The following is a 57,671-nucleotide window of genomic DNA, read 5'->3' on the forward strand; positions in this document are numbered from 1 at the left end:
CAACATTTGACAAGGAGCCTCATTTTTGCTATAATATATGTTTTATTTTAAAGTGAGGCCGACAGGGCAGTGGTCGCTGCCGAGGATGTCGGTGTAAATAGAAGCCGATTCTAAGCGGTCGTCGAGGTCGGTCGTCGTCAGGAAGTAGTCGATGCGCCATCCGGCGTTGTTCTGGCGGGCTCTAAAGCGGTAGCTCCACCACGAATAGACGCCTTCTTTATCAGGGTAGAAGTGACGCCACGTGTCGGTGAAGCCGGCAGCCAGAAGGTCGGTCATCTTCTGCCGTTCTTCATCGGAGAAGCCGGCGTTCTTGCGGTTCGTCTTGGGGTTCTTGAGGTCGATTTCCTGGTGGGCGACGTTGAGGTCTCCGCAGACGATGACCGGTTTTTCCTGATGGAGGGACAGGAGGTACTCCTTAAAGTCGTCTTCCCACTGCATGCGGTAGGGCAGGCGGGCCAGTTCGCTTTGCGAATTGGGGGTGTAGCAGGTGACGAAGAAGTAGTCGTCAAACTCGAGGGTAATCAAACGCCCTTCGTGATTGTGTTCGTCCTTATCCATGCCGTAACGGACGGACAGGGGCTTGATGCGGGTGAAGATGGCCGTGCCGCTGTAGCCCTTGCGGTCGGCGTAGTTCCAATACTGTTCGTAGCCCGGAAGGTCGATGTCGATCTGGCCTTCTTGGAGCTTCGTTTCCTGCAGGCAGAACAGGTCGGCGTCGAGGTCGTTAAATGTATCTAAGAATCCTTTTTTCATGACGGCCCGCAGACCGTTGACATTCCAAGAGATAAACTTTGTCATAGAAACCACCTTTCTTTTTCAGATATCCTCGATGATAAGCCATTTTTATCTAGGATAATGATGCGTTTTTTGTTATAATGAAAACAAACGAATTGCCGCGATGAGATGCTGTGATGACAGTATCCGCAAGGATATTGGCAGCACTCTTTCTTATTGTATAAAATCGTTGAATCCTTGTCAAAATAATAAAGCAGGTGATAGTATGGCAGTACATGAATTAGCAGGAACGAAAGTAAGACCGGAAGACTACATCGACTTGGACGCCATGACCAAGGCGTATCATTCGATTCATCCTGACGCCTCTGATCCCCATCAACAGGTGCGCTTCGGAACGTCAGGCCATCGCGGTCAGGCCGGCAGCGGCAGTTTTACGGCAGACCACGTTGCGGCCATTACCCAGGCCGTTTGTAATTTCCGCCACGACTTTGGTGCCGACGGACCGTTGTTCGTCGGGTCCGACACCCATTATTTATCGAAATTGGCTTTCGAAACGGTCTTGTCGGTCCTCTCGGCCAATAAGGTTACGGCCTACGTCGACGCTGACGTCGATTTTGTCCCGACGCCGTCTGTTTCAAGGGCTATCCTGCGCTTTAATGACCACCGTAAGGAAAACTTAGCCGACGGACTGATCCTCACGCCGTCCCATAATCCTCCGGAACACGGCGGCATTAAGTACAACCCGACGACGGGAGGACCGGCAGGTTCTGACATGACCAAGGCTATTGAAGCCGAAGCCAATCGCATTCTTGCAGGTCATAATCAGGATGTCAAGGCCATTTCCTATGAAGAAGCGTCCCAGGGTGATTTTGTCGTCCCTTATGACTATAAGGGCTTATATGTCGCTGAATTGGCGTCCATCCTTGACATGGAAGCCATCCGCGATGCCGGACTTCCCATTTTGGTCAATGCTCTCGGCGGTTCGGGCATGAATTACTGGCACCGTATTTCCGAACGCTACCATTTGAACCTGTCTTTTGTTAACGATACGTACGATCCGCAGTTCACCTTTATGAATTACGACCATGACGGCAAGGTCCGCATGGACTGCTCGTCGGCCTACGTCATGTCGGCCGTTACCGGTCAGGCTGCCGATTATCGCCTCATTTTGGCCAATGACCCCGACTATGACCGTTTCGGCATCGTCTGCGGCACGGACGGCATGATTACGGCCAACGCCTTTTTGACCGTCGCCGCGCACTACCTCATGACCCATCGCCATTTCGACGGTCTGGGCATCGCTAAAACCGTCGTTACGACGGATATGCTGGCTCGGGCGGCGAAAAAACTCGACGTACCTCTCTATGAAGTCCCCGTTGGCTTTAAGTATTTCGGCCCCCTCTATGAAGACGGGAAAATCGCCTTTTCCGGCGAAGAAAGTGCCGGTGCTTCCTTTATCGCTAAAGACGGCAGCGTCTGGACGACGGACAAGGACGGCATCATTCTCTGCCTCTTGGCAGCGGAAATCTACGCCGTTACGGGAAAATCGCCGGCGGCTTACTATGAAGGACTCTGTGAAGAACTGGGCCGGCCCTACACCGTGCGCAGCGATGCGCCGGCGACGCTGGAAGAAAAGGACAAGATCAGCTCGCTTACGGAAAAGGATGTAACCGAAAAGAATCTCTGCGGCAGTCCCATTACGGCCGTCCTGTCCCGTTCGCCTTACGGCAATTCGGCTATCGGCGGCGTCAAGATTACGACCGATGACGGCTGGGTCGCAGCCCGCCCGTCGGGAACGGAAGACATGTATAAGCTCTATGCCGAAAGCTTCGTCTCCCAGGAACAGGCCGGAAAGCTTCTTGAAGAAGGGAAGTCCCTCATCCGCAAGGCTTTGGATGCATAGAAAGTTTCTTTCAAATCGAAATGATTTACTCGATTTTCGTATCATAAGGCCTTTTCATGGGCCGAAAGTGGCATTTACTGCGTTACCTGTGCTATAATGGGGAGCGTAGAATCTAACTCAAAGGGGTGGGCAGCTGTGAAAGTTGTAATCACGGTAGTCGGCGTGGACCGTACGGGTATCATCGCCGCCGTCAGTCAGATCATGGCGGAACATAAGGTAAATATACTGACCATTAATCAGGTTATTTTAGATGGCATTTTCAACATGGCCATGATTGTTGATATGGACCCTGCAGATATTGATTTAGATACTCTTCAGGATTTGCTCAAGCAGAAGGGTGAAACCCTCGGTGTCGAAATCAGAGCCCAGAACCAGGCTATTTTTGATGCCATGCATCGTGTGGGCTAAGGAGAGGGAATATGCTGACAATCCATGACGTACTTGAAACGAATCAAATGATTCAAAAGAACAACCTTGACGTCCGGACGATTACCATGGGCATCAGTCTCCTCGACTGCTGTGCCAGTGACGGCAAGACGTTGTGCAGCAACATTTACGATAAAATCACGCGCTACGGCGAGCACCTGGTAGAGACGGGGGAAGCCATTTCCCGCGAATACGGCGTGCCCATCATCAATAAGCGCGTGTCTGTGACGCCCATCAGCCTCGTCGCCGGGGCCAGCGATATGACGAGTTATGTCGATATCGCCCGGACCCTTGATAAGGCGGCCAAGACGATCGGTATCAACTTCATCGGCGGCTTTTCGGCCCTCGTCGAACGGGGCATGAGTAAGGGCGACCGGATCCTCATCGATTCCATCGCCGAAAGCCTGGCTGTGACCGATCTCGTCTGCAGCTCTGTCGCCGTCGGCTCGACGAAGGCCGGCATCAACATGGATGCCGTCGCTGAAATGGGGCGGGTCTTTAAGGATTTGGCCGAACGGACGAAGGAACAGGATGCCTTAGGCTGTGCCAAACTGGTCGTCTTCTCCAATGCGGTAGAAGACAATCCCTTCATGGCCGGCGCCTTCCACGGCGTCACCAACGGCGATTCCTGTATCAGCGTCGGCGTCAGCGGCCCGGGCGTCGTAAAAGTAGCCCTGGAAAACGTGAAGGGCGAACCCTTTGATGTCGTCGCCGAAACGATTAAGAAGACGGCCTTTAAGATTACCCGTGTCGGCCAATTGGTCGCCATGGAAGCGTCGAAACGCCTCAATATGCCCTTTGGCATCATCGACTTATCCTTGGCACCGACACCGGCTGTCGGTGACAGTGTGGCTTCCATTCTTGAAGAAATGGGCCTTGAAAGCTGCGGGGCCTGCGGTACGACGGCAGCCCTGGCGCTTTTAAATGACGCCGTCAAGAAGGGCGGTCTCATGGCTTCATCCCGCGTCGGCGGCCTGTCAGGCGCCTTCATCCCGGTCAGCGAAGACAAGGGCATGCTCGAAGCCGTCGGCCGCGGCAGCCTGAGCCTTGAAAAGCTCGAAGCCATGACCTGCGTCTGCTCTGTCGGCCTCGATATGATCGCCATTCCCGGCGATACACCGGCGTCGACCATTTCGGCCATCATCGCCGATGAAGCAGCCATCGGCATGATCAACAACAAGACGACGGCCGTCCGCGTCATCCCCGTACCGGGCAAGGGCGTCGGCGATAACGTCGAGTTTGGCGGCCTTCTCGGCCATTGCCCGATTATCAATGTCAATAAATATAAGTCAGATGAATTCATTGCCCGCGGCGGCCGTATTCCGGCGCCCATGCGCAGTCTGACCAACTGATGATAGATTAACGGAAAGTAGGCGTGTGTTGTGCTCCAATATGTTGTACCCTTTATCATTGCCTTGGTCGTTTCCTATCTTTTGACGCCGGGCGTCAAGAAGGTGGCCATCAAGGTTGGCGCCGTGGACCGGCCCAATGCAAGAAAGGTACATACTCATGTCATCCCGCGGCTCGGCGGGCTGGCTATTTATATCGGCTTTATGGCGGCCGTCTTGTTCTGCGTGCCCCTGCACCACGAACTCATCGGCATGCTCCTCGGCTGTACGGCCATCGTCGCCATCGGCATTTGGGACGATATCTGCAACATCCCGGCCCGGGTCAAGCTCGTCGGCCAGATTGCAGCGGCCTGTATTCCCGTGGCCTTCGGCATTCAGATCGAATGGCTGACCAATCCTTTCGGAGATATCCTGGTCCTGCCGGAAGTCATTGCCATTCCGGTGACGATTTTCTGGATCATCGGCTTTACCAATACGGTGAACCTCATCGACGGTCTGGACGGGCTGGCTGCCGGCGTAGCCTTCATCGCCTCGATTTCGATGTTCCTCTTGGCGGTAAACCTCAATCAATTCCTGCCGGCCCTCATCATCGTGTCCATGGCCGGTGCAGCCTTGGGATTTTTGCAGTACAACTTTAACCCTGCCAAAATCTTCATGGGCGATACGGGGAGTATGCTTCTCGGATATACCCTGGCTGTCTCGGCCGTTCTCGGCCTGGTCAAGACGGCGGCGACGGTGGCACTGGTCGTGCCCATCATCGCCTTAGGCCTTCCCATTCTCGATACGACCTTCGCCATCATCCGACGCCGGATGAGCGGCGTTCCCATATTTCAGCCGGATAAGGGTCATCTGCACCATCGTCTCCTGGCCCTGGGTATGACACAGAAGCAAGCCGTACTGATCATGTATTTTGTCAGCATGATGTTAGGCATCGTCGCCCTCTTCGTAGCCAACGTAAGCTATCAGACGGGGATCGTGACTGTCTTGGTCGTTCTTGCCGTTATCATCTACTCGGCAAAGCGCATCGGCATACTGCGTAAATCAACGACCGATTCGACCCGCAAATCATGACGGGAAGAATCGGTTCGTCATATAAGGAGGAATTTGTATTATGATTAAGGTAATGACTGTATTCGGCACGCGGCCGGAGGCGATTAAAATGGCACCGGTCGTCAAGGAATTACAGAAACATGCCGACAGCATTCAGACGGTCGTTGCCGTCACGGCCCAGCATCGCCAGATGCTCGACCAGGTCCTGGAGTTGTTCCGGATTACGCCGGATTACGACCTGGACATCATGGCCAAGGGCCAGACCTTATACGATATTACGACGAAGTCGCTCCTGGGTCTCAAGGATGTCCTGGCCAAAGAACAGCCGGATCTGGTCCTCGTCCACGGCGATACGACGACGACCTTTGCCGGGGCCCTGGCGTCCTATTATCAGCAGATCCCCGTCGGCCACGTCGAAGCCGGCCTGCGGACAGGGGATATATATTCGCCGTTCCCGGAAGAAATGAACCGCAAGCTCACCGGGGCCATTGCGGCCATTCATTTTGCCCCGACCTCGACGGCACGGGCCAACCTCGTCCGTGAAAATATAGATCCGTCTCAGATTTACGTAACGGGGAATACCGTCATCGACGCTTTGATGACGACCGTTGCCGGCGACTATGACTTCGGCGACCAATTGAAATCGGTGGACTTCAAGCACCATCGAGTCATCCTCTTGACGACGCACCGTCGGGAAAACCTCGGCGAGCCCATGCGCCATATCTATAAGGCCCTGCGCCGCATCATCGAAGAGATTCCCGATACGGAAATCGTCTTTCCCGTCCACCGCAACCCGAAAGTCCGCAAGGTCGTCGAAGATGAACTGTCCGGCATCGACCGGATCCATCTCATCGATCCCATGGAATATGAACCCTTTGCCAACCTCATGAGCCTCAGCTATCTGGTACTGACCGATTCCGGCGGTATCCAGGAAGAAGCGCCGTCTCTGGGAAAACCGGTTCTGGTCCTGCGCAATACGACGGAACGGCCGGAAGCCGTGGAAGCCGGGACGGTCCGCCTCATCGGCACGCATAAAGACGTCGTCTATGCCGAAACGAAGCGCCTTTTGACCGATAAGGCCGCTTATGACGCCATGAGCAACGCCATAAATCCTTATGGCGACGGCCAGGCATCGCGGCGCATCGTCGAAGCCATTCTCCATGTTTTTGCCGGCAAGGAAGCCGTTCCTGACGACTTCTGCCGTTAAAATAAGCTTCAGTTATATTGAGAATAGTTTTTAGTTATATACTCGCTTTTTCTTTCATCTTGTGTTGATTTTCCTGTTTTTCCGTGCTAAAATAAGCAATAATCGCGGCTAAACGTAGGTTTTCTATGCGCAGCGCGGTTATGGAAAGACTGCTATCGCCTGAGCAGGAGTGTGTGTGCTATGAGAAAAAAGAATGATTCTCACAGTGACAAAGGGGCTTCTATGAGGCTTTTAGACATCGTTGCCATTGCCGCATCTCTCGGTCTGTCGCTCTTTGTCTGCATCTGCGTCGGCGTCGCCATCGGCCGTTTTATCGATGTCTATACGGGCACATCGCCGTGGGGATTGATCCTCTTTTCCCTGATCGGTGCCGTTTCCGGGTTCTGGACGCTTTACAAAAAAGCCTTGTCCTATGAACGGGATGAATCCCGCCGGAATGGATCGTCATCGAGCCGATGAGAACCGCGGAGGATAGTCTATGGAAGCTTTTTACACCTATGTGAAGGCAACAATTTGCAAACTCATTGGTTTTACATGTATCGTCGCCGCCGTGCTCTTACTGGGCGGGTGGTGGCAGTACATAAGTGGCTGGTGTATCGGCAGCGGCTTGAACATCGTCTATTTTTTCATGCTCAGCAGCCGTTCGGTACGGGCCTTGAAACTGCCGCCCGAGCAGGCGGCGGCATTCATCCGCGGCGGTGCCGTGTTCCGGCTGATTTTCGTCTGCCTGGCCGTCATCGTGATCCTGCAGTTCCCGTCCATTTCACTGGGAGCTGCCGTGGCCGGTATCTTTTCATACCGCGTCCTGATCTTTGCAGATGTGTTGACCGCACGCTTCAGACGGTAAAGGAAAGGAGGTATTGCGTATGGAATTACATGCAGGGCATCATGTGGTCGTTCAGATTCTGGGTCTGAATGTGAACCTGGATACGCTGATGATGACCTGGCTCGTTGCAGCGCTGGTTATCATCGTCACCGTCTCTGCCACAAGGGGACGTTCCCTCGTCCCGTCGGGCCTGCAGAATGCCATGGAAATGGTCATCGAATCCCTCCTCGATCAGTTCAGGGAAACGTTGGGACCGAAATACGGCCAAGTCGTATCGGTCTTATTGACCATGTTCTTATTCATCCTGTTCGCCAACGAATTGGGCATGATTCCGAATCCGGAAATCCTGGCTTCGCCGACGAATGACTTGAATACGACTGTCGCCCTGGCACTGGTATCTTCTTTTATGGTCCATTTTATGGCCTTGAAGAACCAGGGGTTCAAAAAACATTTCAAGAGCTTCTTTAAACCCTTTGCGCCATTTGTTATCATCAATCTGATGGAAGAAATTACCAAACCCTTAACGTTGGCCTTCCGTCTATTTGGCAATATCCTGGCCGGGGAAATTTTGTTGGAAGTCCTGTACTTCCTCGTGCCTATCGGCATTCCGATCATCTGGCTGGTGTTCAGCCTGGTCATCGGTCTCATTCAGGCATTTATCTTTACGATCCTGACCACGTCTTATCTGGCTCCGTCTTTTGCAGACGACTAATCGTGCCGGATACTGTTTTACACTGAAATTTTCATCTTATTCACAGAAACTAGGAGGTTATTTATTATGGAAAAAGCTATCGTATTGGCATTGTCCGCTTTTGGTGCATGCTTGGGTATTGGTTTGGCAGCTCTCGGCGCTGCTATCGGTGACGGTCATGCCGCATCGAAAATGCTCGAAGGTACGGCTCGTCAGCCTGAAATGGGCGGCAAACTCTTGGTCAACATGCTTATCTCCATCGGCTTGATCGAATCCATGCCGATTATCGCAGCTGTCATCTCCATCGTATTGGTCTTCGCCAATCCGTTCGTCAGCCTGCTTTAATCTGAATGATTCTACTATACAGCCGGGGAGGGAAGTACATTGGTTAGTATTAATGGTACCTTGCTGTTCCAGTTTATCAACTTCTTCGTCTTAGTTGCTATTTTGGCGAAGTTCGCTTACAAACCGCTGCTCAAAGTGCTGGAAGACCGCCGCAATAAGATTGCCTCCGATCTCAGCGATGCCGCGAAAGCCAAGGAAACGGCTGAAAAGATGAGAGCCGATTATGAAGCTCAGATCCGCGATGCCCGTGCAGAAGCGCAGGCCATCGTCGACAAAGCGGTAAAGCAGGCCGATAAAGAAGCACAGGCCCAGCTCGAAGCCATTCGCGATCAGATCGCCCGGGAAAAACAGATTGCCCAGGCTGAAATCGCCAATGAACGGGAAGCGGCTATCCGGGAAATGCGTAAGGAAGTAGTCAATCTGTCGATGGCTGTGGCAGAAAAACTGCTCAAGAAGAATATCGATTCCGATATGAACGCAAAACTCGTAGCCGACTGCATTGACCAGATCCAGACGCAGCGCGTAAAGGGGAACTGATCTTATGATACCCGAAACGATCTACAGCAAATACAGCCAGGCTATGTTTGACATTGCCAGCGAACAGAAGAAGCTTACCGAGTTCGGAACAGAATTAAAAGGCGTACGGGATACGTTTCAGGAAAATCCCGATTTATGGAAATTCCTGAATCATCCCCTCGTACCGCCGCAGTCCAAAAAGGACACATTGAAAAAGATTTTTGGGGACAGCGTGTCGCCGATGGTCATGCAGTTCATGTATGTCATGATCGACCGGCGCCGTGAAGCGGCTTTGGTTTTGGGCATTGACGGGTTTATCGATTTGGCCCGTAAGGCTCAGAACATCGAAGTGGCCAAAATCCGCGTCGTCAAGCCGCTGTCCAAGAAAGAACAGACCAAGCTCGTAGCCAGCCTGGAAGCCATGACGGGACAGCAGATAGAACCGCTGTACTACGTCGATCCGTCGCTTATCGGCGGCATGGTCATCCAAATTGGCGATAAATTAATAGACGGCAGCCTTAAGCGGCATCTGCAGGATATGCAGAATAGCCTGCTCCAGGCTGACGCGACGAATGGGGTGACGGACGAATAATGAATATGAAGCCAGAAGAAATTACGGCTATAATCAAGAAACAAATCGAAGATTATAATGTGGAAATGAACGTCGATGACGTCGGTACCGTCTTGGAAGTCGGGGACGGCATTGCCCACATTTACGGTTTGGAAAAAGCCATGTCCGGGGAATTGCTGGAACTGCCGCACGGCGTTTACGGCATGGCCCTGAACTTGGAAGAAGATAACGTCGGCGCCGTACTGCTCGGCGATGACGCCCTCATTAAAGAAGGCGACACCGTCCGTCGTACAGGCCGCGTTATGCGTGTTCCTGTCGGCGAAAACATGATCGGCCGCGTCGTCAATCCCTTAGGGATGGCCATTGACGGCAAGGGGGACATCAAGACGACGGAATCTCGCCTGATCGAAGTCAAGGCCTACGGTATTGCCGACCGCCAGCCGGTCAAGGTACCGCTCCAGACGGGTCTGAAAGCCATCGACTCCATGGTCCCTATCGGCCGTGGCCAGCGTGAACTCATCATCGGTGACCGTGGCACGGGCAAGACGGCCATTGCCATCGATACAATCTTGAATCAGAAGGATACGGGCGTCATCTGTGTCTACGTCGCCATCGGTCAGAAATCGTCGACCGTTGCCCGCGTCGTACGGACCCTCGAAGAACACGGCGCTATGGCCTATACCATCGTCGTTGCCGCAACGGCCTCCGACGGGGCTCCGCTCCAGTATCTTGCTCCGTATTCCGGCGTATCCATTGCCGAATACTTCATGCTCCAGGGCAAAGACTGCCTCTGCGTATACGACGATTTGTCCAAACACGCCCAGGCATACCGCGCCATGAGTTTGCTTCTCCGTCGTCCGCCAGGACGTGAAGCGTATCCCGGCGACGTATTCTACTTACATTCCCGTCTGCTCGAACGGGCGGCTAAACTGTCCGATGAATTGGGCGGCGGCTCGATTACGGCCCTGCCGATCATCGAAACCTTGGCCGGTGACTTGTCGGCCTATATTCCGACCAACGTCATTTCCATTACCGACGGCCAGATCTTCCTCGAAACAGAAGCCTTCAACTCCGGGATCCGTCCGGCTATCAACGTCGGCCTCTCCGTATCCCGTGTCGGCGGTTCGGCTCAGATCAAGGCCATGAAGAGCATTGCCGGTACGCTCCGTTTGAACCTGGCCCAGTACCGCGAATTGGCAGCTTTTGCTCAGTTCGGCTCCGACCTCGATAAGAACACGAAAGCCCAGATCGACGCCGGTGAACGGACGATGCAGCTCCTCATTCAGCCGCAGTATAAGCCGATGGCCGTTGAAGATCAGGTCATGCAGATTTATTTGGCCGTTAAGAACTACCTGATGCCTGTCCAGGTTGACGAAGTTGCCGAATTTGCAGACGGCTTCGTTACCTTCATGCACAGCAACTATCCGGAAGTCGGTGAAAGCATTAAATCGACGAAGGAACTCGGCAAAGATGCAGAAGAAACCCTCAAGAAAGCCATTGCGGAATACCTCAAGCAGTACGGTACTTCTCACGAACTGGTTAAAGAGGAGGAATAAGCTATGCCGAGTGCACGCGAAATAAATCGACGGATTAAATCCGTTACCAATACTCAGCAGATCACCAAGGCCATGAAGATGGTCTCTTCCGTGCGACTGCGCCGTGCACAGGAACGGGCACTGGCTACTGCCCCGTATACCGAAAAAATGGAAGGCATGCTGCGCCGCTTGTCGGCGGCATCCCCCGATTCCGGGAACCCTTTGTTCCAGTCCCGCGATGACGTCAAGAAGACGTGCTATATCATCATCGGGGCCGATAAGGGCCTGGCCGGTGCCTTCAACGCCAACATCAACAAGACCATGGTATCCGTCTTAAAGGATAAGCCGCGCAGTGCGTCGGTCCTTTTCGTCTCCGGCCGCAAACCGGCAGAGTACTTAAAGCACCTGCATATTACGCCGGAAGAAAAATGGTCCGGTTTTTCGGATAAGCCGCAGCTCATCAATGCCCAGGAAATCGCCCATTTGGCGACGCAGAAGTTCCTCGACGGCGAAGTCGATGAAGTCTATGTCATCTATACGCACTTCAAAACGGCCTTGTCCCAGGAAGCAAAAATCGTGAAGATGCTGCCTATTTCTCAGGAAGAACAGGCCGGTGACCAGGGGCCGCGGGAAGAGTACTTGTTTGCTCCCGATGCATCCCAGGTCCTCGATTCTTTGCTGCCCCAGTACTTAGATCTGTTTATCTACAACAGTCTCCTTCAGTCAGCTGCCAGTGAACTCGGTGCCCGCATGACGGCCATGACGTCGGCTACGGACAACGCCGGTGAGCTGATCGAAAAACTGACTGTTACCTACAATAAAGTCCGCCAGGCTGGTATTACCAACGAACTGACGGAAATCGTAAGTGGCGCCAACGCCTTGAAATAAGACGTGATTCTCGTCACGCGCTGCTGTTACAATTCTTGAAAGAGAGGAGAACCTCTTCATGAGCAATAACATTGGGAAAGTAGTCCAGGTCATCGGCCCGGTCGTCGACGTGCGGTTTGCTTCCGAAGCAGACTTGCCGTCCATCTACAACGCCATCCGTATCACGGGCGGTGAAGGCGACCAGAAGATCGACCTCATTGTAGAAGCCATGCAGCACTTAGGTGACGACGTCGTCCGCTGCGTTTCCATGGACTCCACAGATGGCCTCGTCCGCGGCATGGCAGCCGAAAATACCGGCGACCCGATCAAGGTCCCTGTCGGCAAAGGCGTCTTAGGCCGTATCTTCAACGTCCTCGGCCATACCGTTGACAAAGTCGACGCCAAGGTCGAAGCCGATGATTACTGGCCGATCCACCGTCCGGTTCCGAAATTCGAAAACCAGGCGACGGAAACAGAAATCTTTGAAACGGGGATCAAAGTCGTCGACCTTATCTGCCCTTATGCTAAGGGTGGTAAGATCGGCCTCTTCGGCGGTGCCGGCGTCGGTAAAACAGTCCTCATCATGGAATTGATCCACAACGTTGCTACGGGCCACGGCGGTTATTCTGTCTTCACCGGTGTCGGTGAACGTACCCGTGAAGGCAATGACCTTTGGAACGAAATGAAGGAATCCGGCGTTATCGACAAGACGGCCCTCGTCTACGGTCAGATGAACGAACCGCCAGGAGCTCGTATGCGCGTCGGCCTGACCGGTCTTACCATGGCCGAATACTTCCGTGATAAAGAACACAAGGACGTCTTGTTGTTCATCGACAACATCTTCCGTTTCATCCAGGCAGGTTCCGAAGTTTCGGCCCTTCTCGGCCGTATTCCGTCTGCCGTCGGTTACCAGCCGACCCTGGGTACCGACGTCGGCGCCCTGCAGGAACGCATTACGTCGACCAAAGACGGTTCTATCACGTCCGTCCAGGCCGTTTACGTCCCTGCTGACGACCTCACGGACCCGGCTCCGGCTGCTACCTTCGCGCACCTCGATGCGACGACGGTTCTGTCCCGTCAGATCGCCGAACTCGGGATTTACCCGGCCGTCGATCCGTTGGACTCCACGTCTCGTATCCTCGACCCGAACATCATCGGCGACGATCACTACAATACGGCCCGTGCCGTACAGGAAATCCTCCAGAAGTACAACGACCTGCAGGATATCATCGCCATCTTGGGTATCGACGAACTGTCAGAAGAAGATAAGCTGACCGTTGCCCGTGCCCGTAAAGTACAGCGTTTCCTCAGCCAGCCTTTCGCCGTTGCTGAACAGTTTACCGGTCAGGAAGGCCGTTACGTCCCGCTGAAAGAAACGATTGAAGGCTTCAAAGAAATCTTGTCCGGTAAATGTGACGACATGCCTGAACAGGCATTCTACATGGTCGGCAATATTGAAGAAGCCTATGAAAAGGCCAAGACGCTGAAAGGGGAATAGTCTATGGCAGAAGCAGGAAAGACACTCCATTTGGAAGTCATAACGCCCGATGCTGCCGTACTCCATGAAGACGTGGATTTCATCCTCGTCCGTGCCTTAGACGGTGATTTGGGTATCATGCCCAACCATGCGCCGCTCATCGCATCCCTGTCGATTTGGCCTTTATGCTATGACAAGGACGGAAGCCGCGGCTGCGTCACCGTTGCCGGAGGCTTCCTCGAAGTCCATGGCAATGCGGTCACGGTCATTACGCCGGCTTCGGAAAAGCCGGAAGATATCGACATCGACCGAGCCATCGAATCGGAAAAGCGTGCCGAAGCCTTATTGGCGAAACACGCTGCCGACCTCGACGAAACCCGTGCCCAAGCGTCCCTGCAGCGTGCTCTGCGCCGCATCGACGTAGCCCGCAAATACGGCAAGCAATAGGATTACCCGATTGAAAAGGATTGTCTCCTAAAGGTTTTATGCCTTTAGCGACAATCCTTTTTTGATGGGGGAAAAGATTGACTTTTACCCTTAAGTTTGCTATGATAAGGGACGTACAATTACATAGGCGATGCAAGAGAACAAGTACGTATCTTATCAGCGAGGTCGGGATAGTGTGAGCCGGCTGCCGATGCGGAAGGCGCTCTGAAGGCCGCGGCCGGAAGTCTGTCGATGTGTATGGCCGGTAAATCAAGCGGGTCTTTTGGACCAATCAGGGTGGAACCGCGGGTACGTATACTCGTCCCTGTAACATATTTATCTATGTTACAGGGACTTTTTTGCATGTAGGAGGGAATACGATGAATTTTCAAGACATGATATTCGCATTGAAGAACTTCTGGTCTTCTCAGGGCTGTATCATCTACGAACCGTATGATGTAGAAAAAGGGGCAGGGACCATGAACCCGGCGACGTTCCTCAGAACGCTCGGCCCGGAACCGTGGCACGTAGCCTATGTTGAACCGTCGCGCCGCCCGGCAGACGGCCGCTACGGCGACAATCCGAACCGCCTTTATCAGCACCATCAGTTCCAGGTCATCTGCAAACCGTCGCCGGACAACATTCAGGAACTCTATTTAAAGAGTTTGGAAACCTTGGGCATCAACCCGGCTGAACACGACATCCGCTTCGTCGAAGACAACTGGGAATCGCCGACCCTCGGCGCCTGGGGTCTTGGCTGGGAAGTCTGGCTCGACGGCATGGAAGTCACGCAGTTTACCTACTTCCAGCAAGTCGGCGGCATCGACGTCGCTCCCGTATCGTCGGAAATCACATACGGCATGGAACGACTGGCCATGTATATCCAGGGCGTAGAAAACGTCTATGACCTCCAGTGGAACGAAACGGCCACTTACGGCGATATCTTCCATCAGAACGAAGTCGAACAGTCGACGTATGCCTTTGAACTGAGCAACGCCGACCTCTTGTTCCACCTCTTCGATGAATATGAAAAAGAAGCCATGCGGGTCATCAAAGCCGGCTTCGTCCTTCCGGCCTACGACTACGTATTGAAATGCTCGCACACGTTCAACCTCCTCGATGCCCGCGGCGCCATCAGCGTCAGCGAACGAGCTGCCTTCATCGGCCGCGTCCGCAGTATGGCCCGGGCCTGCGCTAAGGCATACCTGGAACAGCGTGAAAAATTAGGATTCCCAATGCTTTCCAAGGAGGAAAAATAAGATGAGCAAAGATTTGTTACTTGAAATCGGTACCGAAGAAATCCCGGCTCATTATATGCCGAGTATCCTCGGCCAGGTCAAAGACTTGGCTGAAAAATCGTTTGGCGAAGCCAATATCGCTTATGAATCGGTCCGCACCTTGGGCACGCCGCGCCGCATCGCCTTGTTGATGAAAGGTGTTGCTGAAAAACAGGCTGACGTCTCGGCCAAACACAAGGGCCCGTCGGTTTCCATCGCCTATGACGGCGACGGCAAGCCGACCAAGGCTGCCATGGGCTTTGCCCGCGGTCAGAAAATCGACGTCGCTGACCTGACCGTGGAAGACGGTTACGTCTACGCCAACGTCACCAGCGTCGGTGCTGAAACGAAGGGCCTTTTGCCGGACCTCATGAAGGGCATCGTAACGGGCCTCAACTTCCCCAAAAGCATGCACTGGGGGAGCCTCGACTTCCACTTCGTACGGCCTATCCGCTGGTTCGTGGCCCTCTTTGACACGGACGTCATTCCCTTTGAATTGGCCAACGTTTCGTCGGGAAAGGTCAGCCGCGGTCATCGCTTCCTCGGCACGGGCGACTTTACCATCGAAAATCCGGCCTCTTATGAAGCCGTCTGCGAAGAACACTTCCTCATCGTCGACCCGGAAAAACGGCGTCAGCTCATCCTCGACGGCCTTCAGAAACTGGCTGACGAAAAGGGAGGGACGGTCATCATGGACGACGACCTCCTGGAAGAAGTCGTTTACCTCGTCGAATATCCGACGGCCCTGTGTGGTGAATTCGATAAAGATTATTTGAAGCTCCCGGAAGCGGCCATCATTACGCCCATGAAGGACCACCAGCGCTATTTCCCCATGCGTGATGGAGAAGGCAAGCTCATGAACCTCTTCTTGACTGTCCGCAACGGCAACGACTACCATTTGGAAACGGTTCAGCACGGCAACGAACGCGTCCTTCGTGCCCGCCTCGACGACGCCAAGTTCTTCTTTGAAGAAGATAAGAAACATAAATTAGTCGATTACACGGAAAAATTGAAGAAAATCGTCTTCCAGGACGGCCTCGGTACCCTCCACGACAAGGCTCAGCGCCTGGCACAGATCACGGTATTCCTCAATCAGAAACTCGATCTCGGCCTCGATGATGCCAAACTCCAACGGGCTTCTGAACTGGCCAAAGCCGACCTTGCCACCCAGATGGTCATGGAATTTACGGAACTCCAGGGCGTCATGGGGAAGGAATATGCCCTCATCGACGGGGAAGACGAAGGCGTTGCCGAAGCCATCAACGAACAGTATCAGCCGCGCTTTGCCGGCGACGAACTGCCGGCGACCGACATGGGCCGAATCCTCGGCATTGCCGATAAATTCGATACCATTACGGGCATGTTCAGCCGCGGTTTCATTCCGACGGGCTCCCAGGACCCCTTTGCCCTGCGCCGTCAGACCATCGGCATCTTGAACATCGTCATGGATGCCGGTTGGAATATCAACTGCCATGAAGTCTTTGCCTTTATCCTGAACCTCCTCGGGGTAGCCGGTGAAGATGCCGCGACGGTCATGGGGCAGCTCGACGATTACTTTACCCTGCGCCTGAAGAACATCTTCCAGGACAAGGGCATGGATTACCACATCATCGACTGCGTCTTAAGTTCCGATACGCTCAATGCTAATGAAGCGGCTCGCCGCGCTCAGGCCCTCATCGATGCCGATATCATGAGCAAGACCGATCTTCTCCAGGCCTTCACCCGGGTCAGCAACACGATCAAAGGTGCCGATGATACCGACGTCGATCCCGACCTCTTTGAAACTGACGAAGAACGGGCTCTCTACAGCGCCTGCCAGGCTATGCAGGTCAACCTGTCCCAGCAGTACGCCGTCTACGACTATCAGAGCGTAGCCAATACCTTGTCTGAAGGCATTGCCGTCATCAACGAATTCCTGGACAACGTCCTGGTCATGCATAAAGATGAAGCCGTCAAAGAAAACCGACTCCATCTCCTGGCTTTGACGTACAGCCTTATTCAGCCGCTGGGCGATATCAAAAAATTATCGTAAGCCGCCTTTCTTGTGCAGCTAATTTTGAATATGGTATAATAGATAACAGATGCAGCCGGCCTGCATCTGTTATTTATTTGAAGTCCTCTTTTCGCAAGTTTTATCGCAAGAAAATAAAGGAGTGATATCCATGAAATTAAAGAACGTTGCCCTCTTAGTCGCTGCCTTGACCTGTATCGCAGGCTCGACGGCATTGGCTGCTGAAAAAGTCAACATCAAGAGCTCCAATACCGATAGTTATGAGGTAGTTCAGGTCATGACGACCAAGGACAAAGACTATTACCAGTATTACAACCGCGCCTATCAGTACGCCGTCGATATCCCGCGCAGCGCGACGACAGCCGATATGACGACCGACGGGGACGGTGCCTACTTCCAGGATCCGAAAGACGATGCCGTCTTCCAGACCTATGCCGCTAAGAATACCATGGGCTTTTCCATCGACGAATTGTACAACATGGCTGTCGGCATGAACAATTCGCCGGAACTGACGACCAACATCAAGACTAAGGACAGCTACGCCATCGGCTGGACCGACGGCAAGACGTCTTACTATCACGAACTTTACATCAATGACAAGAATAAGACCTACGTGGCCTTTACCGTAACCTATCCGACGGACAAGCGCGATAAGTACCAGGCGATCATCTCCCACATGTCCCGTACTTTCTTGCCCAACGTCCAGATGTAGGCCGAAGGTCCCTTCGTGTTTGCGAGTTTGCGAGAAAAAAGGCTTTACACAAAGGATTTTTTATGATATAATTCCTTTGTTATTTTAGGCAGTCCGCTGCCCGATATGATCGGTATCATATGACGATTGCTGCGTACCATGGCGGCAACGGGGTAAGAATGTCTTATAGGAGGAAAAAGAGCAATGAACATTATCAGCGTACTTGAACAGGAACAGCTTCGTGACGATATCCCGGCATTCCGCCCTGGGGATACTGTCAAAGTTCACGTAAAGGTTGTCGAAGGCAATCGTGAACGTATCCAGATCTTTGAAGGTGTCGTTATCGGCCGTCAGAACGGCGGTGTCCGCGAAACTTTCACTGTCCGCCGCATTTCCTATGGCGTCGGTGTTGAACGTACTTTCTTAGTACATTCGCCGCGTCTGGCTAAAATCGAAGTCGTTCGCCACGGTATCGTTCGCCGTGCAAAACTGCACTATCTCCGCGGTCTTACCGGCAAAGCTGCCCGTATCCGCGAACGCCGATAAGCTATTGGCAAGAACACTTGAAAAAGGGTCTGTCGCAACTGCGACGGGCCTTTTTTTGTGCCCTTAGGGGCGTTGGCAGCGGCTGTCACGGAGAAATACGAGTTTATTGTTAACCTCTTACCATGAAATAATTGGTTGACTAGAGGCCTTTCAGCGCGTATAATAATCCCATAGTCACTAATAGAAAGAGGGGCATTGGTTAACAATGAATACAATCGCAGGTTTAACGGAACGAATTTTACAAGGCTATCGCATCAAACGGGGTGACGATCTGAGTATTTTCTTGACGGCACCGCTGGCAGAACTGCAAGAAGGGGCCGGCGTACTGCAGCGTCATTTTTGCGGCAATCACGTCGACTTCTGTACCATCATCAACGGCCGCAGCGGCCGCTGCAGCGAAGACTGTAAATACTGCGCCCAGTCGGCCTGTCATCATACGGGTTGCGACGAATACGATTTCCTGCCCAAAGAAGAAATCATGGCCAATGCCAAGGCCAATCAGGACGCCGGTGCCAACCGCTTTGCCATCGTTACCTCCGGCAGAGCCTTGTCGGGGAAGGATTTTGAAAAAGCCCTCGACACCTATCGGTCCATGAAGGGGGAACTCCACATCGGCCTCTGCGCCTCCCACGGCTTGCTTTCGAGAGAACAGCTCCATGCCCTCCGCCAGACGGGCGTCACCAGCTACCATCACAACATCGAAACGTCGCGCCGCTTCTTCCCGGAGATTTGCACGACCCATACGTATGACGACCGCATCCGGACGATTAAAGATGCCCAGGCCGAAGGCCTCTGCGTCTGTTCCGGCGGCATCATCGGCATGGGCGAAACCTGGGAAGATCGCCTCGATATGGCCCTTAGCCTCTCCGAACTCGGCATCGAATCGATCCCCATCAACGCCTTGATGCCCATTCCCGGCACGCCTTTTGAAGGGCGGAAGGAACTGTCCGGCGACGATATCCTGCGGACCATTGCCTTTTTCCGCTTCATCAATCCCGAAGCCAATATCCGCCTGGCTGCCGGCCGGAAACTTTTGCCTGAAAACGGGGCTACGGCCCTCCTCTGCGGTGCCTCGGCGTCGATTACGGGCAATATGCTGACCACGTCGGGCTCGACCATCGTCGAAGACATGGCCATGATCAAGCGCCTGGGACTGACCAACGATGCCGGTGAAGAAGGCGGTAACTGCGGCACGACCTGCGCGTCGTAAAAAAAGCTGTGAGGACCCTTCGGGAGCTTTCGGCTGACGATACAAGAGATTTGCCTTGGGCAGGTCTCTTTTTTTTATAAGGTCCTACAAAGTGGGACCTAAATAGACCCCGTAGGGACACTCCGTTTTTTTATTCCCCTTGGAAAAGGGCCGCGACGATTGGCAGAATGACGGGCTCGAGCACGTTTTCGACAATCGTGGAGAGGGTTCTTCTTTTTTGACTGTCCCGCTCTATTTATAGTAATATGAAGAAAAAGTACGGCTTTTTTTGTGTCAACAGGAAAGAAGTATGATAAAATAGGAAGGTACATATGCAGAATAGACTACTTGGAGGAGGTGTGCCGATCATGATGAAGCGGAATATCGTCCTCGTCGGGATGATGGGGAGCGGCAAGAGTCATATTGGCCGTAAGCTGGCGCAACGCCTCAATTGGCAGTTTGTCGACACGGATCGGCGTATCGAGCGGGCCGTAGGCATGACGATTGCCGATTTCTTTGCCAGCCATGGAGAACAGGCGTTTCGAGAGCGGGAGCTCAATATCTTACAGCAAGTCAGCCGGTATCATGAAGCGGTGATTTCTTTTGGCGGCAACTTTCCCATGAATGTCGATACGTATCGTATCTTGCATCGTCATGGCTTTATCGTTGCCCTCTTATCCGAGCCGTTTCGCGTCGAGGAAAGAGTCAGCCGCCACATTGGAAAGCGGCCGACCGTGGACTACGACAATCTTCATGATTTTGTCCATACTATGATGAAACAGTGGGAAGAGATCTATCCGTACTGCGACGGCGTCGTCGATACGACACGCGGGGGAGCGTCACAGATCGTCGAATCCATTGTCCATAAAATCAATGAAAGGCATGTGCAGTTTATTGCCAGGGAAAAGAAGGAGACTGATGTAAAATGATCAACAAAATCGGAGTATTGACCAGCGGCGGGGATGCGCCGGGAATGAATGCGGCCATCCGCGGGGTCACGCGGTATGCTATTCAGCGCGGCCTGACCGTCGAAGGGATTATTCGCGGTTATGAAGGTTTACTGCGTCATGAAACGCGTCCCTTGGGTCGACGCGATGTCGGCGCGATCATTCATCACGGGGGGACTGTACTTCGGACAGCCCGCTGCTTGGAATTCAAAGAAAAAGAAACGCAGCAGAAAGCGGCTGAATATTTACGGGAACAGGAAATCGACGCCTTAGTCGTCATCGGCGGTGACGGCTCCATGCGCGGTGCCGAAGCCTTGGCCGGCTTTGGTTTTCCGACGGTTACCATCCCCGGGACCATCGACAACGATATGGTCGGGACCCAGTATACCTTAGGCTTCGATACGGCTGTCAATACGGTCCTCGAATCGGTCAATAAGATCCGTGATACGGCCTTTTCCCACGACCGCGTCGCCGTCATTGAAGTCATGGGCCGCGAAGCCGGCTTCATCGCCCTTAACGCCGGCATGGCCTCCGGTGCCGAAGCCGTCTTGATTCCGGAACATAAAGTCGATTTGGCTGCGCTCTGCGAGCATTTGGAAGAATCGCACCGCATGAAGAAGCTGAGCAGCATCGTCATCGTCGCCGAAGGGGCTGCTAAAGGCGCTGACGTCGTCGACTATATCAAGGAACATACGTATCTGTCGCCGAACCTGACCGTCCTCGGCTACGTACAGCGCGGCGGAGCTCCGTCGGCTTACGATGCCATCATGGCCGGCCGCTTTGCCCAGAAAGCTGTCGACAGCCTCTTAGACGGCACTTATAACAGTGTCATCGGCCTCATCGACAACAAGGTCGTTGCCACGCCGTATGAAGAAGCCGCCAAGCTTCGCTATCCCATTGATGAAAACCTCTTTGAACTGGTTCATTTCTTAGGCCGATAGACATCTTCTCACAGCGGCTGCCCGTCGGCTTTTGCCACTGTGCCTACAAATAGGGGAATACATAAGGGAGCCTTCCTTTATGCATTCCTTTTTTTGTCGTTTTCTGTCAAATACGGGCAAAAAAGCGGCAGGAGATGAAGAAAATTTATTAAATCTGAATTGACATCACATAAATATGCAAGTATAATAAGATAGCATGTGTTTTTGTATATTTATCTGTATCATCAAGAGGAGTGTTATTCATGTCATTTGATTTTAGCCTGATTTGGAATTCATTGCCTCTGCTGTTGGCAGGCGCCGGTGTTACCATTGAAATCACGGCCATTGCCGTCGGCTTAGGTTTTGTATTCGGCCTGATTACCAGTGTGTGCCGCTTGTCAGGAGTCAAAATATTGAACATCCTGGCTGTCTGCTACGTCAATATTATCCGCGGGACGCCGCTCTTAGTCCAGATCTTTTTGATTTACTTTGCCCTGCCCATGATCATCGGCGAACGGATCAACCCCTTCGTCGCTGCCGTTGCCGCCTGTTCCGTCAACAGTGGGGCCTATGTGGCAGAAATCTTCCGTGCCGGCATTCAGTCTGTCGACAAGGGACAAATGGAAGCCGGTCGGTCTCTCGGCCTGTCGTGGATGCAGACTATGCGCTACATCATTTTGCCCCAGGCTTTCAAACACGTCATTCCGCCTCTTGGCAATGAATTTATTTCCATGACCAAAGAAACGTCCCTGGTTTCGGTCATCGGCTTTGAGGAATTGACCCGCCGGGGCCAGCTGATCATCGCTAAGACCTACGGCTCGTTTGAAATCTGGCTGACCGTCGCTTTTATTTATTTGGTCATGACCTTTACCATCGCCCAGTTGGTAAGCTATTTGGAACGGAGGTTTGCAACGGATGATAGAAATTAAAGGGTTGAAAAAAAGCTTTGGCAAACACGAGGTTCTTCGGGGCATCGATTTGACCATTCAAGATAAAGAAGTCGTCGTCATCATCGGCCCGTCCGGGTCCGGCAAGAGTACGATTCTCCGCTGTATCAATTATTTGGAAGAACCGACGGCCGGCGAAATCATCGTCGACGGCATCAGTATGAACGATGCTAAGAGCATCAACAGCGTCCGCAAGGAAGTCGGCATGGTCTTCCAGCGGTTCAATCTCTTCCCGCACATGACGGTCTTGGAAAACATCATCTTGTCGCCCATGAAGACCCGTGGAGAAAGCAAGGAAGCCGCGACGGAAGTGGCTCTTCAGCTCCTCGAAAAAGTCGGTCTGGCCGATAAGAAGGATGCCTATCCCGAAACCTTATCCGGCGGCCAGCAGCAGCGTGTGGCCATTGCCCGCGCCTTGGCGATGAAGCCGAAATTCATCCTCTTCGACGAACCGACGTCGGCCCTTGACCCGGAAATGGTCCGCGAAGTTCTCGACGTCATCAAAGACCTGGCCCACGACGGCATGTCCATGGCCATCGTCACCCACGAAATGGGTTTTGCCCGCGAAGTGGCCGATCGGGTCTTATTCGTCGATGAAGGCAAGATTCTGGAACAGGGGAAACCGGACGATCTCTTCTCCCATCCGAAGGAAGAACGGACCCAGGCTTTCTTGTCGAAAATCTTATAAGAGACAGCTTTTTCTAAAAGAGAAGGGCTGTGAAAAATCCCGTTTGAGCGATGGCTCAGACGGGATTTTTGGGTTGTGAGTATATTTTTTTTGCGGGCTGGTTAAAGGGAGCGGAAGGCCTTTTCAGCAGCTTCGATCGTTTTTTCGATGTCGGCATCGCTGTGAGCGCCGGAGACGAAGTTCGTTTCAAAAGGCGACGGAGCCAGGTAAATGCCGTCATTCAGCATGGACAGGAAGTAGCTCTTGAAGGCCTCGGCGTCGCAGCCTTCGGCATCAGCGTAGTTCGTGACCGGCCGGTCGCTGAAAAAGACGCTGAACATGGTGCCGGCCTGGGGGACCTGGACCTGGACGCCGGCTTTTTCGGCGGCCTGACGGATCCCTTTGGTAAGGATCGATGTCTTTTCCGTGACTTTTTCGATATAGTTCGGGTCTTCCGTAATGATGCGCAGCGTTTCAAGGCCGGCTGCCATGGCCAGGGGGTTGCCGCTTAAGGTGCCTGCCTGGTAGACCGGACCCTCCGGCGAGACGCAGTCCATGATGGCTTTTTTCCCGCCGTAGGCTGCGACGGGCAGGCCGCCGCCAATGATCTTCCCTAAGGTCGTCATGTCGGGCTCAATATGGTAGAGGCTTTGGGCTCCATGGAGGGCTGAGCGGAAGCCGCACATGACTTCGTCGAAGATGAGGACCGTGCCGTGTTTCTTCGTTTCGTCCCGGAGGAGCTCGAGGTAGCCTTCTTGGGGGAGGACCAGGCCCATATTGCCGGCAATGGGTTCGACGATGACGGCGGCGATGTCGTCGCCGTTTTGATCCATGAGGGCTTTAAAGGCGGCTGCGTCGTTATAAGGGACGGTCAGCGTGTCTTTGGCCGTGCCGGCGGTGACGCCCGGGCTGTCAGGCTGGCCGAAGGTAGCGGCGCCGCTGCCGGCCTTGACTAAGAGGCTGTCGCCGTGGCCGTGGTAGCAGCCGATGAATTTGACGATCTTTTCCCGGCCTGTATAGCCTCGGGCGGCGCGGATGGCGCTCATGGTGGCTTCCGTACCGGAATTGACCATGCGCAGTTTTTCGATGGACGGGTAGACCTGGCGAACGAGTTTGGCCAAATCGGACTCGACGAGGGTCGGTGCGCCGTAGCTCGTGCCCCGTTCGGCAGCTTCCTGGAGGGCTTTGACGACGCGGGGATGGGCGTGGCCGACGATCATGGGACCCCAGGATCCGACGTAGTCGATATACTCGTTGCCGTCGATGTCGGTGATGGTACTGCCCTTGGCCCGGGCGATAAAAGGCGGCGGGCAGCCGATACGGCTGTAGGAACGGACCGGGCTGTTGACGCCGCCCGGCATGAGGGTCTGCGCTTCGGAAAACGCTGCCCTTGATTTTTCTAAGGAAATCATGGAAAGGCCTCCTTATTCTTTAATGTCTAACTTGAATACGTTTTGCAGTTCTCGGACGACCTGCGCTTCGTCAGGCGTATGGGCCGCTTCGACGGTGCGCTGCAAGGGCGCACGCAAGATTTTGCGGACTAAGATGTGCGATAAGTTTTCGACGACGCGAAATTGTTCGTCCGTCAGTTCCGGCAGTTTGCTGCGGGCCTTTTTGACGAAGTGGCGCCGCGTCTGTTCGGCCTGCTGAGAGAGGCTGACGACGACGGGCCGGACCGAAAGGTAGCGGTAGCGCTCGACCATGGCGGTGACGGCTTCGTCGACGATGACTTTGGCAGCGACGGCTTCTCGCTTCCGGGCTGCTTCATTGTCGTGGACGATGTCTTCTAAATCGTCGATATTGTATAAGGTGACGCCGTCGATGGAGGCGGCATCGGGAGAAATGTCGCGGGGGACGGCGATGTCGATGAGCAGGAGAGGCCGCCCCTTACGCCGTTCCTGGAAGCGGCGCAGGCGGGGGACGGTGACGACGTAATGGGGGGCCCCCGTCGAGGCGATGACGATGTCGACGTCGTCTACGATCGTTTCGGCTTCTTTGTAATGAACGGCCTGACCGCCGACGTCGCCGGCCAGTTCTTGGGCGCGTTCTAAGTGGCGGTTGACGATGTAGAGTTTATCGGCGCCTTTTCCGAGAAAGTTTTGGGCTGTCAGGCGGGCCATCTGGCCGGCGCCGTAGAGAAGAAGCCCTTTTCCTTTTAAGGAACCGAAGACCTTTTCCGCCATTTGGACGGCCGTATAACTGACCGATACGGCGTGGTAGGCGATGTGCGTGTCCGTTCGGATCCTTTTTCCGACGGCGATGGCCTGCTGAAAGAGCATATTTAAGATGGCCCCGGTAGCCCCGTGTTCATGGGCCATGACGTAGGCCTGTTTGACCTGGCTTAAGATTTGGCCTTCGCCGATGACGAGGGAGTCGAGACTGGCGGCGACGGTGAATAAATGGGCGATGCATTCCTTTCCCGTGTAGCGGTAGAAATAGGACGGGTTATAGGTCGGTCTTCCCGCCAAATCGAGGAAGAAGTCGCGCAGGGCCTGTTCGTTTTCCCGGATGTCATCGACGACGGCGTAGACTTCGGAGCGGTTGCATGTCGACAGGACGACGGCTTCGCGAAGGCCGCCGTAGTCGTCGAGGTGTTGAAGGCTGCTGCCGATGGCGTCCGGTGTCATGGCAAATTGTTCGCGAATGGCGACGGGGACCGTTTTATGGTTGAGTCCGACGATGACTAAATCCATGGCTAAACCTCGATGTCGCCGTTTTTCAGCCATCGGGCGACGTCGATGGCGTGGTAGGTGATGATGATGTCCGAACCGGCTCGCTTCATGCTGAGCAGGGATTCGGTGACGATGCGCTTTTCGTCAATCCAGCCTTTTTGGGCCGCCGCCTTGACCATGGCGTACTCGCCGCTGACGTTGTACGTGGCAATGGGCCGTTGGCAGCGTTCCCGGGCCTGGTGGACGATGTCGAGGTAGGCCAGGGCCGGTTTGACCATGATGATGTCGGCCCCTTCGTCGAGATCGAGGTCGATTTCTTTCATGGCTTCACGGCTGTTAGCCGGGTCCATCTGATAGCCCCGGCGGTCACCGAAATGAGGTGCCGAATCGGCAGCATCGCGGAAGGGGCCGTAATAGGCCGAGGCGTATTTAGCGGCGTAGGACATGATGCTGATGTCCGTGAAATCATGATCGTCGAGGGCCTTTCGGATGGAAGCGACGCGGCCGTCCATCATGTCTGACGGGGCGATGATGTCGGCACCGGCTTCTGCCTGGCTGAGGGCAACTTTATTGAGGAGTTCCAAGGTGGCGTCGTTATCGACTTCGTGGCCGCAAAGTTTGCCGCAGTGGCCGTGGCTCGTATACTGACAGAGGCAGACGTCGCCGACGATGACCATGTCGGGCACGGCCTTTTTGATAGCCTTCATAGCGCGCTGGACCGGGCTTTCCGGATCCCAGGCACTGGAACCGATGTCGTCTTTATAGGCCGGCAGGCCGAAGACTTCGATGGCTTTGATGCCGAGTTCCCGGATTTCTTCAGCTAAGGCGACGGCATTGTCGACGGACAGGTGGTAACAGTCGGGCATGCTGGGAATCTCTTCTTTGACCTTCGTTCCGGGGACGACGAAAATGGGGTAAATGAGGTCATTCAGGGACAGGTGGTTTTCTCGAATCATAGCCCGCATCGGTGCCGAACGGCGCAGACGGCGGGGGCGGAGGGTATTTACGTTCATCGTTTTTCTAATCTCCAATCTTTTATACAATCAGTCAGACCTCTTGTCGTATAGGTCGAGGCTGTAAGAATATGGGTGAGGCCCTGTTCGCGGCACGTTTGGGCCGTAATGGGGCCGATACAGGCGAAGGTAAGGTCGTCGAGGGCGGTCTTGGCGTCTTTAGTAAGTTCCAAAAAGTGGTGGACTGCCGACGAGCTGGTGACGGTGACGACGTTGATTTGCCCATCGGTCAAAAGTTTTTCCAGGCGTTCCTTATTTTCGACGGCGCCGACCGTTTGGTAGGCTTCACAGATATCGACGACAGCTCCTTTTCGGCGGAGCGTATCGGGCAGGAAGGAACGGGCTTCTTTGGCGCGGGGGATGAGGATTTTTTCGCCGCCTCTAAGGTGGGGCGACAGGGCCTCGAAGAGCCCTTCGGCACAGTAGGCCCGGGGGACGACGTCGGCTGTAAGACCGTGGGTGAGGAGAGCTTCTGCCGTGGCGCTGCCGATGGCGGCCAGTTTAGCCCGTCCTAAGGCGCGGCTGTCGAGATTTTTTTTCGACAGGCGGCGGAAAAAGGCGTCGACGCCGTTGGTGCTGGTGAAAATCAGCCAGTCGTAGTCTGAAATCTTGTCGATGGCGGTATCGAGGGCGGCGTAGTTGTCGCTCGGCCGTTCGATGCGGATCGTCGGGACTTCGATGCACGACGCGCCCAAGTCTTCCAGCTGCCGCGTGAGGGCCGGCGCCTGGGCATGGGTGCGGGTGACGGCGATGCGAAGGCCAAAGAGCGGTTTCGTGTCGAACCACTGCATGGCCGGCCTAAGGGAGACGACGTCGCCGACGACGAAGATGGCCGGCGCCTTGAAGCCTTGTTCAGCTGCCTTTTGGGCGATGTCGCCGACGGTGGAAACCAAGGTTTCCTGGATGGGCTTGGTGCCCCAGCGGACGAGTGCCGCCGGCGTGTCGGCCCTTCTTCCGTGGGCCATTAATTCTTTCGTAATCAAGGGCAGGTTGTGGACGCCCATGAGAAAGACTAAGGTGTCGACGGCCGTGGCCAACTTATCCCAGCGAATGGACGATTCTTTCTTCGTCGGATCTTCATGGCCGGTGACGACGGCAAAGGATGAGGCTGCCGTCCGGTCGGTGACGGGAATGCCGGCGTAGGCTGCCGCGCCGATGGCTGAGGTCACGCCGGGGATGATTTCAAAGGGGATGCCGGCGTCGTGAAGGGCCCGGCTTTCTTCGCCGCCGCGGCCGAAGACGAAGGGGTCGCCGCCTTTGAGGCGGACGACGACTTTTCCGGCACGGGCTTTTTCAAGGAGTAAGTCGATGATTTTCTCTTGGGAGAGGGTGTGGTCGGCAGCTTTTTTGCCGACGTATATTTTTTCTGCATCGGGCCGGGCGAAGTCGAGGAGCCGTTCATCCGCCAGGTAGTCGTAGATGACGACGTCGGCGAGACGGAGGACGTCACGGCCCTTTAAGGTCAAGAGGCGGTAGTCGCCGGGGCCGGCGCCGGTGAGATATACAATGCCGTTCATGGAAAACCTCCTTTACTCGGCAGGGGTGATGCCGAGGTCTGTCAAAATTTGGCGGCCCCCACAGTCGAGGAGGGTCTTAGCGGCCTCTTGGCCGAGGGCGGCCCCGGAAGTGAGCAGGCCGGTGGTCTGATGGCGGAAGGCACGGCTTCCGTCCGGGGCGGCGATGATACAAGAGAGGATCAGCTGATCGTTTTTGGCCCTGCCGTAGACGCCGACGGGAACCTGGCAGCTGCCGTTAATGGCGGCTAAAAAGGCCCGTTCGGCCGTCGCGGCCGCCGTCGTGCCCGGGTCGCAAAGAAAGGCTAAGGCCTGTTTCAGTTCCTCATCGTCGGTGCGGGTCTCGATGGCAAGCGCTCCCTGGCCGACAGCAGGAATCATGATGTCCGTCGGGAGAAGCTGGCTGATGCGGTTCGCAAGGCCCAGGCGATGGAGGCCGGCTTCGGCTAAGATGATGGCATCGTACTCGCCGTCATCCAGTTTTTTGAGCCGCGTATCGACGTTGCCCCTAAGGTCCCGAACCGTAAGGTCGGGACGGTAGGCGAGAAGCTGGGCCCTTCGGCGCAGGCTCGACGTGCCGACACAGGCACCCTGCGGCAGGGCGTCGAGGGCGGCATAGCGATTCGATACCAAGACGTCGTGGACGTAAGTACGGGCCGTGACGGCGGCTAAGCAGAGACCGTTCGGGAGGTCGGCAGGCAAATCTTTCAGGCTGTGGACGGCCAAGTCTATCGTACCGTCTAAGAGTCGTGATTCTAGTTCCGTCGTAAAGAGTCCCTTGCCGCCGATGCGGGCCAAGGGGACGTCGAGGATCTTGTCCCCTTTCGTAACGATATGCTCGAGGGTTACGGTCAGTTCTGAATCGTGACCTTCGAGGGCTTTTTTGATGTATTCGGCCTGCCATAAGGCCAGGGCACTTTTGCGGGTGCCGATGGTCAGGTTACGTTTCATGGCGGCTCCTTTCAAATTCGACAAGCTTTTGGAAGAGGCGGCGGCCGGCTTCGTCGATGGCGTTATTTTCGACGAGGTCCATGATATCGTCCGAAAGGGCCGTGTGCCAAAAAGCATGACGGTCTTTCGAGGACGGCAGGGCCTCTTTGGCTGCCATTCGGACGCGGGCCACTTCGTCGAGCCAGCGACTGTAGCGGTCATCGAACTGCTTTTCCAACCGTTGCCGCAGCCAGCGCGAGAAAGCCGGCCCCTTGCCGTTGGTGGAAATGGCAAGCTGTAAGTCACCTTGGCGGACGACGGCCGGCAGGGTGAAACTGCATAGTTCGGGGACGTCGCAGACGTTGATCGGTTTACCCGCTCCTTCTGCGGCACGAGAGGCAGCGCGGCTTACCTTTTCATCGTCAGTAGCGCAGATGATGAGAAAGAAGGGCTTTTCGTCGCCTGTCTCATAAGGACGGGCCTTCCAGGTGAGCCGATGGGAAGCGGCCCAGTCTTTTACGGTGTCCGTCGCCGTCGGGGCGATGATGGTGACATCAGCTCCTTCGTCGAGGAGGCGGGCCGCTTTTCGTTCGGCGACGGTACCGCCGCCGATGACCAGACAGGGCCGGTTTCGGAGATCTACATTTATAGGATACATAGGAAATCCTCACTTTTTTACAATATATTCCTTATTATACACAATTCTCCGAAAAAAAGCGTGGCAACGACAACACTTTTAGCAAGAGGGGAATATGAGAAAATCCGTACAGTGCGGGACTGTACGGATTTTTTGAATCTTCCGGCCATTAGCGGATGAAGTTGGTCATGATCTTGGCTTCTGTCTGAGGTGCGTCGATACCGGCTTTTTTCCCGGCTTCGATGCACTTCAAAATCCAGGCCATGTTGCGGCCTAAGGTGCGCATGATCTGAAGGCCTTCTTCGTCGCGTTTGACTTCGTCCGGCGTGTTGCCGTGGACCATGGGCCAGTAACTCGAAGCGACGCTGATCATCTGATGGTAGGCCAGGTATTTATTGAGGACGTCTAAGGTCGCCGTCGTGCCGGCCCGGCGGGCAGAGGCGACGGTGGCGCCGACTTTATGGACCAAGGCCGAACCTGCCATGCCGGCTAATTGGTCCATGAAGGACATGATTTCGCCTGTCGGCGAAGCCCAGTAGACGGGAGAACCGATAACCAGGCCGTCGGCGGCATTCAACTTTTCAGCAACGGCCGTGACGACGGCTTTATCAGGGACGGCGTGGATAATTTCCGTATCGATGCCGTTTTCACGGAGCGTATCGGCGACGACGGACAGGGCCGTATAGGTGCAGCCCTTTTCGCGGCGGCTGCCATTTAATAAGATAACCTTCATGGAAAATCCCTCCTAGATGGGTGACTGAATAGGCTCAGCCAACAAAACGATCATATATATCTATATATACCAAGATAACTATACCACAGGACGGGGAAAGGAGCAAGGCGGTCATCGTCAGGAAGGATGATTGCCTTTTTAGCATAGAAAAAGTCTTTCTTATGAAATAAAAATATCAAAATATAAAATTAAAAATGATATTTTTATTGCATTTAGAAAATGGGCGTGGTATCATAAGGGCATCGAAAAGACTAGCCATGATTCATGAAAGGAAGTATGACTTATGAATACAATTACGCCGATGGATTCCGCCAATCAGGAAGTTTGGATTGGCGTCGATGTCGGAACGACCGGTGTCCGTGCCATTGCTTATACGGAAGAGGGCATCAATGTCTGCTCATCCGAAGCCTTTTATCCGTTGTTGACACCTCGTCCCGATTGGGCCGAAGAAAGCCCGCTCCAGATTCTCGAAGCCGTCCAGGATGTCATCCGTAAGACGACAGGCCAGCTCCGCTATAAGAATAAGGAACTGGCTGGCATTGCCTTGAGTACGGCCATGCACAGCTTTGCCGCCCTCGACGAAAATTTTGAACCTCTCCATGATATGCAGACCTGGGCCGACAGCCGCAGTGCTGCCATCGTCCGGGACATGAAGAAGGACGAAGCCTTGTGCCGCTCCTTCTACGAACGGACAGGCTGCCCGATTCACGCCTGCTATCCCTTGGCCAAGATTATCTGGCTCCGTCAGAACCAGCCCGAATTGTTCCGCCAAATGCGTTTTGTCGGTTCCCTGAAAGATTACTTATACTATCATCTGACCGGTGAGTGGCTCGTCGATAAGTCGACAGCCAGCACGACGGGCATGTACAACGAACACACCCTTGAATGGGACGACGAAATCATCGCCTATGCCGGTATCACCAAAGACCAGCTTCCGCCCGTCGTCTCGACGACGTACAGCCATGGACTGAGTGAAAAGGCAGCCAAGAATCTTCGCCTTTCCGAAGGCCTTCCCGTCGTCATCGGCGCCACAGACGGCGTCTTGGTCAACGTCGGCATCGGTGCCGTCGAACCGGGACAGATCAGCGGTACCATCGGTACCAGTGGGGCTCTTCGCATGCTGACCCGTCAACCTAAGATCGATCCGCAGATGCGTACTTGGTGCTACAACCTGACCGACGACATGTGGGTCGCCGGCGGGGCCATCAACAACGGCGGCATGATCTTGCGCTGGGTCCGCGACAAGATTTGCCATTACGGCGGAAACGCCCTGGAAATGCTCGACATCGACCCGTACGACCTGATGACCATGAAGGCCGAACACGTCGACGCCGGTGCCGACGGCCTCATCTGCCTGCCTTGCTTTACGGGCGAACGGGCACCACACTGGAACTCGGAACTGCGGGGCATGTTCTTCGGCTTTTCCCTCAATCACAGTCGATCCCATATGATCCGTGCCGTCATGGAAGGCATTTGCTACAGCTTGAACAGCGTCATGGCCGCCCTGCGGGAATTCGGCGACGTCAAGGACATCCGGGTCAGCGGCAGCTTTACCAAATCGAAGCTCTGGCTTCAGATCATGTCAGATGTCTTCAATGAACCGATTACCTTGCCCGACAACAGTGAAGGCGCCGCCTTTGGTGCCGCCGTCCTGGGCTTCATTTCAAGCGGAAAGTTAAAGAGCATCGCCGATACGGCCGACTTGGTTCACGCTAAGAAAGTCTATACGCCCATTGAAGAAAACGCCGCCGTATACCGTGAGCTCTACGATATTTTTACTCGTCTCTACCAAAAATTACAAGGTGAATTTGCCGATATTGCGGCATACCAGCAGAAATCAAAATAATCATTTTCAGCAGAAAAGGGGATGTACTTATGATGCTTCATGATATTGGCGTCGTCGGCATGGCTGTTATGGGCAGTAACCTGGCCCTCAACATGGCCGACCACGGTTATGACGTCGCTGTATACAACTACACGCCGGACCTTACGGAAAAATTCCTGAAAGAACGGCCTCACGATAAGATCCACGGTTTTTTAGAACTCGATGAATTCTTGGCCTCCCTCAAACGGCCGCGCAAAATCATGCTCATGATCATGGCCGGAGCGCCTGTCGACAGCATGATCGACCAGCTCCTCTCGCGCCTCGATAAGGGAGATATCATCATCGACGGCGGCAACTCTTACTTTGGCGATACTCAGCGCCGCTGCGAACGCTGCCAAGAAGCGGGCATCCACTTCTACGGCATGGGCATTTCCGGCGGGGAAACGGGAGCTCGCCGCGGCCCGGCTATCATGCCCGGCGGCAATAAGGAAACGTACGCCGAAATCCAGCCCATTTATGAAGCCATTGCCGCCAAAGCCTCGGACGGCAAGCCTTGCTGCACCTATATCGGTTCCGACGGTGCCGGCCACTACGTCAAGATGGTCCACAACGGCATCGAATACGCCGATATGCAGCTCATTGCCGAAGCTTATTTGTTGCTGAAATACGTCGGCGGCTATGATAACGCGGCTATCTCCAAAATTTTCCACGACTGGAACCAAGGGGAACTCAAGAGCTTCCTCATCGGTATCGCCGCCGATATCTTTGCCGAAGACGACGAAGATGGCGGTCAGGTCCTCGACAAGATCGTCGACGCCGCCGGCCAGAAGGGGACCGGCCGCTGGACCAGTATCGAGTCCATGAAACAGGGCGTCGATATCTCCATGATTACGGCAGCCTGCAACGCCCGGGTCATGTCCAATGCACCGAGCCGCGTCAAAGCTCAGCAGGCCATTGTACGACCGGCCATTACGCCCGAGAGCGGGGACGATTTCATCGAAGCCGTCCGCCAGAGCCTGTACGCCGCTAAAATCGTCGCCTACGCCCAAGGCTTCTCCCTCTATAAGAGCGCTTCGGAAACGTATGACTGGCATCTTGATTACGGCGCCATCGCTTCCATTTTCCGGGCCGGCTGCATCATCCAGGCCGAATTTTTGACCAAGATTACCGAAGCCTACGGCAAGAATCCCGACCTCGACAACCTCTTGTTCGACGATTTCTTCCTCAAAAAAATCAATGACAACCAAGGAGCTCTGCGCCGCATCATCGGCCTCGCCGTCAGTCAGGGACTTCCCATTCCGGCTTTCTCGGCAGCACTCCAGTACGTCGATGCCTACAGCAGCCCCAAGGTTGGGGCTAACCTCATCCAGGCCCTGCGCGATTACTTCGGAGCTCATACCTTTAAGCGCGTCGATAAAGAAGGGACCTTCCATCATCAGTGGCACGAACACTATACGAAATAAAGGGGGTTTTTCATCATGCCACTCGTCATCCTTGCCATTGGCATTCTCATCTTATTTTTCCTCATTGTAAAAGTAAAACTCAATAGTTTTCTGGCCTTGCTCCTCGTCGCCGGCCTCGTCGGCCTTGCTGAAGGCATGCCCATCGATCAATTGATCCCGACCATTGAAAAGGGCCTGGGCGGTACCTTGGGCGGTCTGGCCATCGTCGTATCCTTCGGCGCCATGCTGGGTAAGCTCATGGCCGAAAGCGGCGGTGCCCAGCGCATCGCCACGACGCTGATCAACGTCTTCGGACGGGAAAAGGTCAAATGGGCCGTCTGCCTGACGGGCTTCATCGTCGGCATCGCCTTGTTTTATGAAATCGGCTTCGTCCTTCTCATTCCTTTAGTCTTTACTATCGCCGCCGAAGCGAAAATCCCTCTCCTCGAAGTCGGTATCCCCATGGCAGCGGCTCTGTCGGTCACCCACGGCTTCTTGCCGCCTCATCCCGGCCCGACGGCCATTGCCATCATCTATAATGCCGATATCGGCACGACCTTATTGTATGGCGCTGCCATTGCCATTCCGACGGCCATCGTCGCCGGCCCCTTGTACTGCAACTTGACCAAGGATATCAATCCGGAAATCCCCAAGGGTATGTACAATCCGAAAATCTTTAAGGACGAAGAAATGCCAAGCTTCGGCATCTCCGTCTTTACGGCCTTGGTTCCGGTCATCCTCATGGCCGCATCGGCTATCTCCAAGTTGACCATGGATGCTGATTTGCCCCTGCGTCACGTCCTGACCTTCTTCGGCCAGCCCGATATTGCCCTGACCATTTCGGTGGCCATCGCTATCTATACCTTCGGTATCGGCCGCGGAAAATCGATGGAAGACGTCATGAAGACCGTACAGGATGCGGTCCTTGCCATTGCCATGATTTTACTCATCGTCGGCGGCGGCGGTGCCTTGAAACAGGTCCTCATCGACAGCGGCCTCGGTCTTTATATCGGGGAACTTGTCGCTAACTCCGACCTCTCGCCGCTCTTCCTGGCTTGGCTGGTCGCAGCCGTCATCCGCACGGCCTGCGGTTCGGCCACCGTCGCAGCCCTCACGGCCGGCGGGATTGCCGCTCCCATTGCGGTCGCTACCGGTGCCAACCCGGAATTGATGGTCCTGGCAACCGGTGCCGGGTCGCTCATCTTCAGCCCGCCCAATGACCCCGGTTTCTGGCTGTTCAAAGAATTTTTCGGCCTGACCATCAAAGAAACGGTCCGCACGTGGTGCGCCCTGGAAACAATCATCGCCGTCATGGGCCTCATCGGCGTCCTTGTCTTAAATGTATTTGTAGGGTAAAATAAGAAAGTAAATAATGAGTAGGAGAGAATCTTATGGAAGAAGATAACATCCAGCGATTTCCCGTCCTGCGCAGTGTATACGGCGGTCTGACCAAGTCAGAGCGCCGTATTGCCGATTATATTGCCAATCACGCCGGCGTCGTCATGGAACAGACCGTAGCCGACTTGGCGGCGCAGACGGAAAGTTCAGAAATTACGATTTCACGGTTTTGTAAGAAATTAGGCTGCAGCGGCCTGAAAGAATTGAAAGTAATGCTGGCTGCAGGGCTGTCGACAGCGCCGAAAAAAGATTTTCACGATATTGTGTCCGGCGACGGCGGCCGCGACGTAGCCTCCAAAATCTTTGCCAATATATCTGAAGGACTTCAGGATACGCTGAGTCTCCTCGATTATGAGGCCCTCGATAGGGCGGCGGCTATGGTTTTGGCGGCCAACAGAGTCTATGTCTTTGGCTTCGGCAATTCGGCCACGGTCTGTGCCGATATGGAGACCCGGTTTTTGCGCCTGGGCTTGGCCATCCGGGCCGAATCCGATTCCCATATGCAGGTTACCGAAGCAGCCCTGATGACGGCCGACGACGTCGTCATTGCCGTCTCTCACAGCGGGGCTACAAAGGAACTCCTCCAGTCCGTTCGGGCAGCCAAGAAGGCCGGTGCCGGCATCATCGTCATTACCAGCCACGGCCGGTCGCTCCTGGCAGAAGAAGCCGATATCTGCCTCTGCGGCATGGGCCGCGAAGTCCAGTACACGTCGGAAGCCGGGGCCTCGCGCTTGATCCACATGGCCATTGGCGACGTCCTCTACACGCGGATTGCCATGCAGGAAAGAAGCGTATTCCGGGGCAATATGGAAAAGATGCGAAAAGAAATCGGCAAGAAGCGGCAGTATTGATCTTTGGTATTACGCATGGAAAAGCAGCCTGCTGTTCATGATCGGCAGCCAGACTGCTTTTTTTCGCCAAGGAAAGGATTATGAAGGGAATCTCCCGTTAGGAGTCCATAAAAAAAAGAGCCATGCCCACCAATACACCGTAAATGGTGTACATCAGTGGCAAACCGTGACGGTCTGTCTGTCGTTCACAAACGACAGAACATGGCTCCTAGTCCCATAAGTATAGCCGAATTACGAAATGGCGTCAATAATACCTTCAAAAGAGTCCGAGCTGAGAGCCGGCAATCGAAGGCAGCCTTGATAAGGCGCAAAACCGTTACATCATCTAAAGGCAAAGGACAGTCCGGCGTCAAAAATGGCCAATAGGGATTGTACATGAGCCGATGTTAGCCGCTTCGATTAGAAACATAAGTAATGCTATTTCATGATATCATAAAAAAGAGCCATGCCCATCCAATACACCATAAATGGTGTACATAGGATGGCAAACCGCAAGGGTCTGTCTGCTGTTGAACAGCAGAACATGGTTCCTGATACAATCCGTGTAGCAGAATCGTTACGCGGAGTCAATGATAGGGTAAAGAGATTTAAAAGGCGTCAACTCAGATGTGGACTTTTTGAGTAATTTGTGGAATAATAGAATCGCTATATAGAAATGAGGAAGGATGATCAGAGGGTGAAAAAATTTGTGGAAATGGCGACCATTGTCGAAAATACAGCCATCATTCCGGAAGTTTGGAAAATGGTCTTCCAAGCGCCGAAGACGGCCAAGGAAGCCAAGGCCGGTCAGTTTGTCAACGTCCATCGCGATGGGGGACAGACCTTTTTGCGCCGTCCCTTCGGTATCGTCGATGCCGATGTCGATGCGGGAACGGTGACCATTATTTACCGCTTGGTCGGCGTCGGTACGGAAGAAATGAAGGACCTCCGTCCCGGCGATGTGATCAACGTCGAAGGGCCCTTGGGCGACGGCATCTTTACGACGACGCCGGGGAAAGTCCTTTTGGCCGGCGGCGGCGTGGGACTGGCGCCGCTCATCTTCTTGGCGAAACAGCTCGATCATCCCATCGTGCTCGTCGCCGGTAAGACGGCAGCCGAAACGTTTTGGACGGAGTTCTTTGAACCCTATGCCGAACAGATTTACGTCACCACCGACGACGGTTCTAAGGGAATCAAAGGCTTTGCCGTCGATGCCCTGCCGACCATCTTTTCCGAACATCCTATCGATCGCGTATCGGTCTGCGGGCCGACGATGATGATGAAGACCATTGCCGAAGGATCGGCCAAGGCCGGCATCGACTGCGAAGTCTCCATGGAAAAACGGATGGCCTGCGGCTTCGGCGTCTGTCTGGGCTGTACCTTTGAAAGTAAAATAGACGGCAAGCGCTATAAAGTCTGCAGCGACGGACCCGTCTTTTCGGCAAAGGAGGTCTTCTGATGATTAGTGAACGGATTGCCGTCGAATTTGCCGGAATCTCGATGAAAACGCCCGTCATGGGTGCGTCGGGAACCTTCGGATTCGGCATTGAATACAGTGATTTTCTCGACCTCGACGCCGTCGGGGCCATCATCTCCAAAGGCATTACGCCCTTGCCGCGGCCGGGCAACCCCGGTGTCCGCGTCGCCGAAACGCCGGCAGGCATGCTCAACTGCATCGGTTTGGAAAACCCCGGTGTCGACGCCTTTAAACGGGACATCCTGCCGAAGGTAACGTCTTCCTGTCAAACGCCGCTCATCGTCAATGTCTCCGCCGGCAGTGTCGAAGAATACGGACAAATCGCAGCCGACCTCGACGTCGATGGCGTCGCCGGTCTTGAAGTCAATATTTCCTGCCCCAACGTCAAAGAAGGGGGGATCGTCTTCGGTACCCAGCCCGAAGCGGCGGCCGCCGTTACGCGCAGCGTCAAGGACCATACGAAAAAGCCGGTCATCGTCAAATTATCGCCTAACGTCACCGATATTACGACCATGGCCAAGGCCGTCGAAGCGGCCGGTGCTGATGCCATTTCCCTCATCAACACCCTGACCGGCATGGCTATCGACATCACGACGCGTCGGCCCATCTTGGGCAACATCACCGGCGGGCTGTCGGGGCCTGCCGTAAAACCCATCGCCCTGCGCATGGTTTGGCAGGCGTCGAAGGCCGTCTCCATTCCCATCCTGGGCCTGGGCGGTATCGTGACCTGGCAGGATGCCGTAGAATTCATGCTGGCCGGTGCCAGCACGGTCGCTGTCGGCGCCCATAACTTCGTCGACCCCCGGGCCGTCGAAACCGTCGCCGAAGGCCTCGACCAATACTGCAAGGACCAAGGCATCGCCCATATCAGCGACATCGTCGGTCAATTAGAAGCATAAGAAGCTCATACAACAACGTCTTGTGGACACTCTCGTTCACAAGGCGCTTTTTTGTTGGCCTAATATAGATGTGACGCTTTACAGAGCTTCAATTATCATCGTTATTGTCGTCGGAGCTTCATCAAAAGGCCTGCCGCGGTTTGGCCGGCAAGACCGGTGATTGACAGCGGGCAGTTAATTTCTGCGCAGCTGTCTCTTTTCATCTTCAAGGCGACATAAAAAAGACATGAACAGGAGATAAACCCCGTTCATGTCTAGGCTTGCAGATTTTTTATTTCTTATTCTTCTTATGCGATGCCAGGTCGCCGCCGTACTGGATGAGGTTGACGACGACGATGAGGATGATGATCGTCGCTAACATGACGTCGGGACGGAAGCGCTGGTAGCCGTAGCGGATGGCGATGTCCCCGAGGCCGCCGCCGCCGATGGCACCGGCCATGGCCGATGCGCCGATGAGGTTGACGATGAGGACCGTAACGTTGTTGATGATCGTCGGCAGGGCTTCCGGCAGGAGGACCTTGCGGATGATCTGGAAGGGCGTAGCGCCCATGGATTCAGCCGCTTCGACGAGGCCGTAATCGACATCGCGGATCGACGTTTCGACGAGGCGGCTGAGGAAGGGAATGGCGACGATGGTCAAGGGGACGCAGGCTGCGGCCGTACCGATGGACGTACCGGCAATGAGTCGGGTCAAGGGGATGATAGCCACCATGAGGATGATGAAGGGCACGGAACGGATGATGTTGACGATGGTGCCCAAAATCCGGTTGATGAAGAGGTTTTGCAGGATGTGGCCCTTGCTGGTCGTGACTAAGGTGACGCCCAGGGGAATGCCGATGATGCCGGCGATGACCGTGGCCACGGCGACCATATAGAACGTTTCTTCAATGCCTTGGAGCATTAACTTAATGATTTCTTGGGACATAACCTAATACCTCACTTCCTATCGGTAATGTTTTAATATACGAGAAGGCCTTGGCCTGGGTTTCCATATCGCCCATGATGACGATGATCAAGTAGCCGAAGGGTTCATCCTGGATGTAGTCGATGTTGCCGTAGAGAACGCTGACCTTGACGTGGAAGGTGCTGACGATTTCCGAGACGACCGGTTCGTGGGTAGCCTTGCCTTTAAAGCGCAGGCGGACGAGCATGTCGTGGTCCGGCGTAGGCTGGTCGGAGACGCCGAGATTCTTGATCCCCTTCGGCAGTTCCATGTTGATGACCGACGTGACGAAGTCTTTCATGGTCTGGGACTGGGGATTGGTGAAGATGTCGACGACGCGGCCCATTTCCTTGATGACGCCGCCTTCGATGACGGCTGCCCGATGGCAGATGTTTTGGACGACAGCCATTTCATGGGTGATGATGACGATGGTAATGCCCAGGCGCTGATTGATGTCCTGGAGGAGTTCTAAGATAGATTTCGTCGTCTGCGGGTCGAGGGCCGACGTCGCTTCGTCGCAAAGGAGAATCTTGGGGTCGCTGGCAAGAGCCCGGGCAATGCCGACGCGCTGTTTCTGGCCGCCCGAGAGTTGAGACGGATAGTTGGCGGCGCGGTCGCTGAGGCCGACCAGTTCCAACAGGGATTCGACTTTTTTATGGATGACGTCTTTCGAGGCGCCGACCAGTTCCAAGGGGAAGGCGATGTTTTCAGCAACCGTCCGCGATGAGAGGAGGTTGAAGTGCTGGAAAATCATGCCGATATTTTTGCGTTCTGCCCGAAGCTGAGATTCGCTCATTTTGCACAGGTCTTTGTCGTCGATGATGACTTCGCCGCTGGTCGGTTTTTCCAGCATATTGATGCAGCGGACGAGGGTCGATTTACCGGCGCCGCTCTTGCCGATGATGCCGAAGATCTCGCCGTCTTCGATGGTCAGGTTGATGCCCTTTAAGGCTTGGATTTGGGCAGCGCCGCCGTAGGTTTTGGTAATGTTCTTTAAGGTAATCACAGTATCACTCCTTGAGCCAGGCGTACAGGGGATAAAGACAATAAAAAAGGCCGTCATGCAGATGACGGCCGTCAATACGGTGTTACTTCATCTGTCGGAATGTTCCGGTGGACTTGGCACCTTCCCGAATGGGGGTTGCCGCAGCGTCATCGGGCCAGTCCCTCAGCTGCTCTGGATGAAAGGTATATCGTTGTTGCAACTTATAATAGCACGGCTTTTTGCCGTTGTCAATAAGTAATCTTTACTCGGCCCAGTTTCCGTTGGTGAATACAGGGACGACGGTGCCGTCTTTTTTTAGGCCCGTAATGGTAAGGTCTTTGGAACCGACCATGAAGTCGACGTGGATCATGGAATCGTTGAGGCCGGCTTTAGAAAGGCCTTCTTTGTCGAGTTCTGTGCCGCCTTCAAGGCAGGTCGGGTACGACGCGCCCAGGGCTAAATGGCAGGAGGCATTTTCATCGAATAAGGTTTCGTAGAATAAGATGCCCGACAGGGAAATGGGCGAGGCGTAGGGGATGAGGGCCACTTCGCCCAGGCGGCCGGCGCCTTCATCGACGGCGACGAGCTTCTGTAAGACGTCTTCACCGACTTTTGCGGCGGCGTCGACGACCTTGCCGTCCTTAAAGGTCAGGTGGAATTGATCGATGGTGTTGCCGTTGTAGACGAGAGGCCGCGTGCTGTATACCGTACCGTTTACGGCGTCGGCCTTGGGGGCCGAGTAGATTTCTTCTGTCGGCACGTTGGCATTGAATAAGATGGCCGTTTCCGTTTCTTCCATGCCGCCTTGCCAGATATGGTTATCGGGAAGGCCGACGGTAAGATCCGTGCCCAGGCTGTTGGTGTAGTGAAGGCTCGTGAAGTGCTGATTCGTCATCCACGTCCGGCGGGCCTTGAGGTTGGCCAGATGGGCATCCCAGTCGGCCAAGGGATCCACACCGTCGGCTCTCGACGATTGGAGAATCTGGTTCCACAGGGCTTCATAAGCCTTGTCGGCGTCAAGATCCGGGTAGAGGAGCTTGGCCCAGACGGCGCTCGGGACGGCGGCGACGAGCCACGTCGTCTTGGAGGCCATCATGCCGTCGATATATTCTTTTAAGGCCTTATTGTGCGCCTTTTGCTGGGCGAAAATCTTCTTGGTGTCGATGCCGCTCAAGAGCTTGGGATTGGCCGAAATGAGGCTCAGGAAGGCCGCTTTTTTATGGTAGTAATGAAGGCTGAAGTCGCGGCGCCAGTCGGGCAGGGACTCAAAAGACGACAGGTCTTCATATTCGTAGCGCAGGCGGGTCATGTCGTCGGAGCGCCAGTTGACGACGACTTCGGAGGCACCCATCGTATAGGCTTCTTTGGTCAGTAAGGTGACGAAGTCGTGGCCTTCGACGGGGGCATTGATGACTAAGGTCTGTTCTTTTTGAAGATTGAGGCCTTTTTGCAGTAATACCTGCGCGTAGGCCGTTAATTGTTCAATCGTTGGCATAGAATCAACTCCTTTATATAACTATGATAAACGCCAGGCCGTCTGTTTCCACAGCCGCCAGTTGAGGGCCGCGGCGTTGATGGCCAGGCTGATGATCAGGCTGAGCCAGTAGCCGAAGGGGCCGTAGGGCGTGAGATGGGCCATGGCATAGCCCATGGGAATGCTGATGAACCAGTAGGTGATAAAGGCGATGTAGGTAATGATGCGGACATCTTTGTATCCGCGGAGGATCCCCTGGACGGGCGTACCCATAGCATCGCAGAAGGCAAAGGCTACGGCACACAAGAGGAAGGTTCGGAGGGCCCGGAAGGTTTCGGCATCCGTCGTAAAGATGGCGGCAATGTCGTCGACGAAGACGTAGGTGAATAAGGTGACGCCGACGGCGATGATGAGGGCCGTGATTTGACAGAGGACGGCGTACTGCCGGGCACCCTGATAGTTTTTGGCACCTACTTCGTAGCCGATGACGATGGTTGCCGCCAGGCTGATGCTCCAGGGAATGGTATAGGTCAAGGTCGTGAAGCTGATGGCGCCCTGGTTGGCGGCGAGATATAAGGTGCCGAATTCTGCCATCAAAAGGCTGACGATGGAAAAGAGGCTGGTCTCACAGAAGACGGCGATGAAGATGGGAATGCCCAGTTCCAACTGGTGATAGGCGTGATGCCAGCTGAAAGGACGCAGGCGGCGCCATAAATCGTACGAGCGAAAGGGCTCCATAAAGGTCAGGACGGCGACGAAGAGTAAAAAGGACACCCAGCCGGCGATGGTAATGGCATAGCCCGTGCCGATGCCGCCCATGGCCGGAATGGGGCCGGCGCCGAAGATGAGCAGGCGAAAGAGGATGATGGTGAGAACCAGGTTGGTCATGAGGATGGCCATCGATATCTGGGTCTTGCCGTGGGCGTCGACGACGTAGCGAATCGTCGCCTGCAGGCAGATGGGAACGAGGCCTAAGGACAAGGCTTTAAGATATTCCCAGGCAATATAATGAACCTTTGGTTCGAGGCCCATGAAGTCGAGAAAGGGCGGCAGCAGCACATAGCCTAAGAGGAAAATCACGACCGTAAAGGCCAGGCTCAGATAGAGGCTCTGCATGATGTATATGGGAATCTCTTCCGTCTTTTTGGCGCCGCGGAGCTGGGCGATGATCGGCGAGATGCCGAAGAAGATGCCGCACAGGCCGGCAAAGACGGGAATCCAGATGTTGACGGCAACGGCGACACCGGCCAGATCGACCGTACCGGCACGGCCGCTGAAAATCGAGCTGAAGACCGACGTGCCGACTTGGGCCATCTGGGTCAAGAGCAGGGGAAAAAACAGGGTCAGAAAATGACGCCATTGGCTGCGATGGGGGAACATAGAAACCTCCTTATACGAAAAAAGCGTTGTCTCAGAGGACAACGCTTTTTCTACAGTTCAACTTATTTGCCCATCGCATTGACTTTGGAAGCCAAACGGGATTTTTTACGAGCTGCCGTATTTTTATGGAGAACGCCTTTACGTGCGGCGCTGTCGATTACGCTGCTAGCTTTATCAAATGCCTGTTTAACGGCATCAGCGTCACCGCCGAGGATGGCTTCGTTCGTACGGCGGATAGCGGTATGAACGGAAGATTTTACTCGAGAGTTAGCTGCATGACGAGCTGCGTCTTTTTCCATCGTTTTCATGTTGGATTTAATCTGCGGCAATGGATTCACCTCCCTAATTTACAAGAACACTAGAAAAAATTTTACCATATGCCACAGAAAAAATCAATAGTTTTTTTGCAGGACATGCGATTAGGCTTTACCTTCGGAACCGAGAACGGCTTTGATCTTGTGGGCTACGATGTCGTGGACGAACTGACGGCCGTCGGTCAGGTACTGACGCGGGTCGAAGTGGTCCGGATGCTGAGCCATGTGCTGACGGATGCCGGCAGTCAGGCCGAGACGGAGGTCGGAGTCGATGTTGATCTTGCAGACCGAGAGAGAGGCTGCTTTGCGGAGCTGATCTTCGGGGATACCGACAGCGTCAGCGAGGTCGCCGCCGTTGGCGTTGATGATCTTGACGTATTCCGGTACGACGGAAGAAGCGCCGTGGAGTACGATCGGGAAGCCCGGCAGGCGTTTGGAAACGTCTTCGAGGATGTCGAAGCGGAGCGTCGGCGGTACGAGAACGCCGTCAGCGTTGCGGGTGCACTGTTCCGGAGTGAATTTGAAAGCGCCGTGGCTGGTGCCGATAGCGATAGCCAAGGAATCGACGCCCGTACGGGATACGAATTCTTCGACTTCTTCCGGACGGGTGTAGTGAGCTTCTTCAGCCGAGACGTTGACATCGTCTTCGATGCCGGCCAGCTGACCGAGTTCGCCTTCGACGACGACGCCCTTGGAATGAGCATATTCAACGACTTTTTTCGTCAAAGCAATATTGTCTTCGAAAGAATGTTTGGAGCCGTCGATCATGACAGACGTGAATCCGCTGTCGATGCAGTCTTTGCAGGTTTCAAAGTCAGCACCGTGGTCGAGGTGAAGGGCGATGGGGAGATCGTAATCTTCCAGGGCTGCGGCTACGAGATGTTTCAAGTACGACGGTTTCGCATATTTACGGGCACCGGCCGAAGCCTGAAGGATGATCGGGGATTTCAATTCAGCAGCGGCTTCTGTGACAGCCTGGACGATTTCCATGTTGTTGATGTTGAATGCACCGATGGCATAGTGGCCTTCATAGGCTTTTTTAAACATTTCTGTAGTTCCAATTAATGGCATGTTTACATTCCTCCTACAAGTTACGTATAGAATATTTAATGTATATAATTCCAGCCGGCCCGACGGACGAGGGCGTCCATATCTTCAGGCAGCCGGGAATTAACGGTAATGAAGCGATGTGTCATGGGGTGGGTAAACTGCAGGCAGTAGGCGTGAAGGGCTTGACGCTGCATGAGTTGGCGGGAACCGCCGTAAAGGTCGTCGCCGACGAGGGGATAGCCGAGATAACTGCTGTGGACCCGAATCTGATGGGTTCGCCCCGTATGCAGGACGACTTGGAGCAGGCTGTATTCAGTGGACCTCGCCAGGCAGGTGAAATCGGAATGAGCCGGCTTGCCGTCGAGCCTGACACAGCGGGTAATGATGCTGTCGGGACATCTTCCGATGGGGGCGTGTACAGTTGTGACCCGCGCAGGGTATCGTCCCTGACAAATGGCCAGATACAGCCGCTTATAGCTGAGATCTTTTTTGTCGAAGGCGTACTGGATCTGCGGTTCTTTGGCGACCATGCACAAGCCCGACGTATTTTTATCGAGGCGATGCATGGGGTGATATGAGCAGTGCTGACCCGTCGCGGCGTAGTGATAGGCCACGGCGTTGGCCAACGTCCCGTCTCGAACGGCCGACGTCGGATGCATTAAGATGCCTGCCGGCTTATCGATGACCATGAGGTAGTCGTCTTCGTAGACGATGCCGATGGGGATATCCTCGGGTGCAAATTCGTTTTTGACGGGAATGACGATGGACACGACATCCCCTTCCCGGACGAAATCGCGCGTCGAGGCAGGCTGGCCGTTGATGGTACAGCTGCCGCTGTGCTTGATGCGGCGTCTTAGTGTGGATGAGACGCCGAAGTGTTTCATCGCGCCGGCTACGGTCGTAGGCCGGTGGAGCGGACCGACTGTAAAATGAATCATTGGCATATTCCTCTATCTTGGCGTTGTCTACCCTTATTATACCCAATAGAAATAAATAAATCCACACATTTCAGGAAAAGAGGTGGGCTATATTTTAGCCCGCAAGCAAGGAAATACGCTGATTTTGAGAAAATGGAGAAAATTTCATCTTCATAAACAGGAAACTTGACGCTATGCGTCGAAATAGTATAACATAGAAAGGCTATGTATCCGTTTTTGGCATTTCTGCGAAAAGGGCCTTTCAAAAAGAAGGAATTGGACAGGTCGACAGAGAATATATAAATACATCAGCTTAATTGAAACAAAGCAGGTGATAAGGAGTGAAACGGTTTTCCAGCGAATTTATTGAACAGGTTCGTCAGGCCAATGACATCGTCAGCGTCATCTCGGATTACGTCTCGCTGAACAGACGGGGCCGCAATTTTTGGGCCTGCTGTCCTTTCCATAATGAAAAGACGGCGTCCTTCAGCGTTACGGCCGACAAGGGATTTTTCTACTGCTTCGGCTGTCATGCCCACGGCGACGTCTTTCAGTTCATTATGAAAAAAGAAAACCTTTCCTTTGCAGACGCCGTCGAGCGATTGGCCGAACGGGCCCATATTGCCCTGCCCGTCGTCGAACGGTCGGCTGAAGAAGTAGCCCGCGATAAACTGCGGGACCGACTCTATGAAATTAATGAAATGGCAGGGAATTTCTTCCATAACTGCCTGGTAAAGACCCATTACGGAGAACCGGGGCTGGCCTATTTTCACAAGCGTCACGTATCGGGCGATACGATTGACGCCTTTAAGCTGGGCTTTGCACCGGACAGCTGGGATAAGCTGACCGGCGCCTTTATGAAAAAAGGCGTCACCGGCAAAGAACTGGTTGCATTGGGTCTGGCAAAAGAAAAAAACGGCCACTTTTACGACGCTTTTCGCGGCCGGGTCATGTTTCCCATCCGCGACGGCCGCAGCCGCATCGTCGGTTTCGGCGGGCGAGTCCTCGACGACAGCAAGCCGAAATACCTCAATTCCCCGGAAACGCCGATCTTCAATAAACGGCGCCTCTTGTTTGCCATGGATATGGCCCATAAGGCGATTTTCGAAGAAGGGCGGGCCATTTTGGTAGAAGGCTATATGGATGTCATCTCGGCCCATAACCGGGGCATTCACAACGTCGTAGCGTCCTTGGGGACGTCCTTTACAGATGAACAGGCGCGGCTCCTCCAGCGTCAGGCTAAAGAACTCGTCCTGGCCTACGATATGGACGGCGCCGGCCGTCAGGCTACCCAGCGGGCCATGACCATCGTCAGAGGCCTCGGCATGCACATTCGCATCCTGTCCCTGCCTCAAGGGAAGGACCCTGATGAATACATCAATGCTGCCGGGCCGGATAAATTCCGGGAAGCCGTAGGCGATGCGCCCAACGTTCTCGACTACATGCTGAGACGGGCCCTGACCCTTTACGATGCGGCGACCTTGGAAGGAAAGTCGGCCATTACGGCCATGGTTCTCCCCGTCGTGGCTGCCGTCGACAATCGGGTCCTCTTAGAGGCCTTTTTGAAAAAAATGGCCGGCCAGCTGCAAATCGGGGAAGACGCCGTTCGCAGTGAATTTAATAAATACGTCGCAGCCCATCCGGAGGCCGGACAACAGCAGGTCGTCATCTCGCCGTCCGTATCGCAGCACAATGCCGCCGCCCGCGGCACGGGAACCATGGCAGTCGCCGAAGAAAATATCCTGCGCTTTCTCTTGGAAAAGCCGGCGGCTTGTGAGCGCATCCGCGCGAAAGTAGACCCGGTGTTCTTTGCCGATGAACGGCGCCGCCGTATTTATCAAATTATATTAGATACATATGCACACCAAGGGATGTACACACTACATGACATCCAGCAAAAATTAACTCCTGAGGAGGCCGAAGAAGTTGCAAGAATTATGGTTCTGCAAGATGTCCCGTTGGACGAAAACGTGTTGATGGATTATGTCAAACGGTTTCGCCTGGCGGACCTGCAAAAACAGTACCTTGAACACAGCCGCCTGGCTGCCGGCTATAGCCGCACCGGCGATGCAAGATTGGCAGCTGAGCTTGCCATCTGCAAACAAATTAACGATGAAATGAAGCAATGGTCTTAAGGAGCAGAAAGGAGCCTGTACACCATGGTGAATAAAAAGACAGACGATATGAACGAAACGAATAAAACGACAAAGAAGACCGTACGCCGCAAGACGACGAAGAAGAAAGACGCGGCGGCGAAACCGGCCCTGACGGAAAAAGAACGTCGGGAACTGGCCCTGCAGCACATACAGCAACTCCTGCAAACGGGGCAGAAGAAGGGCAGCCTGACCTATACGGAAATCATGAACCTCATGGAAGAAGACGACTTGACGCCGGACCAAATCGACAAGATGTATGAACTCTTTGCCGATAAGGGCATCGACATCATCGGTGAAGATGACTCCATGCGCGATCGTGATGACATAGATGATGAAGATACGGAAAAAGTACCGGATATGCACACCGTCGACCTCAGCGTGCCCGAAGGCATCAACATCGACGACCCGGTCCGCATGTATTTAAAAGAAATCGGCCGCGTGCCCCTCTTGTCGGCAACGGAAGAAATCACTCTGGCTAAGGCCATTGAACAGGGGAACGCTCCCGAAGCGACGGAAGAAGATATCAAAGCCGGCACCATTGCCAAGAAAAAACTGACCGACGCCAACCTGCGTCTCGTCGTCAGCATTGCTAAGCGCTACGTCGGCCGCGGCATGCTGTTCCTCGACCTCATTCAGGAAGGCAATCTGGGCCTCTTGAAAGCCGTCGATAAATTCGACTACAGCAAGGGCTATAAATTCAGTACCTATGCTACCTGGTGGATCCGCCAGGCCATTACCCGCGCCATTGCCGACCAGGCCCGGACCATTCGAATCCCGGTCCACATGGTCGAAACGATCAATAAACTGATCCGTATTTCCCGCCAGCTCCTTCAGGACAAGGGCCGCGAACCCCTTCCGGAAGAAATCGCTGAAAAGATGGATATCCCTGTCGAACGCGTTCGGGAAATCATGAAGATCGCTCAGGAACCGGTATCCCTCGAAACGCCGATCGGCGAAGAAGAAGATTCCCACTTAGGCGACTTCATCGAAGACTCGGAAGCCGTAGCGCCCGATGATGCAGCGTCCTTCATCCTCTTGAAAGAACAAATCGAAGACGTCTTCTCGTGTCTCACGGACCGCGAACGAAAGGTTCTCTACCTTCGCTTTGGCCTCAAAGACGGCCGGCCGCGGACCTTGGAAGAAGTGGGGCAGCACTTTAACGTCACTCGTGAACGTATCCGCCAGATTGAAGGCAAGGCATTAAGCAAGCTCCGCAACTGGGGCAAGCGGGAAAAAATCAAGGATTTCCTCTAAGCCGTTTCATTCTATTTATATAAGTTATCGTTGTTGTTCTATCCTGAGGAGGTATTTTCATGGATAAAGCCAATCGCCCCCACATCTTCTGCCATATGGAGACGTCTCTTGACGGCAAGATCATGGGGAAGTACCTTTGGATCGAAGAAACAAACGCTGAAGAAGATTCGTTTTACACCTTATTTTCCGGCCCCAAGGCGTACTTTAAGCCCCAGGCCCTCTTAAACGGCCGGACGACGGTGGAAGACAATTTCACCTTTTATAAGACACCTGACGTCGATGAGAGCGCCGCTCCCGTTCCCGCCGGAGACTTTTTAGCCGACGACGGCAAGACGGGCTTCTACCTCATCGTCACCGACTCCAAGGGCCGCGTGGCCTGGGAAGAGGGACAGCTCACCGATTTCTACGGCCATGAAAAAGCCCAGGTCGTCGAAGTCCTGTCGGAACAGGCGACGAATGCCTATAAAGCCTACCTGCGCGACAAGGGCGTCAGCTATTTGATCTGCGGGAAAGACAACATCGACTTGGAGCTGACCTGCCGCAAATTAAAAGACGTCCTTCACCTCGATTCGGTCATGCTCGGCGGAGGCGGAGCCATTAACTGGAGCTTCCTCCAACAGGGCTTATGCGACGAAGTGAGCGTCGTCATCGCCCCGGCAGCCGACGGCAGTGCCGACACGCAGACCTTGTTCATGGCCCGGCCCGGCTTTTCTGACGACCAGCCCGTCGTCTTTTCCGTGAAAGACTGTAAGGTCATGGACGACGGCAAGGTTTGGCTGCGCTATGACGTACAGGGCAAGAGTCAGCACGATTTTGACAATGACAGTGAATATCAGGCTGTTCAGGATATGCTGGCCAAGGTCGGCAATCCGTAAAGGAGGATTCTCATGTTAAATGAAGTTTTCTTTGACTGCATTAAGCATGACGGCATCGTGTCCGTCGCTTCCGCCGGAAAAGACGGTCGTCCCCACATTGCTAATACGTGGAACAAGTACCTCATCGTAACGGACGATGAAAAGATCCTCATCCCTTGCTTCGGCTTCATCAAGACCGAAAAGAACGTCGATGACAATCTGTATATCGAAGTCTCCCTCGGGAGCCACGAAGTGCAGGGCAAGATGGGCATGGGCACGGGATGCCTTTTGACCGGCAAGGCTGAATTCTTCAAAGAAGGCAATCTCTTTGACGCCATGAAAGCCAAATGCGCCTTTACCAACCGCGTCCTGGTCTTTACGCCGGAAACGTGCAAACAGACGATTTAACAAAAAAACGAACTCCTCTGACAAGTGTCGCCGTCGTGCGGCCTGTCGGAGGAGTTTCTTTTTGCCTTTGGGGCTTTCATGGGGAGGGGCCGGCCTTTTTGTGATATAATGATATATATTATGAGAATGAGAAAAAAATAAGGCGCTTCGGAGCAAGACACTGCCCAATCCGGCATAGGGACGGGAGACGCCTTTGGCGTCTGTCCGCGGACGGTTACGGTGACAGACGCCAAAGGTCCGGGGCCGGTACAGCCGAATCGGAAGTTGATAAGCATCGTTTCGGCAGGCGGTCGAATTGCGGAGCTTTATGGGAGGTCAACCATGGATCGATTGCAAGACAAGATAGCGCATTTTCGTCGTCGCTTAAGGAGCCTCAGTGATTTTGAAAAGAAGGACTGGCAGGAGGAATTTCGCCTTCGCTTTACCCATGATTCGACGGGAATCGAAGGGAGCCTTCTGACCGTCCTCGACGTCAAGATGATCCTCTTCGACGGCATCATTCCGGCCGGGACAAAAGTCGTTGACTACGAGGCCGTACGGGGCCATGAACGGGCTTGGACAGCGCTGAGAGAGGCCGCAGACCAGGGCCTTCCCTTGACGGAAGCGCTGATAGGCGACATCCATAGATTGGCAGCGCCCTTAGATACGAGGGGCGGCTCCTATCGGGACCGATCCGTTTCTATCCGCGGCTCGCAGTATGTCCCGCCGGCAGCAGAAACAATCCCTGAGGCGATGAAATGGTGGCTTTCTCGGATAGGCGATGACGCCGTTTTAAATCCCCTTGAAAAAGCCGCCCGGATCCACGGTGAATTCAGTAAAATCCAGCCCTTTCTGTCGGGAAACGGACCGACGGCCCGCCTGATGATGAATTACCCCTTATTAGGGGCCGGCTATCCGCCTCTTTCGATACAAAAAGCACAGCAGACGGAGTATTTTCAGGCCCTCGAAGCCTATGAGCTGGACGACGAGATTCAGCCCTTGCGGGAGCTTTTAACGGACTGCCTGGAAGAACGATTGGCTGAATTTTTTTCGATGTACGGCAAAGAAGGGTGAAAAGAGGTTACGGGTCATGACGTAAGGAGGAACGAAGATGACAGATGCGACGGTGAAATCCTATCAACTGCGCTCGAAAGATAAGGCTCTCATCGATTTTTCATGCTGCCGGTGCCGTGAGCAGGGATTCGTGAGCGAGCGCCTCGAAATCGACAGAATCTATGAGGCCCGGAAGGCCCTGTTCCCGCCGTCCCTTAAAACCGGCGGCCCCATTACGAAAGATGCTTTGACGCGCTGGATACGCTTGCGGAAGGTGCCCCGTCACCGACATTTTGCCGAGAACATCTTAAGTGCCATTCACGATGACGGCCGCCTCATGACCTACGTCGAGATGACGCGGGCCCTTTCGCTGAATGATGCCTATTGGATTACCGCTGCGGATGATTCGGTTTCTTGGGAGGCTTGTAATCTCTACGATAATCCTTTTTCGGAAAGGGTGGCGGCCATCGCCTTTAACGGAGAGGGAATCTCTGACAGAGGACCGGTTGCGACGCCTGAGATTACAACCGTCGGGGCCTTGAAAAAGTGCTGGATCCGAAGGGACGGACGCATCGCTTTGATGAAGGGTGACGGTTTCATGCCGTGCTCTGACGGTCGGACCCAGGCGGCGCTGGAATGGTATGCCGCTAAGGTCGCTGCCGTCATGGAGTTTCCCCATGTTCCCTATGAGCTGGAATCCTATACCCATCCCGACGGGACGAGGGAAACGGTCTGCCTCTGCGAGATTTTCACCAGCGCTGATGAAGGCTATGTCGATGCCTATACCTATTTTTCCGCGAAAGGCCTCGATATGACAGTTTTGAACGATGACGACTTAGCTTCCCATGATACCATGGCCAGTCTCTATGGGCGCCGGGCCTATGCCGACTTAGTGATATTTGACGCCGTCATCTGCAATAAGGACCGTCATTATGGGAATTTCGGCTATATCATCGATAATAATACGGGACAATGGCTGCGGCCGGCACCAATCTTTGATAATGGCCGTTCATTGCTGTACGATGCCAGCACCTATGATTTGGACCATCTCGACGAATACATGAAAGACTCCGGCGGAAGAGGGGCGTCGATGCCCTTCGATATCCTGGCCCAATTCTTTGTGGAGCCTCGCCATATAGAGGCTCTTAAGAGGATGACGGCCTTTTCCTTTGAAAATCATCCGACCTGTCCTTTGCCGGAAAAGACCTTGGCACGGCTGACGAACTTCGTCCGCCTGCGGGCTCAGCGTATTATTGATTTATATGAAGCCCGGGAGAAGTACCATCGACTGACGGCTACCGATTAAGGGCTTAGGATGGCCGCTGTTTTGCCTTTTCACGGTTGTTATAGGGAAAAAGATAAGTCGGTACGCCCCGGTAAATTAATCAGGGCATACTTGGAAGGATATAGACAAACGGAAAGCAGAAAAAGCAGTCCCGACGGTCAGGGACTGCTTTTCTATATTCGCTCGTTTGGACATGGTTTCTGCCCTTTTGGCAGACTGTAAGGGAATGCATTGACTTTATTCTCATATAGCATCATACTACAGATATAACGATTAAACGATTATTTGATGGCTGCCTGAATAAGATGTATAAAGCCATTGAATCCTATCCATATAGGATGCAGGTATCTTGCCTGCAATCCTTGAAAGAAAGGGGGTTGCCGTAACCATACGGAAAGCAAGCCCTTTGATAAAACACACAGTATCGGCCGACAAATCTGCGATCCGTTGGCTGACAGGCAGATATGCCCTGTGATTGAGAAAGGCCGGGAACACATTGCAAAAGAGTAGACATACGATGAACGACATGATAACCATGGATCAATTAAGGCCGAAACAGAGTGCCTATATCCGTGCCATTGGTGGCAGCGGTGCCCTTCGGCATCATCTATTGGATATGGGGCTGACGCCGAAGACCGAGGTTACGCTCCGTAAAATCGCTCCCCTGGGAGATCCAATCCAAATTGAACTGCGCGGCTATGAATTGACCCTGCGCCTCGATGAAGCGAAAAAGATAGAGGTAGAGGACATTCATCAAAAGGCGCAGCCCAAGAGCCAATCGGAATCCTATCGCCCCATTGCCCATCCCGGGGTGGGGGAATTGGGAACGGACGGGGACTACCATGTCCATGAGCGAGGCGATGCCATTGCCAAAGGCCAGCCCTTGACCTTTGCCTTAGCCGGGAACCAGAATTGCGGCAAGACGACCTTGTTTAATCAATTGACCGGTGCCAAGCAGCATGTCGGGAATTTTCCCGGTGTCACCGTCGATCGAAAAGACGGGACCATTCGCCATTATCCGGAAGCTACGGTTACCGATTTGCCGGGGATTTATTCGCTGTCGCCTTATTCCAGTGAGGAAATTGTAACCCGGGATTTCCTGATGAAAACCAGGCCGTCCGGGATCATCAATATTGTCGACGCCTCCAATATTGAGCGCAATTTGTACCTGACCATGCAGCTCATGGAGTTGGGAATTCCCATGGTCCTGGCTCTGAATATGATGGATGAGGTACGGGCCAATGGCGGTTCTGTCCGCATCAACGAATTAGAGCAAACCCTGGGCATTCCGGTAGTGCCTATTTCGGCTGTAAAAAATGAAGGGATTGACGAGCTCATTGACCATGCCATTCATGTGGCAAGGCATCGGGAAACACCGGCCCGGATTGATTTCTGTGCCGAAAGCGACATGCCGGGAGATAAGGTCGGCGCCGTGCATCGCGCCATTCACAGCACGGTTCATCTCATCGAGCCTTATGCGAAAGCAGCCGATCTTCCGGTCCGTTTTTCGGCGACCAAGGTGATTGAGAATGACCCTTTGATCGGGAAAGCGCTGGCCTTGCCGCCGGAAGCCCAAACGGCGTTGGAACAAATCGTACGGGTCATGGAAAAGGACAGCGCCCTGGACCGGGAAGCGGCCCTTGCCAACATGCGCTTTACTTTCATTGAAAATGTCTGCGCGAAGACCGTCGTAAAGCCTCATGAAAGCCGGGAGCACCGACGCAGCGTCGCCCTGGATCGGATATTGACCGGCAAATATACGGCCATTCCGGCTTTTCTGGGAATTATGGCTTTCATTTTTGTCATGACTTTCAACTTTATCGGAGCCGGTCTGTCGGAGGTCATGGCCATGGGCGTAGATGCCGTGACGGGCTTGATCGACGCGGGACTGACGGCAGCCGCCATCAATCCACTGGTCCATGCCCTGGTCATCGATGGGATCTGTAATGGCGTCGGCAGCGTCTTGAGTTTTCTTCCCACCATCGTCACCTTGTTTTTCTTCCTCTCTATCCTCGAGGACAGCGGCTATATGGCCCGCGTCGCCTTTGTCATGGATAGACTGCTGCGGCGCGTCGGCTTGTCCGGTCGGAGTTTTGTGCCCATGCTGATCGGCTTTGGCTGTTCCGTCCCGGCCATTATGGCCACGAGGACCCTGTCCAGTGAACGGGATCGAAAAATGACCATCCTCCTCACGCCCTTTATGAGCTGCAGTGCCAAACTGCCGATTTACGGGCTCATGGTCAGTGCCTTTTTCCCGAAACAGTGGCAGGCGGTGGTCATGATCGGCTTATATTTCTTCGGAATCTTCTGCGGCATCCTCTATGCGCTGCTGCTGAAAGGGCGGGTGTATAGAGGCGAACCGGTGCCCTTCGTCATGGAACTGCCGAACTATCGGCTGCCGTCGGCCAAGAGTGTCGTCCGCCTCATTTGGGAGAAAGCCAAGGGTTTCATTCAGAAGGCCTTTACCATTATTTTTGCCGCGACGATCATCATCTGGGCCCTGCAGACCTTTGATACGCAGCTCAACGTGGCGGCCTCGCCGGATACGAGTCTGCTGGCCATGATCGGCAGTCTGACGGCACCGATTTTCAAGCCCCTGGGCTTTGGCGATTGGCGGGTGGCGACGGCCCTGATAACGGGATTTACGGCTAAGGAAAGTGTCGTTTCGACGTTGTCCGTATTATTAGGTGGTGATGTGTCGGCCCTGTCGACGCTGTTTACGCCCTTTACGGCCCTTATATTCCTGGTGTTTACCCTCCTTTATACGCCCTGCGTGGCAGCCGTGGCAACGGTGCGTCGGGAGATGGGGTCGGCCCGGGCAGCCGCCGTTACCGTCGTAGTACAGTGTGCCATTGCCTGGGTTGTCGCTTTTATCGTCCGTGAAATCGGACTCCTCATGGGGTTCGTCTAGCGAAATCGAGGTGAGATACGCATGAATGCGGCGAGTTTTCTGTTATTAGCCGTCATCGGCGTGTTATTCGTCCTTGCCGTCCGCAGCGTTCTAAAAGGCAGGGGAAATTCATGCGGCGGCAACTGTTCCGGATGCTCGATGCGCTGCGGGGCCGCGAAAAAGAAACGTCCGCGAGGCAGGAAGGGACGGGACTGACGGTCTTGAGACCTTGCCTAAGATGGCGTCAGCCATGGTGACGGACTTCCTTTCCCGGCAGGATACATAATATTGATTTATATAGAGGCCGGGGCCATGGCCTGATGGTGATCGGTTCGGTTCCCTGTTACACGAAACGATTGCCGTCTTTGCGGCAGTTGGATTTTTATAAAGAAAAAAGACGATGACAAGGCATCATGAGATACCTTGTCATCGTCTTTTTTTCGTGCTGACAGCTCATTCTTCATAAGCGGAGAATCGCTGTATCGTATGGTGGGCCCACTTGGGATCGAACCAAGGACCAACCGGTTATGAGCCGGTGGCTCTACCGCTGAGCTATAGGCCCATGTAATCAGCGCGTAAAGTCTTACCAAGTTATTATACGCCAATCGGAAAGGGCCGTCAAGAAGGGAGATGGCATGGCTGCCGACGGTACGCCGGTCTATTGGGGGAACTGACGAGGAAGCCGTGCCTAAACTCGTGGAAGTGGGACGATTTTTAGCCTGTCTGCGATAAAATCCGATAAATTTTCCATTATCGGTGGCGGTATTCTTTGATTTTCGATATAATATACCTTAAATAATTATGTAAGGGGGAAAGGTCATGGCTGATATTCGTATTTTAAGGGGACAACGGATCGTTCCCGACGTCGATCAGGCGCTGCACTTTGCCGGCTATCAGAAGGCCGGTCTCGGCCGGGACAAGAGTCTTGCTCGCTGTCAGGAGTTGGTGCCGGTCCTGCGCCCGTTGATGCAGGCTAAGGCTGTTTTGGCGTTTACCGACGACAAGGTCTATGCGATCCTGACGTTAGGCGAGGCCGTGAGCCGCCAGCTTGACCGATATGAAAAAGACGGCGACGTCATGGATTCTCTCTTGTTCAATGCCTTGGCCGATACGTGCCTCATGGCCCTTGAAGCAGACGTCCTGCAGAAGCTTCAACTCATCTGCCGGCAAAAGGGCTGCGGCATTACGGGCCGTCACGAACCGGGCAGTGACGTTCCCATAACGGTCCAGGCCGACGCTGTGCGAGAAACGAAGGCCCGTCAGTCCGTCGGCGTCACCGTGAATCGAGACTCTGTCCTGTCGCCGGCCAAATCGATGAGCCTGGTCTTTGACGTCGGGACCGATGCCAACGTATTTCGCGCTGCCCATGACTGTGCGGCCTGCCCTAAGACCGACTGTGACCACCGGCAGGATAAGGGCGGCGAAGCCGTCGTGACCGTTCCGGCTGGGGTTAAGGTCGATGAGGCCATCCAAGGACAGGGAACGAGTCTTCCCATGCCCTGCGGCGGCAAAGGCCGCTGCGGAAAGTGCCGCGTCCGCGTCGTGTCGGGAACGCTTGCCGTGACGGCAGCCGACCGCAACGTCTTCTCCGACAGCCAATTGAAGGACGGATGGCGCCTTGCCTGTCAGGCCGAAACGACGGAAGACACGAAGATCGCTGTACCTCTTCGCGAACAGCAGGGATTTTCGGCACTGGCCCTTCATGAAGATGAGGCCTCCGGCGATGAACTTTTGGCGAACCATGGCTGCGGCATTGCCGTCGATATCGGGACGACGACCATTGCTGCGGCCCTCATCGATCAAAGGGACGGCCGCATCGTGGCTGCGGCGACGACCGGAAGCCATCAGCGCTCCTTTGGGGCCGACGTCATCAGCCGCATCGATGCGGCCAATAAGGGCAAGGGCAAGGCCTTGCAGAAAGCCGTTCGCCGGGATATTCTGGGACTGATGGAAAAACTCTTTGACGATCATCCCGAAGCCAAGGCCTCGTGCCATAAGGTTGCCATCGCGGCCAATACGACCATGATTCACCTGCTCATGGGCTGGTCCTGTGAAGGCCTTGGCAATTGGCCCTTTACGCCGGTCTCCTTAGGCGGCGAGACCTATTCGTTCAGCGAGGTCTTTGGAAGGGACGGCTTCCTGACGGACTGTCAGGTTACCTTGATTCCCGGTATGAGTACCTACGTCGGCGGCGACATTACGGCCGGCATTGCCGCCTGTGGCCTCATGGATTCCGACGA

General features: G+C 54.3%; 54 protein-coding genes, 1 tRNA gene and 1 riboswitch (1 of these 56 running past the window's edge). Of the genes, 39 read left to right on the forward strand and 16 right to left on the reverse strand.

The features are described 5' to 3' along the window. Nucleotides 1–42 precede the first annotated feature (42 nt). On the reverse strand, nt 43–798 hold the full coding sequence (locus A0U42_RS04790; RefSeq protein ID WP_044503975.1) for an exodeoxyribonuclease III: 756 nt from the start codon (nt 796–798) through the stop codon (nt 43–45). Between the two features lie 202 nt (nt 799–1,000). On the opposite strand from A0U42_RS04790, the gene A0U42_RS04795 reads away from it, so the two are divergent. The 24 genes from A0U42_RS04795 to A0U42_RS04910 all read left to right on the forward strand — a co-directional run bounded on the left by A0U42_RS04795 (nt 1,001) and on the right by A0U42_RS04910 (nt 23,140). Then, nucleotides 1,001–2,638: a phosphoglucomutase gene (locus A0U42_RS04795; protein ID WP_065360082.1), complete on the forward strand. Its 1,638-nt coding sequence runs from the start codon at nt 1,001–1,003 to the stop codon at nt 2,636–2,638. Nucleotides 2,639–2,773: 135 nt separating this feature from the next. Then, complete coding sequence (locus tag A0U42_RS04800) at nt 2,774–3,046, forward strand: ACT domain-containing protein (protein ID WP_044503973.1); 273 nt, start codon at nt 2,774–2,776, stop codon at nt 3,044–3,046. Nucleotides 3,047–3,057: 11 nt separating this feature from the next. Next, nucleotides 3,058–4,416, forward strand: a complete 1,359-nt coding sequence (locus A0U42_RS04805) for a PFL family protein (RefSeq protein ID WP_044503972.1) — start codon at nt 3,058–3,060, stop codon at nt 4,414–4,416. Between the two features lie 30 nt (nt 4,417–4,446). Continuing rightward, entirely contained in the window at nt 4,447–5,484 is a 1,038-nt protein-coding gene (locus tag A0U42_RS04810; protein WP_065360083.1) for a glycosyltransferase family 4 protein, read from the forward strand. 40 nt (nt 5,485–5,524) lie between these two features. Then, a complete protein-coding gene (gene wecB / locus A0U42_RS04815) occupies nt 5,525–6,670 on the forward strand; it encodes a non-hydrolyzing UDP-N-acetylglucosamine 2-epimerase (RefSeq protein ID WP_065360084.1) in 1,146 nt (381 codons plus the stop codon). Between the two features lie 180 nt (nt 6,671–6,850). Then, nucleotides 6,851–7,129, forward strand: a complete 279-nt coding sequence (locus tag A0U42_RS04820) for an AtpZ/AtpI family protein (protein ID WP_065360085.1) — start codon at nt 6,851–6,853, stop codon at nt 7,127–7,129. Nucleotides 7,130–7,148: 19 nt separating this feature from the next. Continuing rightward, nucleotides 7,149–7,517 carry an ATP synthase subunit I gene (locus tag A0U42_RS04825; RefSeq protein WP_044503968.1) on the forward strand — a complete coding sequence of 123 codons (369 nt, stop codon included), beginning with the start codon at nt 7,149–7,151 and terminating at the stop codon, nt 7,515–7,517. A gap of 19 nt (nt 7,518–7,536) precedes the next feature. After that, complete coding sequence (gene atpB / locus A0U42_RS04830) at nt 7,537–8,208, forward strand: F0F1 ATP synthase subunit A (protein WP_065360086.1); 672 nt, start codon at nt 7,537–7,539, stop codon at nt 8,206–8,208. A 66-nt stretch (nt 8,209–8,274) separates the two neighbouring features. Next, nucleotides 8,275–8,532: a F0F1 ATP synthase subunit C gene (gene atpE, locus A0U42_RS04835; RefSeq protein WP_044503966.1), complete on the forward strand. Its 258-nt coding sequence runs from the start codon at nt 8,275–8,277 to the stop codon at nt 8,530–8,532. 39 nt (nt 8,533–8,571) lie between these two features. Next, nucleotides 8,572–9,069, forward strand: coding sequence for a F0F1 ATP synthase subunit B (gene atpF, locus A0U42_RS04840; RefSeq protein WP_044503965.1), 498 nt, complete (start codon nt 8,572–8,574; stop codon nt 9,067–9,069). A gap of 4 nt (nt 9,070–9,073) precedes the next feature. Then, nucleotides 9,074–9,640: a F0F1 ATP synthase subunit delta gene (locus tag A0U42_RS04845; protein ID WP_065360087.1), complete on the forward strand. Its 567-nt coding sequence runs from the start codon at nt 9,074–9,076 to the stop codon at nt 9,638–9,640. Beyond that, a complete protein-coding gene (gene atpA, locus A0U42_RS04850; protein ID WP_065360088.1) occupies nt 9,640–11,175 on the forward strand; it encodes a F0F1 ATP synthase subunit alpha in 1,536 nt (511 codons plus the stop codon). The genes A0U42_RS04845 and atpA overlap by 1 nt, the downstream gene beginning before the upstream one ends. Nucleotides 11,176–11,178: 3 nt before the next feature. After that, on the forward strand, nt 11,179–12,042 hold the full coding sequence (atpG, locus tag A0U42_RS04855) for an ATP synthase F1 subunit gamma (protein ID WP_044503962.1): 864 nt from the start codon (nt 11,179–11,181) through the stop codon (nt 12,040–12,042). A 58-nt stretch (nt 12,043–12,100) separates the two neighbouring features. Beyond that, nucleotides 12,101–13,519, forward strand: coding sequence for a F0F1 ATP synthase subunit beta (gene atpD / locus A0U42_RS04860; protein ID WP_065360089.1), 1,419 nt, complete (start codon nt 12,101–12,103; stop codon nt 13,517–13,519). A gap of 3 nt (nt 13,520–13,522) precedes the next feature. Then, the gene (locus tag A0U42_RS04865) at nt 13,523–13,945 is read left to right on the forward strand and encodes a F0F1 ATP synthase subunit epsilon (RefSeq protein WP_065360090.1); all 423 of its coding nucleotides are present in this window, start codon (nt 13,523–13,525) and stop codon (nt 13,943–13,945) included. A gap of 359 nt (nt 13,946–14,304) precedes the next feature. Further along, entirely contained in the window at nt 14,305–15,183 is an 879-nt protein-coding gene (glyQ, locus tag A0U42_RS04870) for a glycine--tRNA ligase subunit alpha (protein ID WP_044503959.1), read from the forward strand. Between the two features lies 1 nt (nt 15,184). Beyond that, nucleotides 15,185–17,233 (forward strand): glycine--tRNA ligase subunit beta, encoded by a 2,049-nt coding sequence (gene glyS, locus A0U42_RS04875; RefSeq protein ID WP_065360091.1) that lies wholly within the window; start codon nt 15,185–15,187, stop codon nt 17,231–17,233. Nucleotides 17,234–17,363: 130 nt separating this feature from the next. Further along, entirely contained in the window at nt 17,364–17,924 is a 561-nt protein-coding gene (locus A0U42_RS04880) for a hypothetical protein (RefSeq protein ID WP_065360092.1), read from the forward strand. Nucleotides 17,925–18,107: 183 nt separating this feature from the next. Then, entirely contained in the window at nt 18,108–18,449 is a 342-nt protein-coding gene (gene rplS / locus A0U42_RS04885) for a 50S ribosomal protein L19 (protein ID WP_044503957.1), read from the forward strand. A gap of 205 nt (nt 18,450–18,654) precedes the next feature. Next, nucleotides 18,655–19,659 (forward strand): biotin synthase BioB, encoded by a 1,005-nt coding sequence (bioB, locus tag A0U42_RS04890; RefSeq protein ID WP_065360093.1) that lies wholly within the window; start codon nt 18,655–18,657, stop codon nt 19,657–19,659. Nucleotides 19,660–20,006: 347 nt separating this feature from the next. After that, on the forward strand, nt 20,007–20,567 hold the full coding sequence (locus A0U42_RS04895) for a shikimate kinase (protein WP_081651710.1): 561 nt from the start codon (nt 20,007–20,009) through the stop codon (nt 20,565–20,567). Next, nucleotides 20,564–21,526: a 6-phosphofructokinase gene (gene pfkA / locus A0U42_RS04900; RefSeq protein ID WP_065360094.1), complete on the forward strand. Its 963-nt coding sequence runs from the start codon at nt 20,564–20,566 to the stop codon at nt 21,524–21,526. The genes A0U42_RS04895 and pfkA overlap by 4 nt, the downstream gene beginning before the upstream one ends. 242 nt (nt 21,527–21,768) lie before the next feature. Beyond that, nucleotides 21,769–22,434 (forward strand): amino acid ABC transporter permease, encoded by a 666-nt coding sequence (locus A0U42_RS04905; protein ID WP_044503954.1) that lies wholly within the window; start codon nt 21,769–21,771, stop codon nt 22,432–22,434. After that, nucleotides 22,421–23,140, forward strand: a complete 720-nt coding sequence (locus A0U42_RS04910; protein WP_044503953.1) for an amino acid ABC transporter ATP-binding protein — start codon at nt 22,421–22,423, stop codon at nt 23,138–23,140. The genes A0U42_RS04905 and A0U42_RS04910 overlap by 14 nt, the downstream gene beginning before the upstream one ends. Nucleotides 23,141–23,241: 101 nt before the next feature. Here the strand turns inward: A0U42_RS04910 and hemL are convergent, their stop codons facing one another. The 7 genes from hemL to A0U42_RS04945 form a co-directional block, all read right to left on the reverse strand. Next, nucleotides 23,242–24,531, reverse strand: coding sequence for a glutamate-1-semialdehyde 2,1-aminomutase (gene hemL / locus A0U42_RS04915; RefSeq protein ID WP_065360095.1), 1,290 nt, complete (start codon nt 24,529–24,531; stop codon nt 23,242–23,244). A gap of 12 nt (nt 24,532–24,543) precedes the next feature. Further along, the gene (hemA, locus tag A0U42_RS04920) at nt 24,544–25,812 is read right to left on the reverse strand and encodes a glutamyl-tRNA reductase (protein ID WP_065360096.1); all 1,269 of its coding nucleotides are present in this window, start codon (nt 25,810–25,812) and stop codon (nt 24,544–24,546) included. 2 nt (nt 25,813–25,814) lie between these two features. Then, complete coding sequence (hemB, locus tag A0U42_RS04925; RefSeq protein ID WP_065360097.1) at nt 25,815–26,804, reverse strand: porphobilinogen synthase; 990 nt, start codon at nt 26,802–26,804, stop codon at nt 25,815–25,817. Continuing rightward, nucleotides 26,801–28,321 carry a uroporphyrinogen-III C-methyltransferase gene (gene cobA / locus A0U42_RS04930; RefSeq protein WP_065360098.1) on the reverse strand — a complete coding sequence of 507 codons (1,521 nt, stop codon included), beginning with the start codon at nt 28,319–28,321 and terminating at the stop codon, nt 26,801–26,803. The genes hemB and cobA overlap by 4 nt, the downstream gene beginning before the upstream one ends. 12 nt (nt 28,322–28,333) lie before the next feature. Beyond that, a complete protein-coding gene (hemC, locus tag A0U42_RS04935) occupies nt 28,334–29,269 on the reverse strand; it encodes a hydroxymethylbilane synthase (protein WP_065360099.1) in 936 nt (311 codons plus the stop codon). Next, nucleotides 29,259–29,906 (reverse strand): bifunctional precorrin-2 dehydrogenase/sirohydrochlorin ferrochelatase, encoded by a 648-nt coding sequence (locus tag A0U42_RS04940; protein ID WP_065360100.1) that lies wholly within the window; start codon nt 29,904–29,906, stop codon nt 29,259–29,261. Before A0U42_RS04940 ends, hemC begins: the two co-directional genes overlap by 11 nt. A gap of 148 nt (nt 29,907–30,054) precedes the next feature. Continuing rightward, entirely contained in the window at nt 30,055–30,618 is a 564-nt protein-coding gene (locus A0U42_RS04945) for a flavodoxin family protein (protein WP_065360101.1), read from the reverse strand. A gap of 283 nt (nt 30,619–30,901) precedes the next feature. On the opposite strand from A0U42_RS04945, the gene A0U42_RS04950 reads away from it, so the two are divergent. The 6 genes from A0U42_RS04950 (at nt 30,902) to A0U42_RS04975 (ending at nt 38,489) form a co-directional block, all read left to right on the forward strand. Continuing rightward, entirely contained in the window at nt 30,902–32,464 is a 1,563-nt protein-coding gene (locus A0U42_RS04950; RefSeq protein ID WP_065360102.1) for a gluconokinase, read from the forward strand. A 29-nt stretch (nt 32,465–32,493) separates the two neighbouring features. Then, nucleotides 32,494–33,906, forward strand: coding sequence for a decarboxylating NADP(+)-dependent phosphogluconate dehydrogenase (gene gnd / locus A0U42_RS04955; protein WP_065360103.1), 1,413 nt, complete (start codon nt 32,494–32,496; stop codon nt 33,904–33,906). 15 nt (nt 33,907–33,921) lie between these two features. Then, nucleotides 33,922–35,241: a gluconate:H+ symporter gene (locus A0U42_RS04960; protein WP_044503944.1), complete on the forward strand. Its 1,320-nt coding sequence runs from the start codon at nt 33,922–33,924 to the stop codon at nt 35,239–35,241. A gap of 35 nt (nt 35,242–35,276) precedes the next feature. Then, nucleotides 35,277–36,134, forward strand: a complete 858-nt coding sequence (locus A0U42_RS04965) for a MurR/RpiR family transcriptional regulator (RefSeq protein ID WP_065360104.1) — start codon at nt 35,277–35,279, stop codon at nt 36,132–36,134. Nucleotides 36,135–36,810: 676 nt separating this feature from the next. Further along, on the forward strand, nt 36,811–37,572 hold the full coding sequence (locus tag A0U42_RS04970; RefSeq protein ID WP_065360105.1) for a dihydroorotate dehydrogenase electron transfer subunit: 762 nt from the start codon (nt 36,811–36,813) through the stop codon (nt 37,570–37,572). Beyond that, on the forward strand, nt 37,572–38,489 hold the full coding sequence (locus A0U42_RS04975) for a dihydroorotate dehydrogenase (protein ID WP_065360106.1): 918 nt from the start codon (nt 37,572–37,574) through the stop codon (nt 38,487–38,489). Before A0U42_RS04970 ends, A0U42_RS04975 begins: the two co-directional genes overlap by 1 nt. A 271-nt stretch (nt 38,490–38,760) precedes the next feature. On the opposite strand, the gene A0U42_RS04980 is transcribed toward A0U42_RS04975, so the two are convergent. The 7 genes from A0U42_RS04980 to A0U42_RS05010 all read right to left on the reverse strand — a co-directional run bounded on the left by A0U42_RS04980 (nt 38,761) and on the right by A0U42_RS05010 (nt 45,573). Further along, nucleotides 38,761–39,414 (reverse strand): methionine ABC transporter permease, encoded by a 654-nt coding sequence (locus tag A0U42_RS04980; RefSeq protein ID WP_044503940.1) that lies wholly within the window; start codon nt 39,412–39,414, stop codon nt 38,761–38,763. Beyond that, nucleotides 39,395–40,438, reverse strand: coding sequence for a methionine ABC transporter ATP-binding protein (locus A0U42_RS04985; protein WP_065360107.1), 1,044 nt, complete (start codon nt 40,436–40,438; stop codon nt 39,395–39,397). Before A0U42_RS04985 ends, A0U42_RS04980 begins: the two co-directional genes overlap by 20 nt. Nucleotides 40,439–40,522: 84 nt before the next feature. Beyond that, nucleotides 40,523–40,620: riboswitch (SAM riboswitch) on the reverse strand. 59 nt (nt 40,621–40,679) lie between these two features. Then, entirely contained in the window at nt 40,680–41,912 is a 1,233-nt protein-coding gene (locus A0U42_RS04990) for an aminopeptidase (protein WP_065360108.1), read from the reverse strand. Between the two features lie 21 nt (nt 41,913–41,933). Next, complete coding sequence (locus A0U42_RS04995; protein ID WP_065360109.1) at nt 41,934–43,271, reverse strand: MATE family efflux transporter; 1,338 nt, start codon at nt 43,269–43,271, stop codon at nt 41,934–41,936. A 62-nt stretch (nt 43,272–43,333) separates the two neighbouring features. Then, complete coding sequence (rpsT, locus tag A0U42_RS05000) at nt 43,334–43,600, reverse strand: 30S ribosomal protein S20 (protein ID WP_044503935.1); 267 nt, start codon at nt 43,598–43,600, stop codon at nt 43,334–43,336. A 90-nt stretch (nt 43,601–43,690) separates the two neighbouring features. Then, a complete protein-coding gene (gene fba, locus A0U42_RS05005; protein WP_062412060.1) occupies nt 43,691–44,656 on the reverse strand; it encodes a class II fructose-1,6-bisphosphate aldolase in 966 nt (321 codons plus the stop codon). Between the two features lie 35 nt (nt 44,657–44,691). After that, on the reverse strand, nt 44,692–45,573 hold the full coding sequence (locus A0U42_RS05010; protein WP_065360110.1) for an RluA family pseudouridine synthase: 882 nt from the start codon (nt 45,571–45,573) through the stop codon (nt 44,692–44,694). 320 nt (nt 45,574–45,893) lie between these two features. On the opposite strand from A0U42_RS05010, the gene dnaG reads away from it, so the two are divergent. From dnaG to A0U42_RS11570, 8 genes are all read left to right on the forward strand, one after another. Then, nucleotides 45,894–47,687: a DNA primase gene (dnaG, locus tag A0U42_RS05015; protein WP_065360111.1), complete on the forward strand. Its 1,794-nt coding sequence runs from the start codon at nt 45,894–45,896 to the stop codon at nt 47,685–47,687. A 24-nt stretch (nt 47,688–47,711) separates the two neighbouring features. After that, nucleotides 47,712–48,962, forward strand: a complete 1,251-nt coding sequence (gene rpoD, locus A0U42_RS05020; protein ID WP_065360112.1) for an RNA polymerase sigma factor RpoD — start codon at nt 47,712–47,714, stop codon at nt 48,960–48,962. Between the two features lie 59 nt (nt 48,963–49,021). After that, on the forward strand, nt 49,022–49,837 hold the full coding sequence (locus A0U42_RS05025; protein ID WP_065360113.1) for a RibD family protein: 816 nt from the start codon (nt 49,022–49,024) through the stop codon (nt 49,835–49,837). 12 nt (nt 49,838–49,849) lie between these two features. Next, on the forward strand, nt 49,850–50,224 hold the full coding sequence (locus tag A0U42_RS05030) for a pyridoxamine 5'-phosphate oxidase family protein (RefSeq protein WP_065360114.1): 375 nt from the start codon (nt 49,850–49,852) through the stop codon (nt 50,222–50,224). Between the two features lie 321 nt (nt 50,225–50,545). Then, complete coding sequence (locus A0U42_RS05035) at nt 50,546–51,277, forward strand: Fic family protein (protein WP_065360115.1); 732 nt, start codon at nt 50,546–50,548, stop codon at nt 51,275–51,277. A gap of 37 nt (nt 51,278–51,314) precedes the next feature. Beyond that, on the forward strand, nt 51,315–52,562 hold the full coding sequence (locus A0U42_RS05040; RefSeq protein WP_065360116.1) for a hypothetical protein: 1,248 nt from the start codon (nt 51,315–51,317) through the stop codon (nt 52,560–52,562). 496 nt (nt 52,563–53,058) lie between these two features. Further along, on the forward strand, nt 53,059–55,452 hold the full coding sequence (feoB, locus tag A0U42_RS05045; RefSeq protein WP_255304107.1) for a ferrous iron transport protein B: 2,394 nt from the start codon (nt 53,059–53,061) through the stop codon (nt 55,450–55,452). A gap of 21 nt (nt 55,453–55,473) precedes the next feature. Further along, nucleotides 55,474–55,647, forward strand: a complete 174-nt coding sequence (locus A0U42_RS11570) for a FeoB-associated Cys-rich membrane protein (protein ID WP_141669499.1) — start codon at nt 55,474–55,476, stop codon at nt 55,645–55,647. Nucleotides 55,648–55,918: 271 nt separating this feature from the next. On the opposite strand, the gene A0U42_RS05050 is transcribed toward A0U42_RS11570, so the two are convergent. Beyond that, a tRNA-Ile gene (locus tag A0U42_RS05050) sits at nt 55,919–55,993 on the reverse strand. Nucleotides 55,994–56,250: 257 nt separating this feature from the next. Here A0U42_RS05050 and A0U42_RS05055 point away from each other — a divergent pair. Continuing rightward, nucleotides 56,251–57,671: the 5' portion of an ASKHA domain-containing protein gene (locus tag A0U42_RS05055; protein WP_065360117.1), read on the forward strand. The gene runs 706 nt beyond the window's last position; only the first 1,421 of its 2,127 coding nucleotides appear in the window; it begins with the start codon at nt 56,251–56,253; the stop codon falls past the right edge of the window.

It is taken from the genome of Megasphaera sp. DISK 18 (assembly GCF_001682955.1).
Lineage (GTDB): Bacteria > Bacillota > Negativicutes > Veillonellales > Megasphaeraceae > Megasphaera > Megasphaera massiliensis.

What these genes read in the sequence shown, in the direction of transcription:
- A0U42_RS04880 (WP_065360092.1), top strand. Translation starts at nt 17,364, where the DNA reads ATGAAATTAAAGAACGTTGCCCTCTTAGTCGCTGCCTTGACCTGTATC.
- A0U42_RS05030 (WP_065360114.1), top strand. Translation starts at nt 49,850, where the DNA reads ATGTTAAATGAAGTTTTCTTTGACTGCATTAAGCATGACGGCATCGTG.
- atpB (WP_065360086.1), top strand. Translation starts at nt 7,537, where the DNA reads ATGGAATTACATGCAGGGCATCATGTGGTCGTTCAGATTCTGGGTCTG.
- wecB (WP_065360084.1), top strand. Translation starts at nt 5,525, where the DNA reads ATGATTAAGGTAATGACTGTATTCGGCACGCGGCCGGAGGCGATTAAA.
- A0U42_RS04795 (WP_065360082.1), top strand. Translation starts at nt 1,001, where the DNA reads ATGGCAGTACATGAATTAGCAGGAACGAAAGTAAGACCGGAAGACTAC.
- atpA (WP_065360088.1), top strand. Translation starts at nt 9,640, where the DNA reads ATGAATATGAAGCCAGAAGAAATTACGGCTATAATCAAGAAACAAATC.
- A0U42_RS05025 (WP_065360113.1), top strand. Translation starts at nt 49,022, where the DNA reads ATGGATAAAGCCAATCGCCCCCACATCTTCTGCCATATGGAGACGTCT.
- A0U42_RS04960 (WP_044503944.1), top strand. Translation starts at nt 33,922, where the DNA reads ATGCCACTCGTCATCCTTGCCATTGGCATTCTCATCTTATTTTTCCTC.
- A0U42_RS04865 (WP_065360090.1), top strand. Translation starts at nt 13,523, where the DNA reads ATGGCAGAAGCAGGAAAGACACTCCATTTGGAAGTCATAACGCCCGAT.
- cobA (WP_065360098.1), bottom strand. Translation starts at nt 28,321, where the DNA reads ATGAACGGCATTGTATATCTCACCGGCGCCGGCCCCGGCGACTACCGC.
- A0U42_RS04965 (WP_065360104.1), top strand. Translation starts at nt 35,277, where the DNA reads ATGGAAGAAGATAACATCCAGCGATTTCCCGTCCTGCGCAGTGTATAC.
- hemB (WP_065360097.1), bottom strand. Translation starts at nt 26,804, where the DNA reads ATGAACGTAAATACCCTCCGCCCCCGCCGTCTGCGCCGTTCGGCACCG.
- fba (WP_062412060.1), bottom strand. Translation starts at nt 44,656, where the DNA reads ATGCCATTAATTGGAACTACAGAAATGTTTAAAAAAGCCTATGAAGGC.
- A0U42_RS04980 (WP_044503940.1), bottom strand. Translation starts at nt 39,414, where the DNA reads ATGTCCCAAGAAATCATTAAGTTAATGCTCCAAGGCATTGAAGAAACG.
- glyS (WP_065360091.1), top strand. Translation starts at nt 15,185, where the DNA reads ATGAGCAAAGATTTGTTACTTGAAATCGGTACCGAAGAAATCCCGGCT.
- gnd (WP_065360103.1), top strand. Translation starts at nt 32,494, where the DNA reads ATGATGCTTCATGATATTGGCGTCGTCGGCATGGCTGTTATGGGCAGT.
- hemA (WP_065360096.1), bottom strand. Translation starts at nt 25,812, where the DNA reads ATGGATTTAGTCATCGTCGGACTCAACCATAAAACGGTCCCCGTCGCC.
- hemL (WP_065360095.1), bottom strand. Translation starts at nt 24,531, where the DNA reads ATGATTTCCTTAGAAAAATCAAGGGCAGCGTTTTCCGAAGCGCAGACC.
- A0U42_RS11570 (WP_141669499.1), top strand. Translation starts at nt 55,474, where the DNA reads ATGAATGCGGCGAGTTTTCTGTTATTAGCCGTCATCGGCGTGTTATTC.
- hemC (WP_065360099.1), bottom strand. Translation starts at nt 29,269, where the DNA reads ATGAAACGTAACCTGACCATCGGCACCCGCAAAAGTGCCCTGGCCTTA.
- A0U42_RS04895 (WP_081651710.1), top strand. Translation starts at nt 20,007, where the DNA reads ATGATGAAGCGGAATATCGTCCTCGTCGGGATGATGGGGAGCGGCAAG.
- atpD (WP_065360089.1), top strand. Translation starts at nt 12,101, where the DNA reads ATGAGCAATAACATTGGGAAAGTAGTCCAGGTCATCGGCCCGGTCGTC.
- A0U42_RS04950 (WP_065360102.1), top strand. Translation starts at nt 30,902, where the DNA reads ATGAATACAATTACGCCGATGGATTCCGCCAATCAGGAAGTTTGGATT.
- A0U42_RS04845 (WP_065360087.1), top strand. Translation starts at nt 9,074, where the DNA reads ATGATACCCGAAACGATCTACAGCAAATACAGCCAGGCTATGTTTGAC.
- bioB (WP_065360093.1), top strand. Translation starts at nt 18,655, where the DNA reads ATGAATACAATCGCAGGTTTAACGGAACGAATTTTACAAGGCTATCGC.
- A0U42_RS05010 (WP_065360110.1), bottom strand. Translation starts at nt 45,573, where the DNA reads ATGATTCATTTTACAGTCGGTCCGCTCCACCGGCCTACGACCGTAGCC.
- A0U42_RS04910 (WP_044503953.1), top strand. Translation starts at nt 22,421, where the DNA reads ATGATAGAAATTAAAGGGTTGAAAAAAAGCTTTGGCAAACACGAGGTT.
- atpE (WP_044503966.1), top strand. Translation starts at nt 8,275, where the DNA reads ATGGAAAAAGCTATCGTATTGGCATTGTCCGCTTTTGGTGCATGCTTG.
- atpG (WP_044503962.1), top strand. Translation starts at nt 11,179, where the DNA reads ATGCCGAGTGCACGCGAAATAAATCGACGGATTAAATCCGTTACCAAT.
- A0U42_RS04825 (WP_044503968.1), top strand. Translation starts at nt 7,149, where the DNA reads ATGGAAGCTTTTTACACCTATGTGAAGGCAACAATTTGCAAACTCATT.
- rplS (WP_044503957.1), top strand. Translation starts at nt 18,108, where the DNA reads ATGAACATTATCAGCGTACTTGAACAGGAACAGCTTCGTGACGATATC.
- A0U42_RS04945 (WP_065360101.1), bottom strand. Translation starts at nt 30,618, where the DNA reads ATGAAGGTTATCTTATTAAATGGCAGCCGCCGCGAAAAGGGCTGCACC.
- A0U42_RS04805 (WP_044503972.1), top strand. Translation starts at nt 3,058, where the DNA reads ATGCTGACAATCCATGACGTACTTGAAACGAATCAAATGATTCAAAAG.
- glyQ (WP_044503959.1), top strand. Translation starts at nt 14,305, where the DNA reads ATGAATTTTCAAGACATGATATTCGCATTGAAGAACTTCTGGTCTTCT.
- feoB (WP_255304107.1), top strand. Translation starts at nt 53,059, where the DNA reads ATGAACGACATGATAACCATGGATCAATTAAGGCCGAAACAGAGTGCC.
- A0U42_RS04995 (WP_065360109.1), bottom strand. Translation starts at nt 43,271, where the DNA reads ATGTTCCCCCATCGCAGCCAATGGCGTCATTTTCTGACCCTGTTTTTT.
- A0U42_RS04940 (WP_065360100.1), bottom strand. Translation starts at nt 29,906, where the DNA reads ATGTATCCTATAAATGTAGATCTCCGAAACCGGCCCTGTCTGGTCATC.
- A0U42_RS05040 (WP_065360116.1), top strand. Translation starts at nt 51,315, where the DNA reads ATGACAGATGCGACGGTGAAATCCTATCAACTGCGCTCGAAAGATAAG.
- A0U42_RS04820 (WP_065360085.1), top strand. Translation starts at nt 6,851, where the DNA reads ATGAGAAAAAAGAATGATTCTCACAGTGACAAAGGGGCTTCTATGAGG.
- A0U42_RS04990 (WP_065360108.1), bottom strand. Translation starts at nt 41,912, where the DNA reads ATGCCAACGATTGAACAATTAACGGCCTACGCGCAGGTATTACTGCAA.
- A0U42_RS04975 (WP_065360106.1), top strand. Translation starts at nt 37,572, where the DNA reads ATGATTAGTGAACGGATTGCCGTCGAATTTGCCGGAATCTCGATGAAA.
- A0U42_RS05035 (WP_065360115.1), top strand. Translation starts at nt 50,546, where the DNA reads ATGGATCGATTGCAAGACAAGATAGCGCATTTTCGTCGTCGCTTAAGG.
- rpoD (WP_065360112.1), top strand. Translation starts at nt 47,712, where the DNA reads ATGGTGAATAAAAAGACAGACGATATGAACGAAACGAATAAAACGACA.
- A0U42_RS04790 (WP_044503975.1), bottom strand. Translation starts at nt 798, where the DNA reads ATGACAAAGTTTATCTCTTGGAATGTCAACGGTCTGCGGGCCGTCATG.
- pfkA (WP_065360094.1), top strand. Translation starts at nt 20,564, where the DNA reads ATGATCAACAAAATCGGAGTATTGACCAGCGGCGGGGATGCGCCGGGA.
- A0U42_RS04905 (WP_044503954.1), top strand. Translation starts at nt 21,769, where the DNA reads ATGTCATTTGATTTTAGCCTGATTTGGAATTCATTGCCTCTGCTGTTG.